This window comes from Pseudomonas sp. IPO3749, from assembly GCF_013386605.1.
Classification (GTDB): domain Bacteria; phylum Pseudomonadota; class Gammaproteobacteria; order Pseudomonadales; family Pseudomonadaceae; genus Aquipseudomonas; species Aquipseudomonas azotoformans_A.
Map to the genome: position 1 here is coordinate 1 of NZ_JACARN010000011.1, position 40,866 is coordinate 40,866.

The following is a 40,866-nucleotide window of genomic DNA, read 5'->3' on the forward strand; positions in this document are numbered from 1 at the left end:
ATAAAAAATGTCCGCTGTCAAGCCCTTAGTGCGGGCATGCAGCGGTGCGGAAGGTCTTATGGGGGCAAGAGGTTAGGCCAGATTTCGACCGCCATGTGCTCTTGCTGCTTATCGAGCTAGGTGCCGCATAGGCGCTTCGCGGTAGTAAACGCAGGGGCGTCGTAGCGGGCAAGGTCGCGTCGTCATCATAGCCCCAACTTATCGCAAGACGCCCTCAAAAGCGAAGCGCAGCCCGTGGGCTGCGCTTCCGTCATTGGGATGCTAGCGGACTCGTCCGCAGCATCAGGGCGGTTTCGGCGGCGAAGCCTTGGCGACCGCCGCTCCCTTCCTGAATCCCCGATCCCCGGCGATGAATGCCTCCAGCATGTGCGGGATCAGCGTCGTTGCATCGACCGTTTCGCCGTAGGTCTGCGCGTGCAGCACCGCATAGCGGTCGAGGTCGGCCTTGAGGCCGGCTGGACAGGCGAAGGTCAGCTTGATGCTCTCGGTCTTGGGCAGCGGCCCGAGCCGCAGCTTCTTGGTCGTACTCATTGCGAAGCTCCCCGATTGAAGAACAGCGGCTGGTAGGGCCGCAGCACTAGGTCGCGGTTGACGATGATGCGCACCGGCAGGCCCGGCCGCTCGGTCAAAGTGGGCTGGATGTTGAGGTTGCGCCGGGTCATCTCCTGCCCGACCTGATTCACGCTGTCCTGCAGGCTGTCGCGGCCGGCGATGATGACGCGATCGCCGTTACGGTTCTCCGGCGCGGCCAGTTCGGCGCCGACGCCCAGCAGCGTCGTCAGCGCCGCACCGGCGAAGACGCGATCCCAATGCCAATCGACGCCATCCTCCAGGCCGGCGTAGCCGGCCGGATCGGTGCCAGCCAGGTTGTCCAGCGTGAGCGAGGACGTGTCCGGCAGGATGATGCGGTTCCACACCACTTGCACACGGCTCTGCCCGTAGGCGACCTGGCTGTTGTATTTGCCGAAGATGCGCGAGCCCTGCGGGATCAGCAGATAGCGGCCGGTCGCGGTGTCGTACACCGGCTCCGTCACCGTGCCGATCACGTCCCCCGGTAGATCGGACTTGATGCCCGTCACCAGCGCCGCCGCGATCACCGTCCCGGTCATCACCTGATACGGCGAGGTTGGCATTTGCAGGTTGCCGGAATTACGGGTTTCCGTGGTTCCGGCTTTCTGGAACGCCTCTTTCTGGTCTTGCCGGTTCTGCACTGTGGTCGGGTCGGCAGGCTGCGCCGCCGTCGAGGCCGGCCCAGCGGCCTGCGGGTCGAAGCCGGCCAAGCCAGATGACGGGCCGGCAGCCGCCACTTGCGCGGGCGCAGCAGCGGCACGCTGGTTGCTGGAGCGGAAGAACACCGACGATCCCGCTGCCGCTTCAGCTTCCTTGCGCCTCGCGTCACGCTCGGCTGCCGCCGCATCCTGGCCGGGCGGCGTGTAGCGGGCCACCGCTGGCTGCTGCGAGTTCACGATAGCCGGCCCCAGATCGCCCGGCAGCGGCGGCCCCAACTCTGGCACCTTCGGCGGCAGCTTCGAGTAGTCGGCGGGAAGCTGGTCGAGTCCTTCGGACTTCGACACGCGATCCACGTTGTAAAGCTCGGCCGGCTCGTTGCCGCCGCGCCGGTGCGTCGGCTGCAATGACCACATCGTTGCGCCCAGCACCGCGACGCCGAGGCCGCCAGTCAGCAGCGCCAGCGTGCGCCGATTGAGACGTGTCACCGGGCGCGGCTGCGCCCGCAGCGCCACATTCTCCGGCGCGACCTTCGGCGTGGCATCAGGAATCGGCACGTCCGGGATTCCGTCGTGGCTCATGGTCAGTTCCCCCGCGTGCCATCCGTACGCTCGATGCGCACCATGTCGCCCTTGTCTCCGCCGAGACGCAGTTCGGCCGCGCCGAACAGCCGATCCACGATGTAGTACGGCGAGCGGAAGCGGTAGTTCACGAGTTGCCCGTCGCCCTGCGCGCCGATGACGAACAGTGGCGGCAGTTCGCCTTGGGCGATGCCCGGTGGAAACTGGATATAGACCTTCTCGCCGTCATCGAAGGCGCGCAACGGCTTCCACGGTGGATTGCTGCCGCTGATCGCGTAGCGGAAGCGGATCTTTTCCAGCGACAAGCCGGTATCGACCGGCGCGGCCGCTTGCGCGGCTTGATCCTGACGCCGCAACGCGAGCATCTGGTCCTTGGGGTACTCCCAGGACACCGACGCCATCCACGCCTTGTCGGTCGAGGTCAGCTCGATCAGGTAGGTGCGCCGGCTGGTGGTGATGACCACGTTCGTTTTAAGGCCGGAGCGGATGGGCTTCACCAGCACGTTCACGCGCAGATCGTTGCCGGCGCCGCTGGATGTGTCGCCGACGATCCAGCGCACGGTATCGCCGGCGGCGACCGTTACCAGCTCCTCACCGGGCTGGAGCGAAATCACGGTGACGCGCCCCGGCGCGGCATAGACTTGGTATAGCGCGCCGTCGGTGAAGGGCCAGACCTGAATCGCATTGACGTAGCCCTCGCGCGTTGGCGCGATGCGCGCCTCGGCGTTGGCGCGCGACACGCGCACAATTTCGTCGGCCGGTTCCGGTGCGGGCTTGGCCTCGTCCGCTTCCGGCAGTGGCTTCATCTGCGCTGGCAGCGGCAACACCTTCGGCACCGTCACTACTTCGACAGGCTTGGGCGGTTCCGGTAGCGGCTGCGCCTGCACCGGCTCATCGAGCGAGATGCGTGGCGGCGGCTTGCCTTGCGAGGCGCAGCCAGCGAGCGCAGCCACCAAGGTCAACAAGCTGACCGTGTAGAGGACTTGGCGATCCAGTCCGAAGCGCGGCGAAAACAGCGGGAAAGCCAGCATCAGCCCATCGTTCAAACGCCGGCGGTATTCGTTTTCTGGTTGGCTGCGCCCAACACGGGTTTTTCTTTCGATACTGCCGGGCTGGGGTAATAGCAGAAGACGGGTTTGCAGTGATTTCATGGTTTGGCTCCTTCGGACGCATCCAGTTCGCGGCTCCACGACAGCCCGTTGACGTAGATGCCCAGCGGGTTCTTGCGCAGGCGCTGCTCGGTGCGCGGGGTTTGCAGGACGATGGAAAGCACGGCGTTCCAGCGTTCGGTGCCGGCCGGTGCGCCATTGATGAATCGCTGTTCCGTCCAGCGCACGTTGAATGACGAATCGCTGGCGCGCGTGACGCTGGTGATCTGCACCGTCACGGATTCTTTGCCGACGCGGGCGAACGGGTCGTTCTTGCTGGCGTAATCGTTGAGCACAGCCGCGCCGCGGTCGGTGGTGTAGTCGTAGGCGTCGAGCCAGTTCTGTCGCACGACGATCGGGTCGATGGAGAGCGAGCGAACCAGCGTGATGAAGTGCGCGAGGTGGTAGGCGATCTGCGCATCCGCCGGTCGGTATGGCGTGGCGGCTTCGCCGACGGCGCGAATCTGGCCGGTCTTGTCCACCTCCACCACGTAGGGCGTGACGATGGACTGCGCCGAGCGCCAGACTAGGCCGCCTGCCATCAGCAGGGCGAGCACGAGGCAGCCGAAGGCCATCAGTCGCCAGTTCTTCGCCTGCACGCGGCCCGAGCCGATACGCTCGTCCCACACCTGCGCGGCGGCTTGATACGGGGTGGCAGGCTGCGGTGTATCGGCGTAGCGCACCTGCGGTCGCTTGAATCGCATGGCTCGTTCTACTCAAGAATCGGAATTGCCCAGGCTTGGGCCTTGCGCCGAGCCACCGCCGTCCCCGCCGCGCAGTGTGTGCGCGGCAGTGGTCGCCGCATGGGCGATCTGTTGACGGCGGTGCAGCCGCTTGGCCCAGGCGGGCTGCGACTGCTCGGCAGTGTTGGCTTGTGCTTCGCTCGCGGCCTGACCGGATGCGCTGGCACCGGATGCGGCGGCGCCCGCGCCGTCCGAGCGAAACGCGGCGGCTGCGCGCTGCCCAACTGAGCGCACCCCCGCGGTGGCCTTCTGGCCGACTGCTTGCGCGCCGGTCTTAGCAACATTGCCCAGGCCAGCCATTGCGCCTTTCGCGCCGCCGCCGGCGGCGGCGGAACCGGCTTGGAACGCCGACCGCGCGCCGGTCGCGGTCGAAGCAGCGGCACGGGCGCCGCTGCCGATGGCGCTGGCGGCGGCCGGCGCCATGCGAGCACCAGCAGCAACAGCACCGCCAACGCCGGTAGCGGCAGCGCCGACAGCGACGGCTGTTCCCGCCGCGCCTAGCGCCGCACCAGCCATCGCGCCGGCCCCGAGCTGCGGCGAGCCGGACACAAGGCCCGTGGCGATGCCCGGCCCGTAGATGCCGAGCGCGAGCATGGCGAGCGAGGCCAGCATCACGACCAGCGCATGATCGATGGAAGGTTCATCGGGCGTGACCTGGAACTCGGCGAACAAGCCCGTACTGATGCCGACAATGACGGCCAGCACCAACACCTTGATACCGGACGACACCACGTTGCCAAGCACCTTTTCGGCGAGGAACGCGGTCTTGTTCCAAAGCGCAAACGGCACAAGCACAAAGCCGGCGAGCGTGGTCAACTTGAACTCGATCAGCGTGATGAAAAGCTGCACCGCCAGCACGAAGAAACAGAGGATGACCACCAGCCAGGCGAGGAACATCACAACGATGGGCGTCAGATTGATGAACACCTCGGGGAAGCCGGCCATCTCACTAATTTGGTCAAGGATCGGCGCGGCGGCGTCGATGCCGGTCTTGGCGAGATGCCCCGGTTGAAGGAACGTCTCCATGCTCAAGGTCGAGCCGGTGGCCGTCAGGCCCAGGCCGGCGAATGAGCGAAACACGATGCTCGCCAGCATGTTGAAGTTGCCGATGATGTAGGCGAAGGCGCCGACGTAGAGCACCTTGCGAATGAGCTTCGCCATCACGTCCTCGCCTTGGCCGGTAGCGTGGCCGAGCGCCCAATAGAGGCCGGCGAGCGTCATGTCGATCGCCACCAGCGTTGCGGTCAGGAACGCGACCTCGCCCCGCAGCAAGCCAAAGCCGGAGTCGATGTAGGCGGAAAAGACGTTGAGGAAGTGGTCGATGATCGAAACGTCGTTCATGGCCGTTCCTCCAGCGGCGCGTCGGGGCCGTCGAAGCTGGCCGGGATCGGCGGCAGATCGGCGAGCGTCTGATATTCGTCCGGGCCGGCTTGGCCGGAGAGGAGACGGCGTAGGTCGGCTTGGGCGACCTGTGCGCAGAACGCGCCGTCATGTTCGCCATGCCGGCACTGCGCACGCAGCGCGTGCAGCCGTGTCGGATTGGCGGCCAGTGCATCGACCGACAGCGCCTGCCGCCGGTCGCAACCCGCCAGCAGGCACACGAAGGCAAACAGGACGGGCGCGTGCTTCATGGCCGTGCCCGTCAGTTGCCGTAGAAGTTGACCGACTGCGGCGTGTACGCCGTGCCGGTGCCGAGAAAGCGTCGCGTCACCTCACGGCCACGTTCGACGGCGGCGGCCTGACGCGCCAGTTCCAGCGACACCGCGCGCCCCTGCGTGAGCTGGAGCTGCTGCGCCTGAATGGACTGCTTGGCCTGCAAGGCCAAAAGCTGATTGGTCGCCTGCATGGCCTGCAAGGCGCCCGTGGCCGACTGGCTCTGGCCGACCAGATCGGTCAGCACGCCCTCGTCCTCGGTCACGTTCTGCGACACCTGCGCCTGCATCCGCATCGCGGTCTGCAAGCCTTCGAGCGTGTTCTGCCAACGCTGGTGGGCATCTTGGTACATCTGGTTGCCGCTCACGGTCGCGGCGTACTGCTCCGGGTACAGGCGCGCGAACTGCTGGTCCATGCTCTGCACCTGGAACGCCAGCCCTTGCGCCTGCGCGATGAGTTGCTGGGTGGTCGCCAGCGTTGAGCGCAGCCGGTTGACCACATTGAACGGCAGGCTCGCCAGGTTACGCCCCTGGTTGATGAGCATCTGCGCTTCGTTCTGGAGTTGCTGAATCTGGTTGTTGATCTGCTCCAGCGTGCGAACCGCGGTCAGCGTGTTCTGCACGAGGTTGGTTGGATCGACGACGACCCATTGCGCCTGCGCGGTGGACGTGACACCGATCAACGCAGCGATGGCGAGGGAAAGAAGGCGAATCTTCATTGCGAAATCTCCTGTGGTTGGGGAGCGAGGAAGGACGCGGCAGATGGTGCGGACGGCAGCAGGTCGGCGGCCCAATCGAGGCCGCGATGGCGCAGCCACGCGCCGGCGAAGCCGGGTGCGCCGGCCTGCGTCAGCACGCGGTCGATGTCGCGTTGGTCTTGCGGTGTGGATGCGCCCGCGAACGCGAGCGCGGCCGGCCCTAGGTCGAGGTCGAACAGGCGATTGCCGAGGCGCGATTGGTAGTAGTAGTCGCGCTTGGGCTGCGCGATGGCGACGATCTCGATTTGCCGGCTGTTGAGGCCGAAGCCCTCGTAGATCGAGCGAATCTGCGGCTCGGTGGCCTGCGGGTTAGGCAAGAAAATCCTGCTCGCGCAGCTTTCGATGATCGCTGGCGCGATGGTCGAATCCTTGATGTCGGCCAGCGATTGCGTGGCGAAGACGACGCTGACGTTCTTTTTTCTGAGCGTCTTGAGCCATTGCCGGATGCGGGCCGCGAAAGACGGTTCATCGAGGAACAGCCACGCTTCATCGAGAATAAGCAGCGTTGGTGCACCGTCGAAACGCTCGTCGAAGCGGGCGAACAGGTAGCGCAATACCGCTTGCACGGCGGCGGGGCTGTGCATCAGTTCTTCCATCTCGAAGCCCTGCACGCCGGCCATGCCAAGCCTATCGTGGTCGGCGTCCAGCAGCTTTCCGTGCGCGCCGCCCAGGACATAAGGCGCGAGTGCTTGGCGCAGCGCGTTCGATTGCAGCAGCACGGAAAGCCCGGTCATCGTGCGCTGTTCCTGCGGCGCACCGGCGAGGCTGCCCAGCGCCGACCAGATGGCCACCTTCTCGTCCGGGCCGACGGTCACGCCTTCATGCAGCAGGCGACCTTCCACCCATTCGGCGGCCCAGGAGCGGTAGCCCTCATGGTCGATGCGGGCGAGCGGCTGGAACGCGATGCCACCATCGGCGCCCAGGTCGTAGTGCTCGCCGCCCAGGCCCAGGATGGTGGCGCGCATCGAGCGGCCCATATCGAACGACAAGATCCGCGAACCGAAATAGCGGCGGAACTGCAAGGCCAGCGTCGCCAGCAAGACCGACTTGCCCATGCCGGTCGGGCCGGCGACCAGCGTGTGCCCCACGTCGCCGATGTGCAGCGACAGCCGGAACGGCGTCGCGCCATCGGTGCGGGTGACGATCAGCGGCGGGCCGTCCAGATGGTCATTCTTCTCCGGCCCGGCCCATACTGCCGACAGCGGCATCATGTGCGCCAGGTTCAGCGTCGAGACGATGGGCTGGCGCACGTTCGCATAGGCGTTGCCAGGGATGGACGATAGCCACGCATCCACGGCGTTGAGGGTTTCGGGGATGGTGACGAACCCGCGCCCTTGGATGACGCGCTCCACCATGCGCAGCTTCTCGTCGGCCACGGCCGGGTCGGCGTCGAGCACCGTCACCGTGGCGGTGAGATAGCCGAACGCGACTTGATCGCTGCCCAATTCCTGCAAGGCCGCGTCGGCATCGGCGGCCTTGTTGCTGGCGTCGGTATCGACCAGCGGGCTTTCCTGCTGGAAGATCGTCTCGCGCAGCAGCGCGACGACGTTCTTCCTTTTCGCAAACCACTGGCGGCGCAGGCGGCCCAGTTCCTTTTCCGCCTCGGCTTTGTCCATGCAGAGGAAGCGCGTGCTCCAGCGGTAGGCAAAGCCCAGGCGGTTGAGGTCGTCCAGCAAGCCCGGCCAGGTCGAGGTCGGAAAGCCGCGCACCGACACCACGCGCAGGTGCTGGTCGCCCAGCGTGGGCGCCAAGCCACCGACCAGTGCCGAATCGGCCAGTAGCGCGTCCAGATGGAAAGGCACCTCGGGAACACCGATGCGATAGCGCCGCGTCGAGACGGTCGCGTGCAGGTAGGTCAGCGTCTGGCTGTCGTCCAGCCACGCAATCTCCGGCATCACGCCATCGAGAAGGTCGAAGATGCGTTCGGTTTCGGCGACGAACGCGGTCAAGTGTTCACGCCAGTCCACGCCGGCGGTCGGCGTGTTCTCGTAGAGCAGCTTGGCCGCGCGGGCGCGGGATTCCTCCGGCGGCAGGTATTGCAGCGTGAAGTGATAGCCGCTCTCGAAATGGTTGCCGGATTCCTCGAAGGTCGCGCGCCGTTCCTCGTCCACCAGCCACGACAGCGGTTCGGGAAAGTCCGAGTGCGGATAGTCCGCCGCCGGCCGGCGCTCGGCTTCGACGAACAGCGCCCAGCCGGCACCGAGGCGGCGCAGTGCGTTGTTTAGGCGCGCAGTCTTGGCGATCAGTTCGCCTTGCGTTGCGCTTTCCAAGTCAGGTCCACGGAACCGCGCCGTACGTTGAAAACTGCCGTCCTTGTTCAAGACGACACCCGGCGCGACTAGGCCGGCCCACGGCAGCCAGTCGGCGAGCAAGGCCGGGCGCTGGCGGTATTCGGCGAGGTTGAGCACTGCGGCGTCCTCCCGTCACACGTCCAGCAGCGGCTTGTGCTTGAGGTGCTTGGCGAACACCTGCATGAACTGCGGATCGACGCGCGCACCCCACACCGCCAGCGAATGGCCGACGATCCAGAGCACGACACCGGGAATCCAGAGCTGCAGGCCCAAGCCCACGGCCGCGGCCAGCGTCCCGTTGGCGATCGCCACGGTGCGCGGCGCACCGCCCAGCAGGATCGGCTCGGTCAGCGAGCGATGCAGAGGCACCTCGAAGCCAGGCAGGTCGGTGGCCGTGCTCATACGACGGCCCCGCCGGAGAAACTGAAGAACGACAGGAAGAAGCTCGATGCCGCGAACGCAATGGACAGACCGAACACGATCTGGATCAGCTTGCGGAAGCCGCCGCTGGTGTCACCGAACGCAAGCGCGAGGCCGGTGGCGATGATGATGATGACCGCGACGATGCGCGCGACTGGCCCTTGGATAGATTCGAGGATGGATTGCAGCGGCCCTTCCCAGGGCATCGAGGAACCGGCGGCTTGTGCCGTGCCGGCGGTCGCCAGCATGACGGTCGCCGACAACAGGCCGTGGTGCGCCGGCCCGACCAGGCGGCGCAGGCGTGCGGGGATGGAAACCGGATTTACGGAAAAGCGGAAAGCATGGGCGTGCGTCTGCGTCATGGCAGTTCTCCAAGGTGGTTAGGGGACGGGGAAGAAAGCGGCACTTCTGGAAGCGGCTGCTCCAGCGCATCTGCCAGGCGATAGCCCACGCCGTCGAAGCCAAAGACGCGGGCGATGCTCTCGATACGACGGCGCCGGCCACGGCCGGCGATGTGGATGACGACATTGACCGCCTCGGCGACGAGCGCCCGCGGCGGGTTCACGGCCACTTCGAGAATCAGTTGCTCCAGGCGCAGCAATGCCCCAAGCGCGGAACCGGCGTGGATCGTGGCGATGCCGCCGGGATGGCCGGTGCCCCACACCTTGATGAGATCCAGCGCCTCGCCGCCGCGTACCTCGCCGACGATCACGCGGTCGGGGCGCAGGCGCATCGTGGCGCGCACCAGCTCGGTCATCGACACGACGCCGGCGCGCGTGCGCAGCGGTACGTGGTCGCGCGCCGCGCATTGCAGTTCGATGGTGTCTTCGAGCACCAGCACGCGGTCGCCGGTGGCAGCGATCTCGGCGAGCAAGGCATTTGCCAAGGTCGTCTTGCCGGTGCTGGTGCCGCCGGCGATGAGAATGTTCTGCCGCTCGCGTACCGCGTCACGCAGGAACGCAGCCTGCTCAGCAGTCATCATTCCGTCGGTGACGTAGCGTTCCAGCGGAATGACGCCGACCGCGCGCTTGCGCAGCGCAAAGGCTGGGCCAGGAGCGGCCGGCGGCAGAATGCCCTCGAAGCGTTCGCCGGTTTCCGGCAGCTCGGCGGTCAACAGCGGCTGACCGCGATGCACTTCCGCGCCGACGTGGGCCGCGACCAGGCGGATGATGCGTTCGCCGTCTGCCTCGGACAGCTCGGCGCCCATCGGGGCACGACCCGACGACAGGCGATCGACCCATAGCGTGCGGTCGGGGTTCAGCATGATTTCCACCACGTCCGGGTCTTCCAGCGCGGCGGCGATCAGCGGCCCCATCGCCGTGCGCAACATGCGGATGCGCCGGTCGAGCGATGTAGTGGCGAAGGATTGCGGCACGGCGCTCATGACCCACACTCCTCGGCCGCCGCCAGCGCCGCCGCGTCATCGAGCCGGGCGGCATCGGGGTTCAGTTCTTCCACCACGTCGCGTACAAGGCTGCGCCCGCGCATCAGGTGGCGGCCGAGCTGTTCGACGAACTGCTCGAAACGTGCCTTGCCCTGCGCGCGTGCGGCTTCCTGATGCGCCTCGGGAACCGGCGTGCTGACTGTGAGGTAGTAGCGAACGAACAGCGCCAGCGTCTCGATCTCGATGTTCTGGTCGCGCTCCAGCCGCTCGAACTGGCGCGACAACCGATCGAGCCGCTTGGCGATGGCTGCCTCGCGCTGGTCGCCTGCATCGGGTGACAGCCACGATGCGAGCGCCGCCGCGACGATGCTGGACTTCGAGACGCCTTTCTTGGTGGCCAGCTCGTCGAGGCGTTTTGCATGCTCGTGCGGAATGAACAGGTTGAGGCGGTACTGGCTCATAGCTCGATCCCGTCTTGTTGGTCGAGGGACGCCAGCCGGGCCGTGCGCTGCATGGCCGGGTCGAGCTGACGGGGAAGCGGCAACGGCAGGTCGTCGTCATCGAGCAACGCCAGGTCGTTGTCGGCCGGCTGCTGTTCGGGGCTGTATTCGGCGATTTCGGATAGCTCTGGCTGCCGGCGCGGCCCGCCGTCGTCGGCAGCGGCGCCGGTGTCGTCGTCCGCCAGGCCGGCGGCAGGCGCGACCGGCACAGCAGGAATAGCCAGCCCGCTCCAGTCGTCGGGCCGAACCGGCGGCGCATCGGCGTAGCGTCCGGCCGCGAGCGCGGGCGGCGGAAGCACGCGGCGCTTGAAATTGGCGTCGGCGTAATAGCGCAACTTCTTCGCCTTGATCGGTGCGACGCTGGACACCATCACCACGGCATCGTCGGGCGGGAGCTGCATCACTTCACCGGGCGTCAACAGTGGGCGCGCGGTTTCCTGGCGCGACACCATCAGGTGCCCCAGCCACGGTGCGAGCCGGTGGCCGGCGTAATTGCGCTGCGCACGCAGCTCGGTGGCCGTACCGAGCGTTTCGGAGATGCGTTTGGCGGTGCGTTCGTCGTTGGTGGCGAACGTCACGCGCACATGGCAGTTGTCGAGGATGGAATGGTTCTGGCCGTAGGCTTTGTCGATCTGGTTGAGCGACTGCGCGATGAGGAAGCTGCGGATGCCGTAGCCGGCCATGAACGCCAAGGCCGTCTCGAAGAAGTCGAGGCGGCCCAGCGCAGGGAACTCGTCGAGCATCAGCAGCAATTTGTGCCGACGCGCGATGCCATCGCTGCCGTCGAGCGATTCGGTTAGGCGCCGGCCGATCTGGTTGAGGATCAAGCGCACCAGCGGCTTGGTGCGGCTGATGTCCGAAGGCGGCACGACGAGGTACAGCGAGACTGGATGTTCGGACGCGATCAGGTCGGCGATGCGCCAATCGCAACGCGACGTGACTTCGGCCACCGTCGGATCGCGGTACAGGCCGAGGAACGACATGGCGGTGGACAGCACGCCCGATCGCTCGTTGTCCGACTTGTTGAGCACCTCGCGCGCAGCCGATGCGACGACGGGATGCGGCACGTCGCCCAGGTGCCGCGTGGTCATCATCCGGTGCAGCGTCAACTCAAACGGGCACGCGGGATCGGACAGGAAGTTGGCGACGCCGCGCAGCGTCTTGTCCTCGCCCGCATAGAGCACATGCAGGATGGCGCCGACCAGCAGCGCGTGCGAAGTCTTCTCCCAGTGGTTGCGGCGTTCGAGCGCACCTTCGGGATCAACGAGAATGTCCGCGATGTTCTGTACGTCGCGCACTTCATGCGCGCCGCGCCGGACTTCCAGCAGTGGGTTGTACGCGGCCGACTTCGGATCGGTCGGGTTGAACAGCAGGCAGTGCGAGAAGCGCGAACGCCAGCCGGCCGTGATCTGCCAGTTCTCGCCCTTGATGTCGTGGATGACGGCAGACGCTGGCCAGCTCAACAGCGTGGGCACTACCAGGCCGACGCCTTTGCCGGAGCGCGTCGGCGCGAAGGTCAGGACGTGTTCCGGGCCTTCATGCCGCAGGTATAGGCCACGATGCAGGCCGAGAAACACGCCGGCAGGCTTGTCCAGGCCGGCCTTGCGAATGTCTGCGGCTTCGGCCCAGCGTGCAGAGCCATAGGTCGTGACCAGCTTCGATTGCCGCGAGCGCCATACGGACATGGCAATAGCGACCAGCACGGCCACCAGGCCGCTGCCGCCAGCGATTGCGCCGCCGGTGTCAAAGATGCGCGGTGCGTAGGCGTCGAATGAGAACCACCACTCGAACAAGCGCCAAGGGTGATAGACCGGCGTGCCGAGTAAGTCGAACCAGGGCGAGCCAAGGCGTACTTGATAGCCCAGGGCGGCGGCTGTCCACTGCGTGGCGCTCCACACGCCGGCAATTACGATGCCGAACACGACACCGATTTGCCCGAACAGCACACCTTGACCTTGCATCCCGGCCTCCGCTTTCTCCTCGTTGTCACGCGGCACAAAAGCGTGCCGCACGCATAAGGATCGGAGTCAGGTCAAGGGTTGGTCAAAGACCGTTATCGGCAGGAATATCGCGGAAAAAGCAAGATTTCATGCACGGGCGAATGTACGGAAAACGCCGCCTACGACGGCGGGTTATGGCGTGTCGAGCGATATACGCGCGGCGCATGCGAATGCTTGCACCCTGAAAGTCGAAGTGCAGCACCCATCCCCTCAGAGCCACCCGAAAAATTCGCAGACTGCCTGCCGTTGCGCCAGCGTGTCGCGCTCACCCAGCGCCATTACCTCCTGGGTGAATGGAGCCTCGAACAGCAGATAGCTGACCAGGGCGGCGCCGCTCAGGTCGCCGCTCGCGCTGGACGAGCCGACGCCGCGCAACAGGGCGCGCACGGCCCGCGGTAGGTGCTTTTGGTGGCGTGCCGCGATGTCGTCGATGCGCTCGCTCGGCGCAATCACCAGCGCCTTCACCGGACGTAGTGAGGTGGCGAGGCGCTGGCCCAGCGTCATCATTCCAAGGGTACGGTTGACGCGCTCCATACGCTCGATGTCCACCGTGAGCGCGTCGAGAAATATGTTCGACAGCACGTGTCCTCCGACTTGGGCCAGTGTCGGGTAGCCGCCGTTACGCACGAGTCGCCCGCGAGGTTCGTGCATCCGACCAACGCCGACGATGAGCATACGTTGCGCGCCCAGGTGGATGGCCGGAGAGATCGGCGCGGTCTGCCGCATCGAGCCGTCGCCGTACCAGCCGGCATGCTCCATATGTTCGATGCGTTGTGCCGGGAACACGAATGGGATAGCCGCCGAAGCGAGCAGGTGTGCCAATCCCAGCCGCATGGGCACGGCCAGCCGCTGCGAGCGTTCGTAGCCCGTCATATCGCCGATGGACTCAAAGAAGGTGAAGTGCTCGCCGCTGGTGTAACTGGACGCGCCGATCGCCAGCGCACGCAGATGGCGCTGGGCCAGCATGTGCGGCAGCAGTTCCAAAGGCGCCCAATGTCGCAGCAGTTCGGCTAGTGGTCCATTGTCCAGTAGTGAATGCGGTCCTTCTTTGCGCCAGCGTGCCAACATCCAGCCTACCGAGATCGCGCTCAGCCACTGTGCGCCGCTGCGAGCGATACCAAGCGCGTCGGTGCGATACACCTGACCAGCATTGAAGTTGCGCCAAACTGCGGCGATGGCCTCCACGCCAGCGTCAAAGGAGTCTGCGCGACAGGCTAAAGCGGCGGCGTTGATTGCGCCTGCCGAGGTGCCGCATAGGATACCGAAGGGGTTGGGCGCCCCTTCGCCCAGGTGTTCACGGCGCAACGTCACCAAAGCCTGAAGCACACCGACCTGGTAGGCGGCGCGCGCACCGCCACCGGACAGCACGAGAGCCGTCTTTGCAGCACTAATGGCCGGCCTAGTGTGTGGCATCGCGGGCTCGCTTGATCATTAGGTAGGTGATGGCCCGATCAAAACTTCGGCTGCTCTTTCGGTGGGGTATAGGGCGCCTTCCCATCGCCAAAGAACCGTCGATTCGTCGCCTCAGCCACACGATTGCAGAGTTCGTCGCCCAGCTTGGCGCGATCCGTCTTGCACTGTTGCCGCAGTTCCTTCAATCGTTGGGGATTGGCGGCAAGTGCCTCTACCGTTTCGGTGGGTTCGGATTTGCCGCAGGCGGTCAGCATCGCAGCAAGCAGAATCAGCACAATCTTGTTCATGGCTCGATTTCCTCCGAAGCATCAAGGTCGGGTAGTACGGTCGGCTTCTTCGTCGCGGATGGTTCAAGGGTGCTTGTTCTCTCGATGAAACGAGCCAACACTTCCGAAGGCTCGTTGCCCCGGCGCAGCAGGTAAGTAGTGAGCATGGGTGTGCGGCCAGCCAGAGGCCGCGCGACCACACCCTGTTCACGGCTGGCGGCAATCTGCGAGGCTCCGGCCAGCCCAAGGGCGAAACCTGCTGCCACCATCGCCATCATCAAATCAACGGAGGCCACCCGTTCGGCGATCAACGGCTCTTGATCGACCCTACGCAGCACCCTTTCAATCTGCCGCGTATATCCTTCGCACGCATGGGGATCGCCAAGCACCAGCGGATGGCGTAGCACTTCCTCCAGTGGGATGCGCTTGTACGTCAACAGCGGGTGCCGAGAGGGCACCGCCACCATCAAGGGATCGCTCCAGACAGCTTCGGCGACGATGCCGTCGCCAACTTCATCCGACCGAGCAAACCCCACGTCGTAAAGGTCGTCGTGCAGCCCTTTGATCTGCTGGGCCAGCGAAACTTCGGATAGACGTATCTCGATTTCCGGTTCTTCTTCGCGACACAATGCTAGAAAGGTTGAGAAGCGTGAAGGCGGGATGCCATCCGATAGCGCAACGCGCAACTGGTTATGAAAACCGTTGGCAGCCGCCTTCACGCTGTCGCGCGCCTGCTGCAAAGCCGTGAAGACGCGCGGCACGTGTTCCAGAAATAGCTGGCCTGCGCGAGTCAGTCGGGTGCTGCGTGTATTGCGCACGAAAAGCTGTGCACCCAAGTCTTCTTCCAGCTCTTTGATCGCGCGCGATAGGGGAGACTGCTCAATGTGCAGCCGCTCAGCAGCGCGAGCAAAATGCAATTCCTCGGCGACTGCAATAAAGCAGCGAAGATGGCGTATTTCCATCGCAGTCTCCTAAGCGGACCGCTCGCGCCTTGCCGGTGCAATTTGCACGGTTCCCATTCTTGTCGCAGGCCACGAAAGCTGTCGGCAGTAGAACCTCGGTTAAGTTAGAAAGCTCTGATTTACAGGTGAGTTGCTCAGTTCTTCCGCTGCGCGGGCGTTTAGAAGCATGTGCCTCAAGCATCGCTTGAGAGCATCAATATCCTTCTCATTCATTCCATCGAAGAGGATGGCGTAAGCGCCGTCAAAGACCGACGGCAGTTGCGAAGCCGTTTCCTTGCCATCGCGTGTTGCGAGGAGATACGTCACTCTGCGATCACGCTCGCAAGGAACTCTCTGAATCAACCCTCGACTAACCAGACGATCTATCAGTCGCGTAATGCCACTCGGGTAGAGCTTGTACTCACGCGCAAGGTCAACGGAGGTCATGCTTTGGCGGCACGCCAACAGCAGCAGCACGCTCGCCTGCATGCCTGTAAGGCCGCCCAGCGAAGACGTTCTCTGAGTGATGAGCTGCCAAATCGCCATGTTGGTCCGACTCATCAGATGAATGAGGCCATGTGGCACATCGGCGTTGCTTTCTCTTGCATATATCAATTGCATGTCACACCCCGTCGGCAGTATTCACGCTCCTTAGATCAATGCCCCGTGACTTTCTGGAGTGGCCCCTTCGGCCGCTTAACCAGCCAGATAGCGCCGATCGAGAGGATCATCAGCACGGTAGCCAGCGCATAAAAATCGTTCGTAGCCAGCATCACAGCCTGACCATCGACCAGGCGCGAGAAAAATGCTGTAGAACTCGATGGCGGTATTCCGGCGCGAACCGCCGCGGAAGCGATTTCATGCCCTGCATTCGGGTTGATGATTGAGACAAGCTCGGACCGGCTTGCCTTCGACATATGCTCCCAATAGGTTTGGGTCAGGGACGATCCGAGCGCCATCGAGAGCACGCGCAGGAAGTTTTGCAGGCCGGCTCCATTCGCAATGCGCTCGGGCGGCAGGTCGGAAACACCCAACGAGGTCAGCGTAATCATGCATGCGGGAATGCCTGCGCCGAGGACAAACATCGCGATGGCCACCGACATGAAGTCGGCTTGGGTCGTCAGATGCGCCCGCATGAAGAACGAGACGGCCAAGATACCCATGCCGTAGGTGACGATCCAACGAGGGTCAACCTTCGGCAGGAGACGACCGACGATCGGTGAAGTCGCCACCGCGAGAATGCCCATCGGCGCGGTAGCGAAGCCGGCCCATGTCGCCGTGTAGCCCATCTGTTGCTGGAGCCACAGAGGCGTCAGCACGATGTTGCCGAAAAAGATGCCGAACATCAGGCTCAGCGTGATTGAGGAAACCAGCCAGTTGCGCGAGCGGAAGACGCTCAGGTCGATCACGGGATCGGAGTCGGTGAGTTCCCAAATAATCAGATAGATCAGCGAAACGGCTGCAACGATGGCGCACGTGACCACTAGCGGCGAAGCGAACCAATCCAGCTCGCGGCCCTTGTCGATCATGATCTGGAAACTGGTGACAAAAACCACCAGAAGCGCCAGACCGATTCCGTCGATGCGGGAACGCTCCGTGGGTTCGTCCCGGCCCCGAAGCACTTTCATGGCGCCCAGCATGACCAAGATGCCGAACCCGATGTTGATGTGAAATATCCAGCCCCAGTGCCAGTTATCCGAAATGATCCCGCCCAGGATTGGGCCGAAGATCGGGGCCACGACCGTCATCATTCCCCACAACGAGAGCGCGATGTTTGACTTGTTCTTGGGGAACACCGCCAGCATCAACGTCGATGACAACGGAATCAGCGGTCCACCGGCCAACCCCTGCAACACGCGAAAGAAGACGAGGCTTTCCAGAGACCATGACAGGCCGCAGCACACGGAGAACAGTACGAATGCCACGACGCAGATCATGAACAACCGTACTTCGCCGACCTGGCGAACGAGCCAGCCGGTCAGGGGGATGGTGATGGCCTCCGCAACAGCATAGGACGTGATGATCCAAGTGCCCTGGCTCGTCGAGACACCCATCGACCCCGAGATCGTGGGCATGGCCACGTTGGCGATGGTGGTATCGAGCACCACCATGAAATTCGCCAGAGACAGGATGATTGCCGCGATGACCAGATCCATCCCGGAAAGCGGCTTGTGTTCCGAGGAAGTCATGTCAATACCTCGTCGCAACCGGCTGGGACTCACCGTGGTCGCGCAGATCGACGGTAGCCTCCATTGACAGACCGACCCGCAGCGGATGCTGCTTCAACTGCTCGGGATCAATCCAAATCCTGACGGGCAGCCGCTGGACCACCTTGATCCAGTTGCCCGTGGCGTTCTGCGCGGGAATCGCTGCGAAGGCAGACCCTGATCCTCCAGCGAAGCCTTCGACACGGCCCGTATAAACGACATCGCTGCCGTAGAGGTCCGAGGTCAGTTCCACGTGCTGCCCGGGACGGACCTTCTGCAACTGGCCTTCCTTGAAGTTCGCATCGACATAGATGCGGTCGATCGGCACCACGGTCATCAGCCGCACGCCAGTCTGAACCTGTTGCCCAATCTCCACCGAACGCTGCGCGATGACGCCATCGAAGGGCGCACGCAGCACCGTCCGTTCAAGATTCACGCGCGCCTGGTCAAGCCGCGCCTTCGCCGCGAGTACGGCGGGGTTGTCATCGACCGTGCTATCTACGATCAGCGCCGAGTTGGCCGTCCGGGCGCCGCTTGCAGCTTCCTTTGCGGCCTCGGCAGCGCGAACTCGGGCTTGAGCCTGCTCCAGCGCAGCGCGCGCCTCGCGCAACTGCGTCTGCGCATTCGTCAGCTCCTCTTTCGAGACAGCGCCTTCTTCAACCAGGTTCTGCCTACGGCGCTCGTCGATGACCGCTTTTTCATAGGCGGCAGTTACACGGGTCAGGCCACTGCGAGCGGTGGCGATTTCGGCAGCACGCAGGGCCACTTGTCCCGCAAGGCTCTCGTCATTTCCCAGCAGTTGCCGTACTTGGCGCTGAGTACGCGCCAAATCCGCCTCGGCCTGCGCGACAGCAATCTTGGCGTCGGTATCGTCCAGAATTACCAACACGTCGCCAGCCTTGACGGCCTGCGTGTCACTGACCTTGACTTCCTTTACAGGGCCGGCAACGAGTGGTGTGATTTGGGCCACTTCCGCTGCCGTGTAGGCGTTATCCGTGGTGACGGATTTGCCTGCGAACAGAAGCGCCCACGCACCGTAGAGAACACCGATGGCGACCAAACCAACCGTCGCAATTAAAACGAGACGTTTGCGCTTCGCCCGCTTTTGTGAAGCCTCCGGCGTTGTGGAAGAATCTTGAGGGTCAGGGGGCATCGGAGCACTCATCGGGTCACCTGTTCATTCATTGAGGAATCGGGAAAGCCGCCGCCAAGGGCCTTTGTCAGCGCAATGTCGAGGGATAGGCCGCGCACCCACAGGGCATTGACGGCCATCCGCGCATTGAGCGCGGCATCCTCCGTCGTTAGCACGGTTTGATAGTTGGATAAGCCGCCCTCGTAGCGGCGCTTGGCGAGTTGGTAGGCTTTGTCGCTGCTGACGACCGCCGACTCCGTTGCTTCGAGGCGGATCGGAAGCGCTTGCAAGCTCCTCACCGCGTCCGCGGTTTCTCTCAATGCTTGGACCAGCGCATCGTTGTAGCTGGCTACTGCGAACTCGTATTCGGCCCAGGCTCGGCTGTAGTTCGCTCGGAGCCTTCCACCCTCGAAAATGGGCAGATGGATGGCGACTCCGGCACGGCCCGCGTCGGAACCCGAATCGAACAGGCGGTTCAGGCCCAGCGACTCGTAGCCAACCAGGGCGACCAGATTGACGCTGGGATAGAAGCCTGCCTTTGCAACGCCGATACGCTTGGCGGCCGACTCCACGCGCCATCGCGCTGCCACGATTTCGGGCTTGCGCCCGATCAGATCGCTCTTCAGTGTTTCCGGAAGCGCCAGGGACAGGCTCGGCGAAAGATGCGTCTCGTGGATATTCAGACCACGATCCGGTCCACGCCCCAGCAGAGCCGCGATCCCATTGCGAGCCAGTTCTATCCGCTCTTCCACGTCGGCCAAGTCAGCCCGTGCCAGCTTGGCCCTCGCATGTGCCTGTTCCAGTGTTGTCTGTGTATCGAGGCCCTGGTCAACGCGGCGCATCGCCATGCGCTCGGAGTCCTCACGATTTCTGAGCGTGTCGCTCGCCAAATCGCGCTGTACATGCAAGCCATTGAGTTGGACATAGCGGCTTGCAAGCTCCGTCGTCAGCAGGACGCGGGCTGCGGCGGCATCGGCTTGCACCGCCAGCGCCTCGGATGTGGCCGCATCCAGCGCGGACCGGTTCTTTCCCCAAAAGTCGAGTTCCCATCCGAAATTCAGAGAAGCCGCGCCATAGTCGTTCCATCCCTTGGAAACGACATCCTTTGGGAAGATGCTGTTGTACGTCAGCTTCTGCTCGCTGGCGGATGCGTCCAGTGAGACAGAGGGAAACAGCGCTGCGCGCGCACCTTTCGATCGCGCAATAGCGGCATTGAGGCGAGCCTGCGCTTGCGCCATCGACGGCGAGCTAGCCAGCGCTTCGTCCATCAATTGGTCAAGTTGTGGATCGCCAAAGGACTTCCACCACGCCTGCGTCGGCCATTCACCGACAGGCGCCCCAAGGCTCTTGTCGGCCGCAAGCCCGTCCATTGATGCGGGCTTTTCCATCGGCCCCAGGTCCGGGATGGAGGCGCATGACGCCAGTACTGCGCAGCAAATCGCTACCGCAGCGGTTTTGCGCCATGCGGCAGAGGACTTATCGACGAAGGATGAATATTGGAGCGATGGGCTTGACATGGAGGCACCCGTGACTTGGCATGGCGCCATGCTAAACCGATCGGTTCGGTTTAGTCAAGAGCGGAAGTCAAACAGGAAATACAGCAATGTCAACATGTTGTGGAAAGACAATACAGTACCGATCGGTTTGACTTGGACCGCTTATGTGCTATCGTGCGGCTTTACTTTCCGCAGCGGTGGACCGAACACATGACCACTTCGTCAGCGCGCTCGAAGGCGAGCACGCCTTCCAAGCATCCCTCGTCCGCTGGGGGCGCAGTGCAATCAGAAAAAGCACGCCTTGTCCTTGCCGGCGCAAGGACTGTCTTCTTGGCAAACGGCTTTAGCGCTGCGACGACCGACATGATTCAGCAGGCCGCCGGCGTATCGAAATCGACGGTGTATTCGCACTACCCGAACAAGGAAGCTTTGTTCGTGGCCGTCGTCGAGGCCGAATGTGAGCGGTTTCTTAGAGCCGTTCGAAAGCCCAAGTTTCCAGAAGAACGGCTTGCCGATATTCTGAACGCGATGGCGCTCGCCTACTTGGAGATTGTGCTGTCGCGCGACGGGTTGGCGCTATACCGCATGATTGCGGCCGAAGCGCCGAGGTTTCCCGAGCTTGGGAGGCGCTTCTATCTGGCCGGCCCTGCCGCCATAAACAACATCGTTGCGGAGACCTTGGAAGTCGCTGCCTCGAAGGGAGAATTGGATCTTGGAAGTATCGGATTCGACTCCGCGGCCTCATTGTTTGTGAACATGGTGCGTGGTGAGGCCCAGATGCAGTGTGTAATGCACCCTGATGCTCCGGCGTCCGCTGCCCAACGGGATCGGTGGGCGAAAGATGCCGTCACTACTTTTCTTCGCGCCTTTCAGAAGAATAATGGCTGAGTGCAGTCTTCGCGTAAGCGATGCCTCTCGTTCCATGCGGTAGCGTTCAATCAGCCAATAGCGGGGCCGCGTGGTCGCCCCAGCTCCCACGATGTTGAGGCTCCTCGTACCGTCACGGCCAGTTGCCGCCCCAGCCGTTGCTCGATCACCGGCTTCCACGGCACCAGCGAGAACCCCATGCCGTCGTCGAGCATCGCGTAGCGCCCGCTGGCGAGCATGACGGAACGCCGGTAGATACCAGTCACGCGCCGCCCGTCGGCCACCGGCCGATGCTCCAGGCCGGTTTCGGCGGCGATGTCCTGCGCGGCCTTCGCCAATTCACGCCCGCGCAGCGTCCCCAGCAGATTGCGCGCGAGGACGACGCGCTGCCCGCGATGCTCGGCCAGTCCCTGTTCGGCCAGGAAGTCGGCGCGTTGACGTAGCGCATCCTTGACCTCGGCTCCAAAGCCCAGGTCGCCCAGGCCCTTGCCGCCGCCGATCAACTGCTGGTCGAGCCAGGTGGCGCCGATCACGCGGGCCTGCCGCTCGATGGGCAGGTGCGATTTCAGCTCGACCGCCACACCACCACCGAGGCGCTGCGCGTCGTACTGGCGGCCTCGCTCGGCCAGGTCGGCGGGCACGCGCCAGACGCCTTCAGCCTCGCGCTCCACGATGCCAGCGCGGCGCAGGGCTTCGAGCCGGCGTACATGGGCGGCCACTACCTCGCGCGGATCGCGTTCGTTCATGGCCTGACCTTGGGCGAGCGCAAGGTGATGATCGGTGCGGTACACGCCATCGGCGGCCAGCGCGGCGATGTTCCGGTCGGCGGCGCGCACGTCGGCCGTGCCTTTCACCTCCACCACGGCCCCGGTCGGGTACTGCTCTAGCTCGGCACGCGGCGGCAGCGTGACGTAGTGCGCCTTGCCGTCCGCGCCATCGACGATCAGATAGCCCTTGTCGTACAGCTCGTCGGCCAGCCCCTTGCCGACGACGCGACCGATGACGGCGCGGCCACCCTCGCCGGCCTGGAACACGGCCAGTTCGCGCTGCTTGCCGCTCATCGCCCGTTGCATCGTGCGGATGATGTCGCCGCGCTCGCCCATTGCCCGCAAGGTTGGCTCGGCGTCGGCATGGACGGCCCACGTACCGGGGTGCGGTTCGGACGCCAATCCCATGCGTTGTAGGTGTTGCAGGCGGCCGATCAGCACTTGCCGCTGGCGTTGCAACCCGGGTTCGGCGAAGCGTTCGACGCGCACCAAGCCATCGTCGGCGGCCTCGCGCTGCAAGGTGCGATCCAGGCCCGTCCACCGCTCCTGATCGACTTCGCGCTGCATGGCGCGCTGCATCTCCAGCTCGGTGCGCGGCCCCAGCCATTCGGTCGCTAGTTCCGACGCACGCCGGCGCATCCCCTCGGCGATGTAGTCGCGGGAAATGATGAGGTCTTTGCCGGTGTCATCCTTGCCGCGTAGGACGACGTGCGTGTGCGGGTTGTCGGTATTCCAATGATCGACGGCGACCCATTCCAGCGGCGTGCCGAGGTCGGCCTCCATGCGCGCCATCAGGTGCCGGGTGTAAGTGCGCAGGTCGTCGAGTTGTTCGGCATCCTCCGGCGAGACGATGAAACGGAACTGGTGCCGGTCGTCAGCGCCGCGCTCCTTGAACGCTTCGAGGTCGGCGTCGTCGGTCGCCGGCCCGTAGGCGTGGCCCGGCCCGCCCTGGCGATCGACGCCTTCGCGCTCGATGTAGCGCAGGTGCGCGGCGGTCGAGCGCGGCCCAGCCTGCGCCAGATTCACCAGTCGCGCCTTGATCGTCACGCGCCGGGCGTTGGCCCCAAGTCCCCGGCCAGCGAAGCGCGCCGCGACATGCCCGCGGCCTAGCCGGGAACCGGGTCGCTGGCCGACCTTGCCTGCCACCTTGCCGAGCTTCGTGCCGGCTTTGTTGGCCTGCCGCAGCACCTTGTTGACGAAGGCATCGCCGCGCTGTTTCGGAGCGCCAGGCCGGACGCGGAATCGGTCATCGTCGCGCTGGCTCATGGCGTCGCTCCGTCCAAGACCAGCGCAGTCCAGCGGACGAAGCACGCGACTTCGCCAATGCCGATGCGGCATTGCGCACCTTCGCGGCACGCTGCCGCCCCGTGGCGCGTGCCGCGCTCCCCCCACGTGCAGACAAGGTTTTCAAGCGGCCATGTGCCGCGACCTTTTATCTTGCCTTCCGCCTCTGCCCCTCGCTGTCGCTCCGGGCATCGGCGGCCCGGCGGTGCTGCGCTGCTCGCAGCCAGCACGCCTGGGAACGAGGCCACGGCCACCGGCCGGGCGCGTTCAAGGCAAGATGCCTGCACGGGGGAAAACGTCGCCGGATGTTGCGCGACGTGCGGCGCGGATGCGCTCGCACGACACGCGCGACGACACGGCGACAACCAGCAGGACGACATGCCGGATGGCACGATCGAACGCACAACTCCATGCAGCGAATCGGCGGCCATCATCGGCGTGTCTCCAGCCAGACCGGACGCGCAACACCGAGCACGGTGGATACAGCAACCGGGCCGAAATACCGGCTGTCGAACGACGCCGGATTGGTCACGCTCAACAGGAACAGCTCACCCGGTGCGAGGCGGCGGCAAAGCTGCAAGGATGGCAGCGGACGGCCCAGCCGGTCGGCACGCAGCACGGCGGCCGAAGGCACGCCGTCGATGCGGACGATGCCGCCCGCGATACACACCTCCTGCGGCGCGATGGCGCCGATGCGCTTGAGCAGCGGCACGCGCATCGGCAGGTAGCCGCGTTGCGCAGCCAGCACGGCGGCCTCCGCGGGCAGCGGGACGAGCACGATGCTGTCCACGGACAACGGACGTGGCAGCGAGCCGGCCCGGTGGTCGAGAGGATCGACGCGATACCAGCCGACCGCCACGCTGTCGGACGGGTTGTAGGTCAGGCGCGGCAGCGGCGATACGAAGGACGCCCAGGCCAGCGCAGCGAAGCCGCAGGCGGCCAGTGTCGTCACGACGATTCGAGCGCGCCTGCGCGAGCGAGGAAGCGGCGCCGTTCCGCTGGTGTTGGCAGATGGGCAAAGGCTCGTCATGGCAGCGCCCTCCCGGCCAGCCAGGCGGCGTGCCGCTCGGCGGTGTACGCGGGCAGCGGCAAGCGTGCAGCGAGCCGGTTGCCGAGCGTGCGCCAGTACGCGGGCGACACGTCGGCAGGCGCGATGCTTTGTGCTTCGATGGCGTCGAGCTGGGCCAGCACGGCGCGCACGGCGGGTTCGCCTTCGGCGTGCAACAGCAGGCGCGCACCCGGCAGCACGCCGGGGATGCGCTGCGCCGCGTCCAGCGGCGTGCAAGCCTGCATCACCATGAGCTGCCAGCGGATCGTGCCGTAGTCGTTGGCGTGCCAGCGGATGCGGCAGAACAACGCGCCCGGCAGGAACACCGCGACGCGCCGCCAGCGGTCAAGCCGGATGATGCGCGCCGGCTCGCCGAAGCGCAGATACAGGTCGATGCGCTGCTCAACGTAGGCGAGCGAAACGCGCGTCATAGGCGCGTTTCCGGCGCGGCCGGCGAGCACTGCAAACGATGGCGGCGCAGCCGTGGCCGCCAGAGCGGATGTGCTCATGGCAGGTTCTCCGGGCGGTTCGAGGGAAACTCGCGTTCCAGCAGTGCGCGCAGCAGTTCGGCGACGGTCACGCCTTGCGTGAACGCCGATACCTTGATGCGCGCCCGCATCGCGGGCGTCACGTCGAGGGTCAGGCGCGCGGTGTAGAGGTCGCCTTTCTGGATGCCGTCGGCATCGCCTTGGCGAACCCACGCCTCGGCGTGCGGGTTCGCCGGCGGACGTGTGCCGATACCGACACGTTTGCCGTTGCGCTGGCTCATGTCGGCCACCGCAGCAGCTCGTCGGTCAGCGCGGCGATCTCGCGTGCGGCGGCGCTGTCGGGTGCCGTTTCGCGTGCGAGCCGGCCAGCGGCCACGCTGTCGGCGAACACGATGCGCTGATGCACTTCCGAGCGCAGCGCCGGCAGCGGCTGCTCGGCGAGCGCGCCGCGCGCCTCGCGGCCGATGATGGTGGTACTGACGCGCCGGTTGACGACGAAGGCCGCGCGCAACTCAGGTCGGAATACCTGCGCCTCGCGGATCAGCGCCACCATCTCCGCCGAGGCCCACAAGTCGTAGGGGCTGGGCTGCACGGGAATCAGCACGCGCTCGGCCGCCAGCAGCGCGGAGCGCGCCAACGCGGCGATGCGCGGCGGGCCGTCGATGACGACGTGATCGGCGCGACGGGCCAGCTCCTGTGCTTCCTGGTGCAGCGTCTCGCGGGCGAGGCCCACGGCGCTGAACAGCCGTGGCAAGCCCTGCTGGCTTCTGCGCTGCGTCCAGTCCAGCGCCGAGCCTTGTGGGTCGGCATCGAGCAGGATGACCGACTGCCCGCGCATCGCCAGTTCGCCGGCGACATGCGTGGCGAGCGTGGTCTTGCCGACGCCGCCTTTCTGGTTGAGCACCGCGACGATCATGGCGCGGCCCTCCATGTTGGAAAGCCGGGCTTTGGCTGTTGCGTGTGGTGCCGTCTCGCGGTTATCCACCGAAACGGCGCGCTCCTATCAATAGTTAGAGCTTTTAAGTTAGGGAAGTTAGAGGATGACGAAACCCGCGCCAGTATTGGCTTTCCAGCGATTTCGCACGCCTGATAGCACGATAGGGACACGCCCGATAGCACGATACCCAGCACGCCTGATAGCACGAGGCCGTCCACACGTTGTCCCCGAGTTATCCCCGTGCCGTGGACGGCACTGGCCGGAACGTCAATAGTTCCTCGTTTGTGTCGAGCATCCGCTCGATGCCCAGCACATAGCCGGGCAACGACTGCCGCGCGACCAGCGCGCGCAGGTCGCAGGCGAAGTCGTAGGGCTTCGCCGTGCTGCCTGACTTGCGGTGCAAGTGCCGGAAGTCGAATTGCCAGCCCCCAGGCTGCTTGCCGCCGTGCTTGCGCACCAGGCGGTACAGCCATCGCTCGATGCCGCCGGTGAGCCGGAAATACGCCGGGTCGATGGTCAGCACCAGGGCGGCGTCGAGCACGCCGGCATAGAACCAGTCCGGCAGGATCAGCTCGATGCCCAGCGGCGTGCCGTGGGCGTCGGCCAGTTCCTTCCATTCGTTGATCCACGAGAAGCGATGCAGCCGCCGCCCGGTCATCTCGCGGATGGAAGTCGCCACCGTGGTCGATTGCAGCCGGTCGAGCGCGGCCTTGAGGCGCTGGTAGTCGCGCAGCGATACTCCGCGTCCGATGAAGCGCAGGATCTCGTAGGGCGTGGCCTGCATCAGCCGCGACGGGCGCAAGCCCGCGTCGCGTGCTTCCACGATCTGCGAAGCCGCCCAAATCAGCACGTCCGCGTCCCAAATGGTCGCTATGCCGTGCTCCTGCGTGCCCTCTACGCGGATCGTGACGTTGCCGCTGCGGAAGTCGATCGGCGCCGTGCGCCGCGACTTCGCCAGAGAGAAGAACGGATACGCCATCAAGTCCTGGGCATCGCGCGGCACCATGTCGCCCGGCAAGGCGCGGAACAGGTCGAGCTGTTCCCGCTCCCGCGATGGGCTGGACATAGCGACGGCCACCGGCGAGCCACCAATCAGCGCGCACGGCTGTCGGCCGAGTGATGCTCGGCGTATTCGGGATCGGACGTGGTTTCGTAGCTGCGCTGGTCGGCCCAGGCATCGAGGTCGGCCACCGCGTACATGACGCGGCGGCCGAACTTGCGAAACTTCGGCCCATTGCCGATCACGCGCTGCTTTTCGAGCGTACGCGGCGAAAGCCGCAGGTACTCGGCGGCTTCGTCGTTGGTGAGATAGCGTTGGGGTTGTGCAAGCGTGGTGGCGGGTGCGGCGGCAGGCCGCAAGGGAGCGGGACGCATCGGATGAACCTCCATCTGGCAAGGACGCCGGCAGCACGAGCGCAGCCGGATGGAGTCAGTCTCAAGATAGCGATGCGTTGCGCAGAGGGTCGTTTTGCGGTGCAGGCAAAACGACCCTGTGCAGGTCAATCGAGCTGTGCAAGGCGGCGGTAGCCGCCGCGCATCAGCGTTTGGCCGCGCCGCACGAGGCGGCGCACGCGCGAGCGCAGGCCACCGTCGGCATACCAACCGGCGGCCACGGCTTCGGTGCCGAACAGCCCTTCGGCGATTTCGCGCAAGGACGCGCCCGCGAGGGTCGCGTCGAGCGCCTGCAAGGTGTGCAGTTCCAGCAGCGCGGCGGGTGTGGGCCGCGCACGGGCCGCTGCCGCAGGCGCGGCCGTCGCATTCAGCGTCGCCAGCTTGTCCAACTCGGCCGTTATCGTGCGATGGCTTGCGCAAGGCACGGCGCCCGCGCGAACGGCATAGACGTAGGCAAGACCGTCGACCAAGCCCGGCGCCAGTGCGAGCCTCACGCAGCAGCCGGGCCAGCGCGCCGTCAGTAAGAGGCGCTTGCCGTCGTGAACCAGGTGTTTGTGACCGGGGATGCACCAGAACTCGAAGGCGTGTGCTTGCAGCGGTGGGTCGGCATCAGGGTAGAGCTGGAGCACGGCGGCATGGTCAGGGAACCAGGCTGGATGCGCGTCACGCGCATCCAGCGTCGGGTCTTCCAGCAGGCGCAGCCCCCAGGCGTGCGCGGCCTCCGGCTGCTGGCGACGGCGCAGCCAGTCGCGCCGGTAGTTGGGATGGCGGCGCAGATACTCCCAGGCGAGTGCGGGACCGTCCAGGTGCAACGAATAGAGATACGCAGCGGTGGGATACCAAGAATCGACGCTTCGATCGGCCATGATGCGACCTCCCTGTTGGCAGGAGCGTCGCCACGGACATTGAAATGCAGGGGCTACGGCATCATCGGCATTTCGTCATCGAAGAGGAATAAGCTGGCAAGTAGTCAAGACCGATTGGCTCCGAAGCCTTGCATGGATCGTCCTAGTGCGACGGTTGCGCAGCTCGGGAACGGCGCGCAGCATCGGATACCCTGCCGCAAGCTGCGCCGTACATCATGTCTCTTTCGGTCAAGCTCGCACTCGCCTGGTGCAAGAGTTCTCATTCAGACCGAAGCCGTCTTACACGAGATCGAGAAAGACACAATACGCCCCGGTCAATCCGGGATGGAGCCGTCGCGCTGCGCGAGTTGCACGTACTCCGATAGCGGCCGGGTGGCGCGGAAATACAGGTCGCGCCGGATGGGCCGCTGACGCGGCCCGACGATGCCAGCCAGATCGGACAGCTTGACCGTCCCCAGCGTCGGCATTCCGATGCCGAGGTCGATCAAGCCCCAGGCGGTATCACCATCGGCGGGATCGAGCGCAACCAGCAGCCAGGTCGCGTGCGCGTCCGGCGTGAACAGCCGCACGACAGGCAACGGGTCGATGCTATGGCCGGCCGCGCGCGCCTTCCCGGCCGCGAGCAGTTGCGTACGTTGTTCGGTGGTAAGAAGTGGCTGGTTCACGGGTTGAAATCCCACGAAGCCGAAAATGCATGAATACGCTTTGCCACCAAGGCGCGTAAGCGTCGAAGCGAATGCGTGCTTTCATGCGAAAACACGAAGTCGCAAGCGACTGAATCCGGACATGCTCGGAAACACAGAAGCGGCATTGCGCAGATCAGGAAAAGCACGAAGGCGGCTCCCTGGTTCTGACGGAATCCGTCGATACGGATTTCCGTAAAGTCACGAAGAAGGAAAACAACAACGCCAAATGAACACTATAGATTGTAGCCCTATAGGGCGCAATGGGCTGTCATCTTGGTTTTTCAGGGGAAACCATAGGTGGCGGCGAAGCACTCATTGGCGACGGCGATACGGACGGTCAGGAAAGCGCGCGGCTTGAGCCAGGAAGCGTTCTCCGACGTGTCCAGCCGTACCTACATGAGTTCGCTGGAGCGCGACCAGAAAAGTCCGACCGTACACAAGCTGACCGAGCTGTGCGAGGTCATGGACGTGCATCCGCTCACGTTGCTGACGCTGGCCTATGCCGGCGACAGCACGCGCAAGGCCGATCAGCTTCTGGCGCAGGTGCGCCAGGAGCTTGAGGCGGTGTTGAAGAAACGCGACACGCCGTAGGCGCGTGCGTGCCGTGCTGCGCCAGCAGCACGGCGCCCCGCCGCGATGGGCGGGGCGCGGCGGGTGGCCGTCAGGCCGCCTTGGGCTTGCTGCGCGACCAGATCAGGTCGTGCGTGCCGTTCTCGTTCTCGATCAGGCGGGCATAGACCGTCGCCGGGAACGAAGGATCGTCGAGGGTCACGGACAGGTAATCCCGCCCGGCCTCGCTGGTCTTCTTCCACGCCGCGCCGAAGTCATTGCCGGCCGCCTGAAGGCGGAAGTCGGGGGCGTTCTCGGTGTCGCCCTTGTCGTTGGGAATCAGCTTGACCTTGACGTTCAGGGTCAGGGTGCGGAGCTGGCCGGTGAAGCCGTCTTTCTCTGCGGTGAAGGTGCCGATGTTAGCCATGATGTTTCTCCTTTCGGGTTGAACAAGGTCGCGCCAGTGCGTCCTTGTTGTGATCCGGCCGGCGGGGGATGGGCTGGCCGCACCGCGCAGCGGTCGCAACACCGTGGAGAACCTGGAAGCGAAAAGAATTTGTCCCGCGAGGAAGCCGCGCAGCGGCGGGGAAATTGTTTTCGCTGGAAGGTTGCGGCCATGAAGCCCAAGGCGCAGCCGTTCCCTCGCCAGGATTCACGACAAGCCAAGGACGCACGGGCCGCCCGCTCCCGAATGGAGACGTGGCCGACTCGGCATCCCCGCGTGACGGCTTCACCGGCTTGCGCCCTGACGCGGGCAAGGCCAACACCCCAACGACGAGCGAGAACGCTCCTTGCCGCAGATTGCGACGACGGGCTTGAGGCGTGGCGTGGATGCTCCATAGCGAGGCCGGGTGGCGTGTCGGTGAACCGTCCTTCGTGACGTACAGGCGCGAACCGCCAGCGTCGAGGACGACACGTTTTGGCACAACCTGCCGCAGCAAGCCGGGGCGTAGCCCCACAAGCCCCGCCCATTGCGGCGGGGCGCCATCGAAACCTTGCCCGCGCCAGCGGGCACCGATCGCCGTACCGCGTGCAAGGCACTTGCACGTCCGCCACGTCGCCGCCTGGTCGAAGGCGGCGACGTGGCGATTTTGCTTTGGACGCTGGAACCGGGCGCGGCCACCGCCGCGCCCGGATTTTCGACCACCGGCCCCAAGGCGGAACGGCTTGGGGCCGGTGCTGCTCGTTATTCCTTGGTTTCGATGATCCACCACACGGCACGCGGCAAGGCGTGGCCTGTGATGGGATGCAAGTCGGTCAGGTCGGCGCAGGCTGTCCAGCCGGGGGGGGGCGGTAGCCGCGCACGTCGCCTTCGCCGTGCCAGCGGCGAGCGCGTACCGTGCCGGGCGCATAGGTCGCCGCCATGCGCGGGCGGCTGGTGGTGGTGCGGGTCATGGGGGCTTCTCCTTCAAGCGAAGCGCCCCGGTCGAGGCCGGGGCGCTTGCCTTCGGCGCGGGTCAAGCGGCCAGTGCCTCGGCGGGTTCATCCGCCATTGCCTCGGCATCCTCCGGGGCATCCTGCGCCTGCGTTTCCTGCGGCGCAGCTTCCGGGCTTTCGGTCTTGAAGATGGCAGGCATCCAGCCGGTGCCGTCCGCCAGCCGTTCGGCTTCGCTGGCAATGTCCGCCTTCTTCAACTTCGCCAGTCGAGTAGCGTGCGACGGTGCGAACTCGCCCACGGCTTCCAGAATCGCGGCCTTCGGCACATGCTGGAAATACCCGTCTGCGGTGGGCTGCCACCATGCCGCCATGTCCAGTCCCACGGCCTGCGCCAGTTCCGCGCCGGGCTGGTGCTGCGTGGCGCGAGGCGTCACCACGTCCACCGTGGAAGCCACGCACACGGCCAGCAGCCGCACCAGTTCGTCTTGCGGCTTCGCCAGCAGCACGGCGAACAGTTCGGCGCTGTCCTGCGGCAGCGCTTCGCCCGCGACCTGCTGCAATTCGCGCAGGGCCACGGCAGCGGGTGACTCGGGCCAGTCGGGGGCCATGCCTTCCAGCCGGTCTTGCACTTTCATGCTCACGCCTAGCGGCAAGTCGTGGCCGTAGTGGCTGTCCTGCAAGATGGTCTGCACCATGCCATGCACCAGTGCGGCCAGCGCGACTTGCGGATGCCGGGCGACTTCGATTTGCAGCGCGGCGGTGCGGTGTGCGCTCAACCGCTGCGCCAGCCGGTCGGACAGGCTCGCGGCTTTGGGCTGCTCGGCGTCCTCGCCTTCGTCGTCGTTCCCGGCTTCGCCTTCCGCGCCGCCGAAACCCTGCCGCAAGCGTTCCAGCGTGCGCAGCGCCTTGGCTTCGGCTTCGCGCAGCAGCCCGCGATGAATCACGGCTGCGCCGCTGCGGTCGAGCGTGACGATGGCACCGGCCACGGCGCGCACGTCCGGGGCGTAGCCCTGCAAGGTTTCCTCCACGGTTTGCAGTTCTCCGGCGACCTGTTCGCGGCGCGGTTCCAGCGCCTCGGTCTTGTCCTCGTCCTCGGCGTCGTAGGCTTCTTCCAGTTCGGCGTCGATCTTGTCGAGGCGGGTTTGCAGCGCGGCGATGCGGCGGGCTTCGCGGGCGCTCGGTTCGCGGCGCTGGCGCGGCGCGTTCTGGAACGCCTGCCGCTCGGCGTAGCTCATGTGCGTCACGGCTTCGACCCACGCCCAACCCTCGGTGCGCACGTCCCCGGCCAGCGCATCCAGCTTGCCGCGCACCAGCGTTTCCAGCAGCGCGGCGTCGGTCAGGTAGGTTCCGGCATCGCCTTCCGCGAACAGGTCGCGGCGGATGCCGCCGCCCGCCGCCGTGTAGGTGTCCAGCCCGGCGAAGCGCACCAGCGGATGCGTGGCGTCGATTTCGCGCTCGGTCAGGCGTTCGCGCAGCGCGGATGCGCCACGCTGCCATTCGGGCGCTCCATAGAACGCGGCTTCCTGCGCAGCGTGGTCGTCGGTGATGGTCAGGGCCATCAACTGTTCCAGCGTGACGGCTCCGGCCCGGTAGTCGGCCAGCAGGCGCGGCGAGACGTTGGCCAGCTTCAAGCGGCGCTGCACCACCAGCGGGGACACGCCGAAGTCGGCAGCAATGTCTTCGATGGGACGGCCTTCCTTGACCAGTGCGGCGAACGCCTCGAACTGGTCGGCCGGGTGCATCTGCTCGCGCAGCAGGTTTTCCGCGAGGCTGACGGTACGGGCCGAAGCGTCGGGCACCAGCAGGCAAGGCACCTCAAAGTCGGCGGCGATGCGCTTCTTCTTCGCCAACAGCTTCAACGCGGTCAGTCGGCGGTCGCCGGCCACCACTTCGTATTGCTCGCCATCGGCGGCAAGGATCACGACGAGATTTTGCAGCAGGCCGATGCGGGCGATGCTCGCGGCCAGTTCGGGGATGGACATGCGCGAGGTCGTCCGCGCGTTGCGTTTGGAGCGGCGCGGCAGCAACTGCGAGAGCGGAACCAGAATCAGGTTCTTGGTCGGGTCGGCCACTTCCAGCGGCGCGGCGGCTTCGACGGCACGGGCTTCGGTTTGGGTAACGGCGTTCATGGTGATAACTCCTAGCGGTTGGGATGCAGCAGCGAGAGAAGCGGCAAGGGCTGCTGCCTGCCCCTGCCGCGTGGGGGTTCAGGCTTTCAACTGGCGCATGCCATCGGCCAGCAGCCACAGGGCGCGGTTCAGGCGCACGTTCTGGTCGATGCCCTGCACGGGGCGCGTGCGCTGGCGGCGTCCGTTGGCGCTGCGGCCCATCAGTCCGCCTTGCGTCAAGTTCTCTTGCGTTCGGTTGAACACGCTCCACAGATCGGGGCGGCGGTCATCGAACCGGCGCGGGGCCAGCACTTGGCTTTCCGTGATCGGCGCGGGCTTGTCCGGGTCGTCGTACTTGAGGGCGAGCGCGGCGCGGGCGAAGACTTCGGCCTCGCCGTTGTCCAGCGTGATGGCCTGCATGGCATCGCGGGAGGCTTGCGCACGCTCGAAGCCGTGCAAGACTTCATACGCGCCTTCGATGACGTGCCCGGCTACGTCGCCTTTGTGGTGCACGCGCACGTCCGCCACGGTGTCGCCGCAGACCAAGCCGTTGCAGCACACGAAGCGGAACATGCCCGCCAGCATCTGGTAGCTGCTGGTGCCGTCGTGCGAGTTCAGCAGAATGATTTCGTTGGCGGTGCTGCCGTCGATCTGGCTGGCATGGCGCAGCCGGATCATGTGTTTCGTGTGCGCGCGCTTGCCTTCGTCGCGCACGCGGGTCTGGCAGACCATGAAGGGTTGAAAACCTTCCTTGCGAAGCTCGGTCAGCACGGCGGCGGTGGGGATGTAGCTGTACCGCGCGGAACGGCTGTCGTGCTTGTCCTCGGCAAAGATGGAGGGGGCCACGCGGTGTATCTGGTCATCCGACAAGGGATGATCGGCGCGCAGCATGGGGGAGCGGGAAGCGAAACGGGATGCGAGTTGCATGGTGGTTACTCCTGACAAAGTTGCTGTTGAAGGCCCCACCGGATTCCTAGATTCGGAGCCCGCCTTTCGGCTTCTCCGGTGGGTCGGCGCGGAGACCTGGGCCGGCCTCGTTGCCACCGTCTTTCCTGAGTTCATCGCCCGCGACGGTCAGGAGCGCGCGAACGGGTGCGGTCAAGGAAACAAGCGACGGGTTGGTGCGGCCCGCAGCGCAGCGAGGACACGGCCCGGCGCGCCTTGACGGCACACGGGCGCGGGCTACGGTCGCGGAAAGGTGATGAAGTCAGGGGAGACGGCTGGACAAGGCAACGGCCACAGCGTTGGCGCAGATCCCACGCAAGTGAAGCGCGCAGCGCCGCAGGCGCGAAGGCCGATCAGGTGCAACCTGTTCGGCAGCCTTTCAGGGGCGCCAAGCCACGCGCGGCGGGGATCGGCTGCAAGCCGTTCCCCTGGAGTGCAAGCGCAGCGCGCAGGCCCGCGAGGGCCGAAGAACACGACACCAGGCGCAGCAGAAAAAAAGCGCCGCCCCCGCGATCGGCGGAAGCGACGCTTTGAGATTTACATCGAGCGATCAACTCGACGCCGGCGACACCATCGCCTGAATGCGCTCGATGATGCCGGGTTCGACGAAGACGCAAACCTGATCGGCCGCGAGCTGCACATTGAACATGGCGGCGAAGGTTTTGCGTTTCAGGTGCGCCAGGCGGCCCGTGCGATACGCCTCACTCGGCTTCAAGCGATCCGCGCCCGACGGCTTGCCGCTGCGCTCAGGGTCGCATTCGACCAGCGCGACGAAGCCCTCGTCGAACAGCTTCTGGTGTTCGGCGCACAGGCCCCAGCCCGTCGTCGTGTAGCGCTCCATGCTCGCGCGCAGGTGCTTGTCGAGCAGGATGCTGCCGGTATCAAAAGGAGTGCCGCAGACCAGGCAGACACGGCGTTCCAGCGAAACATGCGATTTGTCGTTCATGATGACGATCTCCGGTTGCTCGGGCGGAATTGCCCGGAACCGGCGCCAGCACGGCGCAGCGCAAGCAGTCAGGGGTCGCAGACGGCCGCGGCCGCAAGCGTGCAAGGCACGCGCAGCCCTTGACGGCGCGAACGCCGTGGTACGGTGAAGGGAACAGCAAGACCGCCCATCCACCGCCACGAGGGCACGGACAGGCAAGCGGAGCGCGCAGGCCCTCAAGGGCCGGAGGCGTCAGGGATCAAAGCCGGATGGCCGCGATTCGGCACGAAGCGCGGGGCGCAGCCCGCGAGCCCGACGGCGGCACGCCGGGACGCAATGATTCGCCCCTTGAATATCCTTTGGAGAGAACCACAAGCGACATTTATAGTTGTGATCTGTCGGCCGACTGTCGGGTTGCTGTCGTGTTGCCGTTGTTCCTGGCTCCCCATACTTCACCATGTCTACTGACAACGATGGAGCCACCCATGAACGCTACAGAATCTGCCCAACAAACCCGTCTGCTGACGCCGGCCGAACTGGCCGCTTGCATCAAGCTGTTCCGTGAGATGCGGCAATGGTCACAGGAGCAACTGGCCGCCATTTCCGGCCTCAACGTGCGGACGATCCAGCGAGTCGAACAAGGTTTGTCCGCTAGTCTTGATACGCGCCGCGCCCTTGCCAACGCGTTCGAGTTCGAGGACATCGACGCTCTCAACAAACCGTTCACTATCCCGACGGACGAGGAATTCAAAGCGGCGAAAGAGAAGTTCGACCGGGAGCACGTTACCCTGACGGCCATCCCGCTGACGACCGGCAAGCAGTTGGCCAGGTTGGCCGAGTCCTGCACGATGGACTTGTCAGAGCCAGCCTTCGAGCTGACCCGCGAAGCGGACGAGGCATTCGCCATGCTGGTGGATTACTTCCGTGAGTACCGGGACTGCGCCGATGTCTACAACGAAACACAGAAGTTCGACGTGTACGACGAGATGCAATCCCACATCGACGCGCTCCAGGCGCTCGGTGTCTCACTGCGCTACGCCACGCGCAAGGTACAAGTGAAGTGGGGATCAGACCCGGACAGCAAGCCGATGGCCGCCACGGTGCTGTATGTGGTCGGCTTTCCGCTCGGCAAGGAACCCGAGCAGTTTGCAACGCCAAAATCTGCCGGCATCCGTCTGTAGCTGGGCAAGCGCAGCGCGCAGGCCCTCAAGGGCTGGAGGCGTCAGGGATCAAAGCCGGATAGCCGCGATTCCGCGCGAAGCTCCGGGGCACGGTCTGCGAGCCCGACGGCGGCACGCCGGGACGCAATGATTGGCGACAGCAGCATCACGTGGTATCGTCTGAGGTGGTTGCCGTCACCTGCCGCACGCGCCCTTCGGGGTACGACGAAGACGGAGCATTCAGAGCCTCACCCAATCCATGTTTGATCCCTTGGGCGGCCCGCAAAGCGTGCTCCGGCTCGACGCCCGACGGAGATCAATATGGACACCCAACAGCTCAAGGTGTTCGCGGAGCGCTTGCGCGCCTACCTCGAACGCCACAACCTCACCCTCAAACACGGCCAGACGCTCGATCTGATCGCAGCCATCCCCGGCCTGCGCAACTGGCCCGAAGTCAACGCCTTCCCTGCACGGGTATCTGCTGCGCAATGGGACAGCCACTCGGCCGACCGACTCGTCAAACGCATCGGGAAACTGCATGCGCTGATCCTGCCGGTCGATGAACTGCACCGGGCGCTGGATCCGATGAGCGCCAACGTCCTGAAGGTCTGGCCCGATGGTCCCGTGCCCGGCGTGTATGTGACGACTTCGCAGGAGGCCATCGACGCGGCCATCGCCAAGTACGAAGCCGCCACCGACGGCGCGCTGCTCTACGCAGAGGACGCCGGCCGTTCTTCGGACGCTGCCATCGACCTGGGCGAGCACGGTCTGTTCTCGCGCGGCATGGATCGACTGCCCAGCGGCACGCTAGTCGTAGTCGGCCCCGTGCCGCTGACGCAGGAATCCTGGAGCGACAACAAGGACCGCCTGAACACCGCCGCCAATCTCGCCCACTCGTCCTCACTGCGCGTCGTTGTCCTGGCGGAGACGCCGCTGCCCGAGAATCTGCACAGCGACATCGACCTGCTGCTGCGGCCCGACGATGAAGGTCTCGACAGCGAACCCGTTGACGTGCTCGGCATTGTTACCGAGTCGGGCGATCTCCAAGTGGTGCAGCCGTTCGTTCAGCGCCGCGCGGCGCCGGCAGCGCAGCACTTCACGACCACCCAGCGTTTGCCGCAAGTGCTCGAAGATGCACTGCGACTGGCGGTGACAAAGCGCCCCTATGGGATCATCGTGCTCGGCATCACGCCTGGCGATACACAGCGCAAGGCGCTGGTCGAAGCGGTGTTGCCGCTGACCGAACACGCGGGACCAGCCGTTCGCATACAGCCGACGTTCCGCCCTGGCTACGGCAAAGACGATACCCCGTTGTCGCCGCATTTCGAGGGGCTTCCAGTCTTCCCTTCCATCGAGAGTGCCTATGCGCATGGCTACCGCCGCATGGTGATCGAGTCCTCCCACCACGGTGCCGGCGAAGCAATCGCTCGGCATGCGCATGAGGTGTGCTTCTTGATTCGCTCCTTCTCGACCGAAGTTGCTGGCGCCTGGATGAGCAGCCTGCCGGCTCAGATCGACAAGCCCAATGCGCTCGATGTCGTCACGGCTGTCCTGTGCGCCGCCGACGTGCCGGCCAAAGCGGAGACAGTGACGATCTGCGATGCCTTTGTCGGCGGTGCGTCACCGGCACCTACGGATGATGACATCGACAGGCTGGCGGAACACATGGAGGCACATCGCGCTGTGCGGTGGCAGGAGCAGTTGGACGCATTGTTGGTCGCCCGAAAAGTGACACCCGCGCAAGTCAAGAAGGCCCTGCGTCGCCACAACGTGGACGACTACTTGGCCTCACGCAAAGCGGCACAGGTGTAGCGCGTAGCAGAAATGACAAGGGGCCGACAGCGGCGTTGCAAGCCGCTGGACGGCCCCACAACAACAAAGGACGTAGACAACAATGAAGGCCCATCCATTTACTCGCCCCACCATTGTCGCCGCGGTCGAATTTCTCGGGCAAATGCTGACGCAGGCGAAGTTCGATCAACTCGCGGTGCGGCTGGGGCTGGACGATGAAATCCCCCAAGGAACGGCAAAGAGCGTGACCGCGAAGAGTGCTTTGCTGGCGCGCATTGTCAACCAACGCGCGACGCAGATCGTCAGCACCTTGGACGGGCCTGTGACTCTGGCCGAAGCTGCGGTACGCGAAGGGGTTGGAATGACCGTGCCACAGTACGCGAAGGCCGAGCAGGAGCGTTTTCTTCGGGGGTTGGCGCTCGACGGCTACGTTGTCTCCTGGGATGGGGACGCACGAACGCCATTGCTGCGCGCAGCGCTGCCTGGCGAAGTGGATCTTCCTGCGGCCGATGACGAAGTTCACCAATTGCTGAAGCAGTTCGGATTCAACGTGCCGCTGGGGCACTTAGACCAAGCCATCGACGCGCACACGCGCGGCGACTGGGCAGCGGCGAACAGCCAGATACGCACGTTTCTGGAAGGCTTGCTCAGCGACATCGCCTCGCACATTGATCCGCAGAAGTCTGCCGAGCTGGCTTCGAGCGAGAACCGCCGCGCCTGGCTGGCGGAGCGCGGTTTCCTGTCGAGCAGCAGGAATGAATGGACCAACGATGGAAAGAACTATTTGAACGGCTTGTTCAAGATGCTGCATACCGATGGCTCGCACCCCGGCCTCTCGGACGAAGATCACAGTACGTTCCGACTGCACCTTGGACTTATCACTGGCCGGACGTTGCTTCGCCGCCTTAACAACGGTCGCTGAACCGCAGCCCTCTCAACAACCCGCGGATGGCCGCGATTCGACAAGAAGCGCGGGGCGCCAAGACGCACATTTATCGCTGGCGAGTTTTGGGATGAATTGCCGTGCGAGATTCCAGCAGACGCCGCGTGTTCTCCAATTCCTTTTGCAACAGTTCGGCATCCGGCAACACGGTTCGATAGTTTGCTGCCATGACCTTGCTGGGCAATCCTTCCAGTGCATACCGCGCCAAAGCATGGCCCTTGTCCGCGCACAGGATCAGACCCACGGGCGGATTCTCGCCCTGAAACGTCCAGTGCTCCTTCGCATAGTTGCAGTACAAGTGCATCTGGCCCACGTCGGCATGCGTCAAGGCACCGAGCTTCAAGTCGATGATGACGAGGCAGCGCAAACGCCGATGGAAGAACAGCAGATCGACCCGATACCAGGCCTGGTCGATGCGCAACCGCCGCTGTCGCCCAACGAACGCGAAGCCCTCGCCGAGTTCGAGCAGGAAGTCTTGCAGCCGATGAATCAGGGCCTGTTCAAGATCGGACTCCGAATACTCGTCCTTGAGGTCCAGAAACTCCAGCACATACGGGTCTTTGATCGCGTCGTCGGGCGTGACGACATCTTCCGGCTTCGGCACGGCGCCTTTGACCAGCATCGCCGTCTTGTTCTTCGACAGCGCCGTGCGTTCGTAGAACTGACTGCCGATCTGCCGGTCGAGCTGACGCACGCTCCAGCCACCGCGCAGCGCCTCGGCTTCATAGAACTGGCGGGCGTGGGCGTCCTTGACCGACAGCAACCGCACGTAGGCCGACCACGGCAGCGTGAAGACCTGCGCCAGCTCGTCGAGTCGCCAGGGTCGCGCCGGCGCCATCGGCACCGGGGAAGATTCGCTAGACACTGTCTGGCGAATTGGCCAGGTTAGGAAGAACGACCGCATCTGCTGCAAGTTCGGGCGGCTGAATCCGCGCCCGAACTGCGCGGTCAAGTCAGCAGACAGCCGCTCAATCAACTGTTCGCCGTAACCGGCGCGCCGCTTGCCCTGTTGCTCGGCTTCGACGATGCGGCGGCCGATTTCCCAATAGCTCGCCGTCATCAGCGCATTGACGCTGCGCGCCGCCGCGTGCCGCGCGGCATCGAGCAGTTCGACGATGCCGCTGTGGATGCCGGCATAGCCGGCCGGTATGGCGGCGGGGGTTTTCCCCACCGCCGCGAGTGTCTTCTTGGTCATGCCGCCACCTCCGTAGAGCACGAGGCGCCGGTAATCGTCTTGCGCCGGTTCGCCACCAGCTCGGCCGCCTTGCGCACCGGATCATCCTCGGTGTGGACGTAGCGCATGAACATCACCACGGTCTTGTGCGCCGTCAGTGCCATGCCGACCTTCACCGGGATACCCGAGTTGGCAATGTCGGTCGCCGAGCGATGGCGGATGCCGTGCGTACCCACGTGCGTCGCGCCCGCCGCCTTGAGCGCGCGGCACCATCCGCCGTAATACTCGCCCGTGGTCAGGTGTTGCCCCGGATGGCGTGGCGACGGCAGCACGTAGCGAGCGCCTTCTTCGCGCGGCGCCATCGAGAGCAGCCGGTAGGCTTCCTCGCTCATGGGCTTGGACATGCCGCCGGTCTTGCTGTCGGGCCAGACGACGCGACGGTTTTCCAGATCGACCCATTCCCATTCGAGCGTGACGATTTCGGAGCGGCGGCCAGCGAACTCGAATTGCAGGCGGATCGCCAGAGGGATGACGTAGTTCTCCGACCCTTCGGCCTCGATCTTGTCGAGCTGCCGGAACAGCTTGCCCATGTCCTCGTCGCTGATGAGGTGGGTTGACTTACCGGCAGGGAACATCGGGACATGACGGCAAGGATTGGTGCCGTCCGGGCGGAAGCCCCACACTTCGGCCAGGTTGAACATCTTGCGCAAGACGCTGAAGACCTTGTTCGCTTCGGTCGGCTTGTACGAGAGCTTTTCCATCAGCCCCGCGATGTCGGGCCGCTTCACGTCCTGAACCTTCCTGCGCCCCAGGAGCGGAATGATGTTGCGGTTGATGACGCCTTGATAGCCGACGCGGGTGCTGGGCTTGTTGCGCTTCTTGGAGTAGTCCTCCATGAACTTCTTGCACAACTCTTCAACGGTGGGTGCTTTGCGCGCCTCGGCTTTGGCAGCGCCGGGATCACCGCCCCGGCGAACCTCGGCCAGCCAGTTCTGCGCCAGCGAGCGGGCTTGTTCGACGGTCAGTTCTCCGTACATGCCCAACGCCGGCTTGCGCCGCTCGCCGGCATTCGTGCGGTACTGGAGCATGAAGACCTTGCGACCGGCCGGTGTAATCTTGCACAGGAAGCCGGGAACGAGGGTGTCGCGCAGCTCGATGGCTTGCGCTTCGGGTTTTGCCGCATCGACTGCGGACTTGGTGAGCTTGATCTTGGCCATAGCTGACTCCTTGGAAAGACCCGTTTCCAGGAGCCTGTCAGGAGCCAAGCGGTTGGAAGCCGGGTCAAGTTTGAGAAAGCACCGGCATAGGATGAACTCGCGTAAGCTCTTGATAAACCTGCCACAACGAGCTGTGGCGTAGTCCAGCGAAGTTCGGTGCTGGAGTCATGCTGAAATAAAAAA

Annotated in this window: 40 protein-coding genes and 1 pseudogene; 5 read left to right on the forward strand and 36 right to left on the reverse strand. The window is 64.8% G+C overall.

Going from position 1 to position 40,866, the window contains the following annotated elements:
- Positions 1-282 precede the first annotated feature (282 nt).
- The 20 genes from HX812_RS04475 to HX812_RS04570 form a co-directional block, all read right to left on the reverse strand.
- Positions 283-531 carry a DUF2274 domain-containing protein gene (locus HX812_RS04475; protein ID WP_003160610.1) on the reverse strand — a complete coding sequence of 83 codons (249 nt, stop codon included), beginning with the start codon at positions 529-531 and terminating at the stop codon, positions 283-285.
- The gene (locus HX812_RS04480) at positions 528-1,808 is read right to left on the reverse strand and encodes a TrbI/VirB10 family protein (RefSeq protein WP_038842564.1); all 1,281 of its coding nucleotides are present in this window, start codon (positions 1,806-1,808) and stop codon (positions 528-530) included. The genes HX812_RS04475 and HX812_RS04480 overlap by 4 nt, the downstream gene beginning before the upstream one ends.
- A gap of 2 nt (positions 1,809-1,810) precedes the next feature.
- On the reverse strand, positions 1,811-2,839 hold the full coding sequence (gene trbG, locus HX812_RS04485; protein WP_087920863.1) for a P-type conjugative transfer protein TrbG: 1,029 nt from the start codon (positions 2,837-2,839) through the stop codon (positions 1,811-1,813).
- Positions 2,840-2,955: 116 nt separating this feature from the next.
- Positions 2,956-3,660 carry a conjugal transfer protein TrbF gene (gene trbF, locus HX812_RS04490; protein ID WP_023087391.1) on the reverse strand — a complete coding sequence of 235 codons (705 nt, stop codon included), beginning with the start codon at positions 3,658-3,660 and terminating at the stop codon, positions 2,956-2,958.
- A 12-nt stretch (positions 3,661-3,672) separates the two neighbouring features.
- Positions 3,673-5,040 carry a P-type conjugative transfer protein TrbL gene (gene trbL / locus HX812_RS04495; RefSeq protein WP_023124820.1) on the reverse strand — a complete coding sequence of 456 codons (1,368 nt, stop codon included), beginning with the start codon at positions 5,038-5,040 and terminating at the stop codon, positions 3,673-3,675.
- Positions 5,037-5,330, reverse strand: a complete 294-nt coding sequence (locus HX812_RS04500) for a hypothetical protein (RefSeq protein ID WP_023124819.1) — start codon at positions 5,328-5,330, stop codon at positions 5,037-5,039. The genes trbL and HX812_RS04500 overlap by 4 nt, the downstream gene beginning before the upstream one ends.
- Before the next feature lie 11 nt (positions 5,331-5,341).
- Positions 5,342-6,070 (reverse strand): P-type conjugative transfer protein TrbJ, encoded by a 729-nt coding sequence (gene trbJ, locus HX812_RS04505; RefSeq protein WP_023087388.1) that lies wholly within the window; start codon positions 6,068-6,070, stop codon positions 5,342-5,344.
- The gene (gene trbE / locus HX812_RS04510) at positions 6,067-8,517 is read right to left on the reverse strand and encodes a conjugal transfer protein TrbE (RefSeq protein ID WP_023124818.1); all 2,451 of its coding nucleotides are present in this window, start codon (positions 8,515-8,517) and stop codon (positions 6,067-6,069) included. Before trbE ends, trbJ begins: the two co-directional genes overlap by 4 nt.
- A gap of 15 nt (positions 8,518-8,532) precedes the next feature.
- A complete protein-coding gene (locus HX812_RS04515; RefSeq protein WP_023087386.1) occupies positions 8,533-8,802 on the reverse strand; it encodes a VirB3 family type IV secretion system protein in 270 nt (89 codons plus the stop codon).
- On the reverse strand, positions 8,799-9,182 hold the full coding sequence (locus HX812_RS04520; RefSeq protein WP_023124817.1) for a TrbC/VirB2 family protein: 384 nt from the start codon (positions 9,180-9,182) through the stop codon (positions 8,799-8,801). Before HX812_RS04520 ends, HX812_RS04515 begins: the two co-directional genes overlap by 4 nt.
- Positions 9,179-10,204 (reverse strand): P-type conjugative transfer ATPase TrbB, encoded by a 1,026-nt coding sequence (trbB, locus tag HX812_RS04525; RefSeq protein ID WP_023124816.1) that lies wholly within the window; start codon positions 10,202-10,204, stop codon positions 9,179-9,181. The genes HX812_RS04520 and trbB overlap by 4 nt, the downstream gene beginning before the upstream one ends.
- Complete coding sequence (locus HX812_RS04530; protein ID WP_023124815.1) at positions 10,201-10,665, reverse strand: hypothetical protein; 465 nt, start codon at positions 10,663-10,665, stop codon at positions 10,201-10,203. Before HX812_RS04530 ends, trbB begins: the two co-directional genes overlap by 4 nt.
- Complete coding sequence (locus HX812_RS04535) at positions 10,662-12,665, reverse strand: conjugal transfer protein TraG (RefSeq protein WP_023124814.1); 2,004 nt, start codon at positions 12,663-12,665, stop codon at positions 10,662-10,664. Before HX812_RS04535 ends, HX812_RS04530 begins: the two co-directional genes overlap by 4 nt.
- 249 nt (positions 12,666-12,914) lie before the next feature.
- On the reverse strand, positions 12,915-14,072 hold the full coding sequence (locus HX812_RS04540) for a patatin-like phospholipase family protein (RefSeq protein ID WP_228770476.1): 1,158 nt from the start codon (positions 14,070-14,072) through the stop codon (positions 12,915-12,917).
- Positions 14,073-14,155: 83 nt separating this feature from the next.
- A complete protein-coding gene (locus HX812_RS04545; RefSeq protein ID WP_023124812.1) occupies positions 14,156-14,404 on the reverse strand; it encodes an EexN family lipoprotein in 249 nt (82 codons plus the stop codon).
- Complete coding sequence (locus HX812_RS04550) at positions 14,401-15,345, reverse strand: LysR family transcriptional regulator (RefSeq protein WP_023124811.1); 945 nt, start codon at positions 15,343-15,345, stop codon at positions 14,401-14,403. The genes HX812_RS04545 and HX812_RS04550 overlap by 4 nt, the downstream gene beginning before the upstream one ends.
- A 99-nt stretch (positions 15,346-15,444) precedes the next feature.
- Positions 15,445-15,945, reverse strand: coding sequence for a MarR family winged helix-turn-helix transcriptional regulator (locus HX812_RS04555; RefSeq protein WP_049876657.1), 501 nt, complete (start codon positions 15,943-15,945; stop codon positions 15,445-15,447).
- A 35-nt stretch (positions 15,946-15,980) separates the two neighbouring features.
- Complete coding sequence (locus tag HX812_RS04560) at positions 15,981-17,513, reverse strand: DHA2 family efflux MFS transporter permease subunit (RefSeq protein WP_038842570.1); 1,533 nt, start codon at positions 17,511-17,513, stop codon at positions 15,981-15,983.
- A 1-nt stretch (position 17,514) separates the two neighbouring features.
- The gene (locus HX812_RS04565; RefSeq protein WP_038842572.1) at positions 17,515-18,696 is read right to left on the reverse strand and encodes an HlyD family efflux transporter periplasmic adaptor subunit; all 1,182 of its coding nucleotides are present in this window, start codon (positions 18,694-18,696) and stop codon (positions 17,515-17,517) included.
- Positions 18,693-20,180 carry an efflux transporter outer membrane subunit gene (locus tag HX812_RS04570; RefSeq protein WP_080642334.1) on the reverse strand — a complete coding sequence of 496 codons (1,488 nt, stop codon included), beginning with the start codon at positions 20,178-20,180 and terminating at the stop codon, positions 18,693-18,695. The genes HX812_RS04565 and HX812_RS04570 overlap by 4 nt, the downstream gene beginning before the upstream one ends.
- 189 nt (positions 20,181-20,369) lie before the next feature.
- On the opposite strand from HX812_RS04570, the gene HX812_RS04575 reads away from it, so the two are divergent.
- The gene (locus HX812_RS04575; RefSeq protein WP_078463495.1) at positions 20,370-21,047 is read left to right on the forward strand and encodes a TetR/AcrR family transcriptional regulator; all 678 of its coding nucleotides are present in this window, start codon (positions 20,370-20,372) and stop codon (positions 21,045-21,047) included.
- 50 nt (positions 21,048-21,097) lie between these two features.
- On the opposite strand, the gene HX812_RS04580 is transcribed toward HX812_RS04575, so the two are convergent.
- The 9 genes from HX812_RS04580 to HX812_RS04620 form a co-directional block, all read right to left on the reverse strand.
- The gene (locus HX812_RS04580) at positions 21,098-23,059 is read right to left on the reverse strand and encodes a relaxase/mobilization nuclease and DUF3363 domain-containing protein (protein WP_023124807.1); all 1,962 of its coding nucleotides are present in this window, start codon (positions 23,057-23,059) and stop codon (positions 21,098-21,100) included.
- Between the two features lie 448 nt (positions 23,060-23,507).
- Positions 23,508-24,107 (reverse strand): S26 family signal peptidase, encoded by a 600-nt coding sequence (locus HX812_RS04585; protein ID WP_038842575.1) that lies wholly within the window; start codon positions 24,105-24,107, stop codon positions 23,508-23,510.
- Positions 24,104-24,634: a DUF2840 domain-containing protein gene (locus HX812_RS04590; protein WP_038842578.1), complete on the reverse strand. Its 531-nt coding sequence runs from the start codon at positions 24,632-24,634 to the stop codon at positions 24,104-24,106. The genes HX812_RS04585 and HX812_RS04590 overlap by 4 nt, the downstream gene beginning before the upstream one ends.
- The gene (locus tag HX812_RS04595) at positions 24,631-24,894 is read right to left on the reverse strand and encodes a chromosome partitioning protein ParB (protein WP_071542603.1); all 264 of its coding nucleotides are present in this window, start codon (positions 24,892-24,894) and stop codon (positions 24,631-24,633) included. The genes HX812_RS04590 and HX812_RS04595 overlap by 4 nt, the downstream gene beginning before the upstream one ends.
- The gene (gene parA, locus HX812_RS04600) at positions 24,891-25,529 is read right to left on the reverse strand and encodes a ParA family partition ATPase (protein ID WP_038842583.1); all 639 of its coding nucleotides are present in this window, start codon (positions 25,527-25,529) and stop codon (positions 24,891-24,893) included. The genes HX812_RS04595 and parA overlap by 4 nt, the downstream gene beginning before the upstream one ends.
- A gap of 253 nt (positions 25,530-25,782) precedes the next feature.
- A complete protein-coding gene (locus tag HX812_RS04605) occupies positions 25,783-26,616 on the reverse strand; it encodes a replication initiator protein A (protein WP_172901757.1) in 834 nt (277 codons plus the stop codon).
- Between the two features lie 26 nt (positions 26,617-26,642).
- On the reverse strand, positions 26,643-26,924 hold the full coding sequence (locus HX812_RS04610; RefSeq protein WP_023087367.1) for an AlpA family transcriptional regulator: 282 nt from the start codon (positions 26,922-26,924) through the stop codon (positions 26,643-26,645).
- Positions 26,925-27,049: 125 nt separating this feature from the next.
- Positions 27,050-27,808 carry a DUF2285 domain-containing protein gene (locus HX812_RS04615; RefSeq protein WP_038842589.1) on the reverse strand — a complete coding sequence of 253 codons (759 nt, stop codon included), beginning with the start codon at positions 27,806-27,808 and terminating at the stop codon, positions 27,050-27,052.
- A 314-nt stretch (positions 27,809-28,122) separates the two neighbouring features.
- Positions 28,123-28,473 carry a DUF2958 domain-containing protein gene (locus HX812_RS04620; RefSeq protein ID WP_038842591.1) on the reverse strand — a complete coding sequence of 117 codons (351 nt, stop codon included), beginning with the start codon at positions 28,471-28,473 and terminating at the stop codon, positions 28,123-28,125.
- 318 nt (positions 28,474-28,791) lie between these two features.
- On the opposite strand from HX812_RS04620, the gene HX812_RS04625 reads away from it, so the two are divergent.
- Positions 28,792-29,085: a helix-turn-helix domain-containing protein gene (locus HX812_RS04625; protein WP_071542596.1), complete on the forward strand. Its 294-nt coding sequence runs from the start codon at positions 28,792-28,794 to the stop codon at positions 29,083-29,085.
- Positions 29,086-29,155: 70 nt separating this feature from the next.
- Here the strand turns inward: HX812_RS04625 and HX812_RS04630 are convergent, their stop codons facing one another.
- From HX812_RS04630 to HX812_RS04650, 5 genes and pseudogenes are all read right to left on the reverse strand, one after another.
- Positions 29,156-29,470, reverse strand: a complete 315-nt coding sequence (locus HX812_RS04630; protein WP_038842597.1) for a DUF736 domain-containing protein — start codon at positions 29,468-29,470, stop codon at positions 29,156-29,158.
- 759 nt (positions 29,471-30,229) lie between these two features.
- Positions 30,230-30,438: pseudogene (locus HX812_RS04635) on the reverse strand (hypothetical protein).
- A gap of 62 nt (positions 30,439-30,500) precedes the next feature.
- Positions 30,501-32,549 carry a ParB/RepB/Spo0J family partition protein gene (locus HX812_RS04640; protein ID WP_038842600.1) on the reverse strand — a complete coding sequence of 683 codons (2,049 nt, stop codon included), beginning with the start codon at positions 32,547-32,549 and terminating at the stop codon, positions 30,501-30,503.
- A gap of 78 nt (positions 32,550-32,627) precedes the next feature.
- A complete protein-coding gene (locus tag HX812_RS04645; RefSeq protein WP_038842604.1) occupies positions 32,628-33,455 on the reverse strand; it encodes a DUF932 domain-containing protein in 828 nt (275 codons plus the stop codon).
- A 568-nt stretch (positions 33,456-34,023) separates the two neighbouring features.
- Positions 34,024-34,419: a hypothetical protein gene (locus HX812_RS04650; protein WP_038842609.1), complete on the reverse strand. Its 396-nt coding sequence runs from the start codon at positions 34,417-34,419 to the stop codon at positions 34,024-34,026.
- 464 nt (positions 34,420-34,883) lie between these two features.
- On the opposite strand from HX812_RS04650, the gene HX812_RS04655 reads away from it, so the two are divergent.
- The 3 genes from HX812_RS04655 (at position 34,884) to HX812_RS04665 (ending at position 38,271) form a co-directional block, all read left to right on the forward strand.
- Positions 34,884-35,579 (forward strand): helix-turn-helix domain-containing protein, encoded by a 696-nt coding sequence (locus tag HX812_RS04655; RefSeq protein ID WP_038847181.1) that lies wholly within the window; start codon positions 34,884-34,886, stop codon positions 35,577-35,579.
- 300 nt (positions 35,580-35,879) lie between these two features.
- The gene (locus HX812_RS04660) at positions 35,880-37,370 is read left to right on the forward strand and encodes a hypothetical protein (protein ID WP_038843580.1); all 1,491 of its coding nucleotides are present in this window, start codon (positions 35,880-35,882) and stop codon (positions 37,368-37,370) included.
- 82 nt (positions 37,371-37,452) lie between these two features.
- The gene (locus HX812_RS04665) at positions 37,453-38,271 is read left to right on the forward strand and encodes a hypothetical protein (RefSeq protein WP_038843582.1); all 819 of its coding nucleotides are present in this window, start codon (positions 37,453-37,455) and stop codon (positions 38,269-38,271) included.
- A gap of 70 nt (positions 38,272-38,341) precedes the next feature.
- On the opposite strand, the gene HX812_RS04670 is transcribed toward HX812_RS04665, so the two are convergent.
- Both HX812_RS04670 and HX812_RS04675 read right to left on the reverse strand, forming a co-directional pair.
- A complete protein-coding gene (locus HX812_RS04670; protein ID WP_038843583.1) occupies positions 38,342-39,487 on the reverse strand; it encodes a YhcG family protein in 1,146 nt (381 codons plus the stop codon).
- Positions 39,484-40,683, reverse strand: a complete 1,200-nt coding sequence (locus HX812_RS04675) for a site-specific integrase (protein ID WP_038843585.1) — start codon at positions 40,681-40,683, stop codon at positions 39,484-39,486. Before HX812_RS04675 ends, HX812_RS04670 begins: the two co-directional genes overlap by 4 nt.
- Between the last annotated feature and the right edge of the window lie 183 nt (positions 40,684-40,866).

Coding starts and splice junctions, on each gene's coding strand:
- HX812_RS04475 (WP_003160610.1), bottom strand. CDS start 531: ATGAGTACGACCAAGAAGCTGCGGCTCGGGCCGCTGCCCAAGACCGAG.
- HX812_RS04480 (WP_038842564.1), bottom strand. CDS start 1,808: ATGAGCCACGACGGAATCCCGGACGTGCCGATTCCTGATGCCACGCCG.
- trbG (WP_087920863.1), bottom strand. CDS start 2,839: ATGCTGGCTTTCCCGCTGTTTTCGCCGCGCTTCGGACTGGATCGCCAA.
- trbF (WP_023087391.1), bottom strand. CDS start 3,660: ATGCGATTCAAGCGACCGCAGGTGCGCTACGCCGATACACCGCAGCCT.
- trbL (WP_023124820.1), bottom strand. CDS start 5,040: ATGAACGACGTTTCGATCATCGACCACTTCCTCAACGTCTTTTCCGCC.
- HX812_RS04500 (WP_023124819.1), bottom strand. CDS start 5,330: ATGAAGCACGCGCCCGTCCTGTTTGCCTTCGTGTGCCTGCTGGCGGGT.
- trbJ (WP_023087388.1), bottom strand. CDS start 6,070: ATGAAGATTCGCCTTCTTTCCCTCGCCATCGCTGCGTTGATCGGTGTC.
- HX812_RS04515 (WP_023087386.1), bottom strand. CDS start 8,802: ATGAGCACGGCCACCGACCTGCCTGGCTTCGAGGTGCCTCTGCATCGC.
- HX812_RS04520 (WP_023124817.1), bottom strand. CDS start 9,182: ATGACGCAGACGCACGCCCATGCTTTCCGCTTTTCCGTAAATCCGGTT.
- trbB (WP_023124816.1), bottom strand. CDS start 10,204: ATGAGCGCCGTGCCGCAATCCTTCGCCACTACATCGCTCGACCGGCGC.
- HX812_RS04530 (WP_023124815.1), bottom strand. CDS start 10,665: ATGAGCCAGTACCGCCTCAACCTGTTCATTCCGCACGAGCATGCAAAA.
- HX812_RS04535 (WP_023124814.1), bottom strand. CDS start 12,665: ATGCAAGGTCAAGGTGTGCTGTTCGGGCAAATCGGTGTCGTGTTCGGC.
- HX812_RS04545 (WP_023124812.1), bottom strand. CDS start 14,404: ATGAACAAGATTGTGCTGATTCTGCTTGCTGCGATGCTGACCGCCTGC.
- HX812_RS04550 (WP_023124811.1), bottom strand. CDS start 15,345: ATGGAAATACGCCATCTTCGCTGCTTTATTGCAGTCGCCGAGGAATTG.
- HX812_RS04555 (WP_049876657.1), bottom strand. CDS start 15,945: ATGCAATTGATATATGCAAGAGAAAGCAACGCCGATGTGCCACATGGC.
- HX812_RS04560 (WP_038842570.1), bottom strand. CDS start 17,513: ATGACTTCCTCGGAACACAAGCCGCTTTCCGGGATGGATCTGGTCATC.
- HX812_RS04565 (WP_038842572.1), bottom strand. CDS start 18,696: ATGAGTGCTCCGATGCCCCCTGACCCTCAAGATTCTTCCACAACGCCG.
- HX812_RS04570 (WP_080642334.1), bottom strand. CDS start 20,180: ATGTCAAGCCCATCGCTCCAATATTCATCCTTCGTCGATAAGTCCTCT.
- HX812_RS04575 (WP_078463495.1), top strand. CDS start 20,370: ATGACCACTTCGTCAGCGCGCTCGAAGGCGAGCACGCCTTCCAAGCAT.
- HX812_RS04580 (WP_023124807.1), bottom strand. CDS start 23,059: ATGAGCCAGCGCGACGATGACCGATTCCGCGTCCGGCCTGGCGCTCCG.
- HX812_RS04585 (WP_038842575.1), bottom strand. CDS start 24,107: ATGACGAGCCTTTGCCCATCTGCCAACACCAGCGGAACGGCGCCGCTT.
- HX812_RS04590 (WP_038842578.1), bottom strand. CDS start 24,634: ATGAGCACATCCGCTCTGGCGGCCACGGCTGCGCCGCCATCGTTTGCA.
- HX812_RS04595 (WP_071542603.1), bottom strand. CDS start 24,894: ATGAGCCAGCGCAACGGCAAACGTGTCGGTATCGGCACACGTCCGCCG.
- parA (WP_038842583.1), bottom strand. CDS start 25,529: ATGATCGTCGCGGTGCTCAACCAGAAAGGCGGCGTCGGCAAGACCACG.
- HX812_RS04605 (WP_172901757.1), bottom strand. CDS start 26,616: ATGTCCAGCCCATCGCGGGAGCGGGAACAGCTCGACCTGTTCCGCGCC.
- HX812_RS04610 (WP_023087367.1), bottom strand. CDS start 26,924: ATGCGTCCCGCTCCCTTGCGGCCTGCCGCCGCACCCGCCACCACGCTT.
- HX812_RS04615 (WP_038842589.1), bottom strand. CDS start 27,808: ATGGCCGATCGAAGCGTCGATTCTTGGTATCCCACCGCTGCGTATCTC.
- HX812_RS04630 (WP_038842597.1), bottom strand. CDS start 29,470: ATGGCTAACATCGGCACCTTCACCGCAGAGAAAGACGGCTTCACCGGC.
- HX812_RS04640 (WP_038842600.1), bottom strand. CDS start 32,549: ATGAACGCCGTTACCCAAACCGAAGCCCGTGCCGTCGAAGCCGCCGCG.
- HX812_RS04645 (WP_038842604.1), bottom strand. CDS start 33,455: ATGCAACTCGCATCCCGTTTCGCTTCCCGCTCCCCCATGCTGCGCGCC.
- HX812_RS04650 (WP_038842609.1), bottom strand. CDS start 34,419: ATGAACGACAAATCGCATGTTTCGCTGGAACGCCGTGTCTGCCTGGTC.
- HX812_RS04655 (WP_038847181.1), top strand. CDS start 34,884: ATGAACGCTACAGAATCTGCCCAACAAACCCGTCTGCTGACGCCGGCC.
- HX812_RS04660 (WP_038843580.1), top strand. CDS start 35,880: ATGGACACCCAACAGCTCAAGGTGTTCGCGGAGCGCTTGCGCGCCTAC.
- HX812_RS04665 (WP_038843582.1), top strand. CDS start 37,453: ATGAAGGCCCATCCATTTACTCGCCCCACCATTGTCGCCGCGGTCGAA.
- HX812_RS04670 (WP_038843583.1), bottom strand. CDS start 39,487: ATGACCAAGAAGACACTCGCGGCGGTGGGGAAAACCCCCGCCGCCATA.
- HX812_RS04675 (WP_038843585.1), bottom strand. CDS start 40,683: ATGGCCAAGATCAAGCTCACCAAGTCCGCAGTCGATGCGGCAAAACCC.